The following is a 53,334-nucleotide window of genomic DNA, read 5'->3' as shown; positions in this document are numbered from 1 at the left end:
TTTCCCGGCGGGCGAACGCCACACAAAAAAGGTTAACCGCCCTCCCAACTTTTGCCTACCCAATGACGGACCATCGGAAGCCGCTGGATTCCGTACTCGAAACCGTCGGGGAGACGCCCCTCGTCCGCGTGCAGGCCTCGCCCGACGAGGTGCCGGTGTACGCCAAGGTCGAGTCGTTCAACCCCGGCGCGAGCGTCAAGGACCGCATCGGCAAGTACATGATAGAGCAGATGCTCGACAGCGGCGAGTTAGCGCCCGGCGGGACGGTCATCGAACCCACCGCGGGCAACACCGGCATCGGGTTCGCCGTCGCCGCGGGGCAACTCGGCATCGACGCCGTATTCGTCGTGCCCGAGCGATTCAGCGTCGAGAAACAGCAACTCATGGACGCCCTTGGCGCGGAGGTCATCAACACCCCGACCGAGGAGGGCATGGGCGGCGCAATCGACCGCGCCCACCAACTCGCCGACGAGATGGACGACGCCGTGGTCCCCCAGCAGTTCGCCAACCCCCTCAACGTCGAGGCCCACTACGAGACCACCGGCCCGGAAATCTTCGAGGCGCTCGACGGCGAGGTCGGCGCGGTGGTCGCGGGATGCGGCACCGCGGGCACCCTGATGGGTATCGCGGAGTACGCGCTAGAGCAGAACCCCGACATCCACGTCACTGCGGTCGAACCCGAGGGGTCGCTCTACTCCGAGACCAAGGGCGAGGACGTAGAGGAGGGCGAGTACAAAATCGAGGGCATCGGCACCCACGACCTCTCGACCAGCGAACTGTTCGACCCGGACCTCGTGGACGAGGTGCTTCAGGTCCCCGACCGGCGCGCTCACGAGGAACTCAAGCGCCTCGCCCGCGAGGAGAGCCAACTCGTGGCCTCCAGCGCGGGCGCGGCCAGCGCGGCGGCGCGCAACGTCGCCGAGCGCATCCGCGACGGCGAAATCGACGCGCCCTACGACTCGGTGGTGACGGTGTTCGCCGACTCCAGCGAGCGATACCTCTCGAAGGGCATCTACGGGTCGTTCGAGGAGTGGGAAGGGTAGATTTAGGTTAGATATGTATTTCCATTTCTTTTAGCAGTATTTAGATTTGTTCAGAACAGTATTTTAATATCCTGTTCGGCGCGCGCTGGCGCGACACAGTGTCGCGCCAGCGCGCGCCGAAGAAGAAAGAGTCACCGAGTCCGACTGCTCCGTAATCAAACACTACTCCGGAAACCGACACTCCCGCCTCACATCCACGGCGGTTCGTGCAGGTCCCACATCGACTCGATGGTGTGGTCGGGCGTCACCTCGACGGACTCCTCGCTCCGCGCCAGCCAGACCGCCGAAATCCCGGCGGCCTTCGCGCCCGCCACGTCCGACCGGAGCGAGTTCCCGACGTGGACCGCCTCGTCGGCCCCGATGCCCATCGCTGACAGGGTGCGATGGAAGTGGTCGGGGTCGGGCTTGACCGGGCCGCCCGGTTCGGTGAAGGTCGTCGCGTCGAAGTAGTCCGCGATGTCCAGCGCGGCCAATTTCTGGGATTGGGTCTCCCGGTCGCCGTTGGTGACGAGCGCGAGGTCGTGGCCCGCACCTAACTCTGCGAGTGCCGACTCCGCGCCGGGCAGGAACTCGACTTCGGTCGGGTCGGGGTCCTCGTAGGCCCGTGCCACCGCCAGCGCGTCGGCCGGGTCCCGGCCTTGCTCGTCGGCAATGCCGGTGAAGCACTCCTCGCGGAGTTCGACCGTCGAGTCGGCCGACACCTTCGCCAGCCAGCGCCGGAAGTCCGAGACTCCGAAGAAGGGTTCGACGCTTGCGTCTGCGAAGGCGTCGGCGAGTCTGTCGGCGGTCGAACGGGGATGTTCGCAGATGGTCTCGTCCAAGTCGAGAAAGACGGTAGAGGGGGCGGCGTCCGCGTCTGTCATTGACGAGACTACGCGCTCGACGGGAAAAAGCACTCCGCAGAAATTGGCGTCGGAGTCCGCCCGACTCCGGGTCCCGAATTCGGCGTTTGGCGTCAGTTACTGCTGTTTCCGGTCTGGTTGCCGCCGGTCTGATTCCCGCCATTGGTGCCGTTTCCGCCGCCACCGCCGTTGCCGTCGAGGAGGCCGTCGTTCAGCGTGGCCTCGTCAACCCGGTCGAAGTCCACGGTCATCAGGTTGCCCTCAGGGTCGGTGATGTCGAACTCGTCGGTCATCACGTACACTGCGCCCCGTTCGAGTTCCGCGGCCTGCGCCGGGTAGAAGAAGAACTCGTCGTTGGCGTTGAGGTACTCGCCGAACCGGGTGTTGTAGTCGCTGAAGATGTCGGTCCCCTGCACGTTCTGGTTGGGTTGCCACTTCACGACGCCGGAGACGACCCGGAACAGCGCGTTCGGTGCGAACACGTGGCGTTCGACCAGTGCCTTACCGCCGCCCTCGTCGAGGACGTCGAAGTCGGTGTCGAACACTTCGTCCTCGCCGACCGGTTCGAACGAGACCGAGACGATGCCTTGGTCGTTGGTGTCGTCGGCGAACAGCGAGAAGTTCTTTTCGAGTTCGTAGACCTGTCCCTGCTGTACCTCGGCGTCGTGGGCCGGGAACAGCATTACCTGCTCGTTGGTGTTCAGGAACCGGATGGCCCGCGTGTTGTAGTTGCTCCAGATGTCGCCCTGATTGACGCCGCTCACGTCCGGTTGCTGTTCGATGACGGGCGAGACGACCCGGAACTGCGCGCCGGGCCGGAACTCGTCGTTGAACATCAGCGCCTTCCCGCCTTCGGCGGCGTCACCGTCTTGGGCCGTGACGGTTCCGGTTCCCCCGACGCCGAGGGCCAAGCCCCCGGACGCGACTGCGCTCTTTTTCATGAACGACCGACGCGACTCACCGCTCAGCGAGTGCTGGTTTTCCTCAGTCATGATAATCCGCCCCCACCACGGGTGGCTATCGAAAACAAGGGTCTCGCGTCTGAAAAGGCCCGTGGCCACCGGTTTCGGTATCGGCCACATAACCTAAATCCGAGGACTCACCGCCGGCCTGTCAGGTGACGAGCTTCTGATGTTCGACCTTGATGCACTTGTCCTGCACCACGCGGAGTCCGGCGTCCTCGGCGCGCTCCGCCGACTCGTCGTCGGCGATACCGAGTTGGGTCCAGACTACCGACACGTCGTCTCGGCCGAGGGCCTCGTCGACGATGCCCGCCACCTCGTCGCTCGGCCGGAACACGTTCACGATTTCGACGTCCTCCTCGACCTCGGACAGCGAATCGTAGGCTCTCCGACCCAAAATCTCGTCGGCGGTCGGGTTGACCGGAATCACCTCGTAGCCGTGGTCCAGCAGGTATTTGGGAATCTCGTGAGCGTCCTTGCCGGGCGTGGTCGAACACCCGACGACCGCCACGCGGGTCATCCCGAGAATTTCGCGCAGTTCGGCGTCGCTCTCTACGGGCATGGTGCCACAGACGGGAGCGCCCTGCAAAAGGGTTGAGGTAGGGGCGACTCGAAGACCGGACCGCTCAGAACTCCGGAATCGCCTGCCAGTCGGTGCCCTCGCTGACGCCCTTCAGGCGCAGTTCGGCACCGTCGTCGGCCTCTCGAATCTCGATTTGGCCGTCGAACAACTGCCGGAGGGTACTCATCGTCTGCTCGTCGTGGGCCGTCGAGTCGATGACGAAGATGCCCAGCGCGTCGGCACTCTGGACCCGGCCCGTGAACACGTGGAGGAACCGGAACACCGTTTGGAGGTTCGAGTACATCAACAGCGTCGAGAGCGAGTGCAGGAGGATGCGATTGCGCTGGACTCCTCGTTCCTTGTAGAAGGCTTCGAGGAACTCCGAGAGTTGAATCCCGATGCCGGTCATGTCCTTGGGCGAGGAGGCGTAGGCGATGTCGTCACTCTGGGTGGGGTTCATACCCTGTTGTTTGGACACACAGTCCACGATACCGAGTGGCCCACCCTCATCGCGGCCGAGCATCTCACGAAGGTCCTCGCGCACGTCTTCGCCGCCGTCTTTCGTCGTGACGACGATGTTGCCGTCACCGCGACGGCCACCGTGCGCGAGAATCTTCAGAGCGAGAGTTCGTTTGCCCGTCATCGGCGGCCCGGCCACCAGGAGATTCGTCCCCGGTTCGACCTCGGCCCCCGGACAGACCTCACCCAATCCGTACATGGCGATTCCTCGCGTGAAATTGCGACGGGAACGGACACCCGACAGTCCCGTCCCCGGCGTCGTCTGACAGTAAAATCTCCTGTTTCGCTTATATTCTTTTTGATTACTCTCCGGGAATTCTACGTTCGTGAATTGGTCACACCACCCTCGGAGGAAACCCGAGGCCGCGCCCGAGACCCCGCCGGTGGTCACGCCTGCAGGCGGTCGATTCGGTCGAGCGACTGCTGGCGGATGTACTCGACCGCGATACGGGTCAGGTGGTCGTCCTCGTCGGCGTAGTCGTCGGCCCGGTCGAGGTACGTCTCCACGATGCGCCGGATGCGCTCGACGCCGGTCGCCCGGTCGTCCGCGAGGTTCAACTCGGCGGTGACGGGCGTGAGTTGCTCGCCCCGGTCCTCGGGGTAGTCGTCGGTGTCGTCCAGTCCGATTTGCGCGCCGACCACCATCAGCACGATGGCGCGCTTGAACCCCTCGCCCAACTCCACGCCGAGGTCGGCCTCGTACATGTTGAGCATGTCCTCGTAGAGGATGCCGACCCGCGCGTACTGGGTGGCGAAGTACGGCAGGTCCGACTCGTCGCCGAACAACTCGCCGTCCTCGATGGGCGCGAACTTGTAGCGCTCGCGCACTTCGTCTGCGGCCGCCTCCCACTCGTCAGTTCCCTCTCCCGACCGCCGGAGTCTGTCGAGGAGGTCCCGGAAGGCCTCGTCCTCGTCTTGGTGGCGCTCGGAGAGTTCGACCGCGTGCTGGTAGGATTCCCGGACCTCCTCGGGGGTGTCGTCGCTGTCGAACCACGCTTCGACGCCCTCCTGAAGGCTCTCTTGGGCCACCTCGGCGACGCGCTCTCTCGGCCGGAGGTTGGTGTCGAAGTCCTCGTACTCGTCGTCGTTGATGGCGTCGCGCATGTCGCCGTCCAACAGCGCCCGGACGACGTTGTAGGTCGTCTGCTGACCGCGGGCGATGAACTCGCGGTCCACGTCGCTTCCGACCCGCGAGACTGGGACGTTGCCCGCCATTACGTGAATCCGGGCGAGGGTCAGCATTGCCGGGAGGACGAGGCGCGTGTCGTAGTCGAACCGGGCCTGCTCGTCGGCCGCGCCCGGCACGGGGTCGAGTTCGCCGGACTCCCGCGCGCGCTGGAGGTCACGCTCGACCCGCAGAAACAGGCGCTCGGTCATCGACTCGATTTCCGATTCGACCTCACTGCGGAGCAACACCATCGTGGCCACTCGCGGGTCCTTCGTCTCGGCGAGGTGGCCGAACAGTGCCCGCGCAGTCGCCGGAATTCGAGACCGAACGCTACCCATGTCTGGTCGGAGAGTCGCCCGCTGGGGTATATCAGGGTTTGGAAGTCTCTCTGGCGACCGGAAACTCCTATCCCCAGAAGCGAGCTATTTATCTCCCTGCCGGCGGGTTGTGAGCCTGTATGACGAGTCTCGACGGCACTGCGAGGCTGTTCGGTCGCGTCGCCCGCGGAATCGGACTCGCGGGGCGGACCGTCCTCCCGGTGGACACCAACCCGGTCCCGGCCGACTGGACCCACGTCACCAAGGTAGACCCCGAGGAGGCCAAGAAACTCCCCCTGCTCTACCCCCTCTACCTCCGGCACACCAGCGCGGTGTCGGTCGGCGGGTCGGCCGACGTGACCGCCGAGAACACCGAGGAGACCTTCGACTTGCTCGCGCCCGCCTCGGTGCCGGTGTTCCACGAACCAAGTGGCCCGCGCCACGTCACGCCCCGGACCCGCGCCGAGGCCGACCTGCTGGCCATCCCCGAGGTCCTGAACGGCGATTCGGAGTCGCTTGTCGGCCAACTCGGGGCCGGCACCGAGTACATCCGCGACGAGTTAGTCCCCGACCTGCTGGCCGACGAACTCCCGTGGCTCCCCGGCCGAGTCGCCGACGCGCTGGCCGACTTTGCGACCTCGTGGCTCCTCTCCGAGGCCGTCTTCGAGGCCTACATCATCCAGAACCCCGACAGCGCGGCGGCCCGCGAGGCCAACGTGGACGAGTCGGACCTGCTGTCGCCCCGCGAGGCCAAACAGCGCGCCATGGCGGCCGAGCGCCACCTCGAAAGCGAACTCGTCTACCTCGAATACTCGGGCACCTACGGCGGCGACGAGGCAACCGACACCCTCGCGGCAATCGCCGACTCGCTGTCGTGGTCGCGGCTCTGGTACGGCGGCGGCATCGACTCCCGCGAGCGCGCCGAGGACATCCTCGACGCCGGCGCGGACGCCATCGTCGTGGGCGACGCCTTCCACCGCGTGGCCGACGAGGAGGCCGACCTCTGTGAACGCGCCGCAGACGCGCTCGACGCCGGGGTCCTCGATTCGACCGCGGACGAGTCGGCGGTCCGCGAGTGGGTCCGCGACGAGATTTCGGTCGCCGACTCGAACGCTGTGGCCTACCTCGCCACGATTCCCGCCGTCTCGAACCCCGTCCTCCTCGCCGAGGCGTACCTGACCGCCACGGTCCGGACGTGGCTCCTGCTTCACGCCCGGTCTGCTGACGACGCCGACCTGCGACTCGGGCGCGAGGCGGGCGAGGACCTCCGGACCGCGCTCGGGTCGGACCTGCTGGCCTCGGTGGACGAGGACGACTTGGCGCTGATTCGACGCTCGCTCCGGGCAGTCCTCGGGGACGGGGCAACTGTTTCGACGGGGGCCTCCTCGTCGGGGCTGGCGACGACCCACTTCGCGCTGTCGCTGTCGTCTCGGTAAACGTACACGGCCAAAAGAATGAAAAATGGTTTAAGTCAGTTCTCCAAAACGGTGGTACACCGCTGGCCGATACGCATGAGTCTCACTACCAAAATCGCCCGCGTGGTCTGCGCCACTAGTTCCGACGCGGACTCGGACGCCGACTCTGAGGACGCCTACGAGTGCAAAGACTGCGGGGCGACGTTCTCGCTCGACAGACAGACCTGTCCCGACTGCGACTGCTGTCGCATCGACCGCATCGACTGGGACGGCATCGTCTCCGAGTGAGTTTCGGTACGCCATCACACGGCCGGTCGAAACCACGGTGTTTAAAAACACCGAGCCAGTAGAATGAAGCGAGGGCGCTTAGCTCAGTCTGGACAGAGTACTTGGCTTCGGACCAAGCTGCCACGGGTTCAAATCCTGTAGCGCCCACTCGTTTTCCACTTCGTTCACGACCAACGTAGCGGTGCGTCGGGTCCCGCTTGCGGGCCACCGGACCGACACGTCACGACTACTCTACTCCTCGGTTCGTCGGTCCGGGAATCGTATCGGACTACTTCGGTGACGCGGGACTCTCCTCGTCGGCATCTACTTCGTCGGTCTCTGCTTCGCCGGTCTCTACTTCTCCAGCCTCTGCCTCGTCTACGGTCGTCTCGCCTTCGCCTTCCGCTCGCCACTGGTCGTCGGTTCCGGCGTCGAGTAAGTCGCCGGGGTCGTCGGCGTTCACTGGCAAGGAAAGTTGCTCGTCCAGTCGCTCGGGAGTGGAGTCGTCGGCGAACCGGCCGCCGGCGTCGGCGTCGGTCTCGAAGCGGGCCAGCGCCTCCGAGAGGAGGTCGGCCTGCGCGGTCAGGTCGCTGGCCGAGCGCGAGACTTCGGTCAGAGCGGTGGTCTGTTCCTCGGCGGCGGCCGCGACGTTCTCGGCCTCGGCGGTGGTCTCGTCGCTGATGCGGGCCACCTCGTCGAACATGGTGACGACCTCCTCGGTCGAATCGGCCTGCTCCTCGGTGGCCTCGCTGATGTTCTGGACGCCGGTGTTGGTCTCCTGTGCGTAGTCGGCGATTTCCTCCAGTGCGTCCACCGCCTCGGCGATGGAGTCGGTATGGCGCGAAATCTGGTCGCTGGCGGACTGAACCTCGTCGCCGGTGCGCTCGGTCTGTTCTTTGATGCGTTCGAGGCGTTGCTCGATGTCCTCGGAGGCCACCTTGGCCTCCTCGGCGAGTTCCTTGATTTTGTTCGCCACCGCCGAGAAGCCCTCGGGGTTGCCCCCGTCGGTGCTGGACCGCGACACCTCGATGCTGGCGTTGAGCGCGAGCATGTTGGTCTGGGTGGCGATTTCGCCGATGAACTCGATGAGTTCGTCCACCTCGGCCACTTCGTCCTCCAGTCGCTCGATTTCCGCGACCGCCTCGTCGGACGTGGCCTCGATTTTGTCCAACCCCTCGATGGCTTCTTGGGCGGCCTTCCGGCCTTCTCTGCCCGTCTCGGCGGTCTCCTCCGCGAGGTCCGCGACCTCGTTCGAGGAGGCCGCGATTTCTTCGGTCGTCGCAGACAGACCGCTCATCTCGTCGGCGACCGCTTGGAGACGTTGGTTCTGGACCTCGGCACCGTCCGAAATCTCTTGGACCGATTCGGTGACTTGCTCGCTGGCGGAGTAGACCTCCTCGGACGAGGCCGTCACGACCTCGCTGGCGGCGTACACCTCGTCGGCGAACGTCTTGAGGTCGGCCGTGGTCTCCTCGATGTCGGCCATCATCGCGTTGAACGAGTCGGCGATGGCGGTCATCGCCTCGCTGTCGCTGTCGGGGTCCATCCGGCGGGTCAGGTCGCCCTCGGCGCACTCGTCCATCACCGCGCTGTAGTCGTCGGCCTTCCGTTCGAGGTGACTGTTCAGACGCTCGGTGGTCCGAATCTGGTCGCGGAGTTCGTCGCGCATGTCGGCGAAAGCGTCGTAGAGTCTGCCGAACTCGTCTTCTCGGTGAGTTCGGAGGTCAACGTCGAGTTCGCCGCGACCCATCCGCTCGCTCCGCTCGCGGAGGTCCGCGAGGGGCCGGACGGTCCGGCGACCGAGGACGACCCCGACCCCGAGGAGCGCCAGCAGACTCGCGCCCACGAGATAGCCGATGTTTCGGCCGACCGCGCTTCCCAGCGCGTAGGCCTCGGACTTCCGGATGGTGGTGACGGCCACCCAGTCGGTGCCCTCGATGGGGGCGAACCCGACCACGAAGTCGCCGCGCTCGCGGAGCGTGACCTGCCGGTCGGGGACGCGACTCCCGACCAGTCCCGCCGACGAGACGTTTGTCGCGTCGGACTCTAGCACCGTCTCGCCCTCGGTGGTGACAATCCACGTCGTCTGGTTGGTCGCTGGCTGATGGAGGTTCGCCACCCGGTCGTCGATGCCGCCCGCGACGACGAGGTAGACGCTCTCGCTCCCGGCCACGGGGCTGGCGACGGCCATGTACTTGTCGTCCTCGGTGTACCACGGCGAGTCCTCGTCGGTGTAGGTCGTGGTCTTCGAGACGTAGGCCCGCGAGGTCCACACGTCGTCGTCGCCCTCGAAAGAGTCGGCCACGCCGGGGTCGGCCCACGGCATCTCCACCCGGTCGAGCGACCAGCCTTCGACGGTCTGCTTGGTACTGGCGACTACTTCGTCGTCCTCGGCGTCCACTAGATACAGCGCCGTCACGCCGTTCGAGGAGCGATTCCGCGCTGTTTTGAGTCGCTCGCGCATCGCCGACCGGTCGCCCTCAGCGAGTGACTCGCGGGCCGAGACGGTCCGGGTCTGCGTCCTGATGCCGTCTATCCAGCGGCTCAGCGAGTCGGCTTGCAGTTCGACGGTGGACGCGACTTGGGCCTCGGAGTCGTCGCGGGCCATCTCGCGGGCGTCTACGTAGGTGACGGCCCCGACAGCGGCGACCACGACGACGACCAGCGCGATAGAGATAGTGAACCTGACAGCATACCGACGCCGGACGACCCCCGGCGTCACCGCTCGGAGGACGCGACGGGGGAGCGAACGACCACCGGGGCCGTTCGACGCTCCGTCGCTTTTCTCCTCGCTAGTGCTTTCATCTTTCATTCGTGTCTTCGTGCTTTCGATAGTTTCCACATAAATCTACTTGCCGTTTCGAATTATCTAAAATTTCAGCCACAAGGTAATTGGCCCCACACGAGCGGGATTCGGCGAAGCGGAGGGAGACGGGAGCTTTGCTTCGAGGGAAATAAGAATAATTCCTAAATATGTATATACAATTCTTAAAGGTATATATTTATTTCTTAAACCGCACCGAACTCGCTTCGAGACGGCGACAGCGCGAGGACCTACTGTCGGAGCGCGCTCGACTGACCAACCGCCGGGGTGGGTGAAGGGGCCACCCGGTCACGGGCTTCAGCGGACATCACCACACCGATTCTGCGGTTCCGTCTCCACCTGCTGTACCTCGCAATTGTCGCACGTCTACTCCACGTTCTACATTGGCACCCTGACACGACCACGCCGGAAGACCGCCATTTACCACGCTCCGAAACCAAACTCCAGTATGGTCGAAGACGACGAACTCCTGATGACGCCCGGCCCGACTGCCGTCCCGCCCGAGGTCCGCGAGGCCATGGCCCAAGCGCCGCTCAACCCCGACGTGCAAGCCGAGTTCTCGCCGTTCTACCGGGACGTGCTGGACAAGCTTTCTGCGGTCCACGGCACCGACGACGATGCTCTCGTCTTGAGCGGCGAGGGGATGCTCGGCCTCGAAGCCAGCGTGGCCTCGCTGGTCGAGGAGGACGACGAAGTTCTCTGCCTCGCCAACGGTCTGTTCGGCGCAGGCTTCGCCGACTTCGTGGAGATGCACGGCGGCGAGGCCGTGGTCCACGAGGCACCCCGCGATTCGGGATTCGACCCCGAGACCGTCAAATCCGCCGTGGAGGACCACGACTTCGCAGTGGCCACGATGGTCCACTGCGAGACGCCGACCGGTCTCCTCAACGACCTCGGCGAAATTCTGAGCGTCTTGCAGGACGCGGGCGTCGTCACAATCGTCGATGCGGTCTCGTCGCTCGGCGGCGCGCCGGTCCCGACCGAGGACATCGACGTGTGTCTGGGCGCGTCCCAGAAGTGTCTGAGTTCCCCGCCGGGGTTGACCACCCTCTCGGTCAGCGACCGGGCGTGGCAGAAAGTCGAGCAGACCGACCAAGACACCTTCTACACCAGTCTCGAACCGTGGCGCGACGTGGAGATTCCCGACGACCAACCGCCCCACCTGCCCTACACCCACGCCGTCTCGAACCTCTACGCGCTGGACGCCTCGCTCGACCGACTGCTGGACGAGGGCCTCGAAAACGCCTTCGACCGCCACGCCGAGGTCGCCGAGTTCTGCCGAGAGCGCGGCCGTGACCTCGGACTCGAACCCGTCCCCGCGGACGACGCACTCTGCTCGCCCACCGTGACCGCCTTCCGGGTCGATAGCCGGGCCAGCGACCTCCAAGCCCGCCTCGAATCGGACCACGGCGTCGTCGTGGCGACCGGTCTGGGCGAGATGGCCGACGACGTGCTTCGGGTCGGGCACATGGGCTACAACGCCGACCGCCAGCGCGTCGCCGAGACGATGGACGCGCTCGCAGAAGTTTTCGAATAGACCGAATCAGAAACCGATTTCGACCGCCGACCCGGTGGTTACGTCGGTGATAGAGACGACGTGGCCGTGGCGCTTACTGTGGGCCTCGGCCGAGTCTTGGGCGGTCTCACCGCGGGAAATCCGTTCCCGGAACGAACACCCCGCGTCCTCGCAGACGACTCGGAACGGGCCGAACATCCTACTCGTCGGCGAGATGAAGCCACCGGGGGTCGAAGGCCGGATGTCCGTCGAAGGAAACCCCGTCCTCGTCGCGGTCCACGAGGCCAACCCCGGCCAACTTGGGCAGATGGCTGTGCCGGAGACTGGCCCGAACCGACGCGATTTCGTCGTCGGTCGGGGTCGGTGTGGACTCACCCGCGCCGCGTCGGACCTCCCGCACGGCGACTCGCTCGGCGAGTTCGCCCGGTTCGAGCGCGTCCTTCTCGCGCAGGACCGAGAGGAGGGTTCGGCGGCGCTCGACGGCCAGCGCCGACAGCACGCCGTCTAACTCGCCGGAATCGGCGTCCGCGCTCGCCCCGTCGAGAATCGGGGCCGCCGCGCCGAGGAGACCGGTCGCAACCGTCCCGCGGGCCTCGTTCCAGCGGAGCAGGTCGGTCTCGGCCAGTTTCGGCAGGTGGACGTGGCGCAGTTGCGTGTGAACTCGCTGGTGTTCGTTATCGGTCACGTCGAGGAGGGGCTTGCCGGACTCCTCGGCGACGAGGAGGCTGGCGAGGTCGGACTCGGACAGGTCGCCGTCGCGCGCTCGGACCAGCGAGAGTATCCGGCGACGGTGGTGGTCCGCCAGCGCGCGAAACACGTCGTCCAGCGAGCGACCGAACGCCGAATCCGGGTCGTCCGAGTTTCGATTCATAGTCGGGGAGCGGGACATTTCTCGTCTGTTGATTTCTTACGAACCGAATTAATGGCGTTGCCTAAGTCATGAGGTTACGCAAACTGATGTTTTCGGGACTGCTCGAACAGCGCGCCTAACACCTTGCTCTCGGCGAGTCGGACGTGCTGGTGGAACGTCGCGTCGGCGACGTCCAGCGAGTCGGCGACCATTTGGGCGCTACTCTCTCGGGGCCACTCGAAGAACCCAGCGAAGTAGGCGGCCTCCAGCGCGGTCCGCTGGCGGTCGGTCAACTGCTCGGACAGCACCCGGTCGAGTCCGCGAACCGACTCGCCCGACACCGAGACCTGTCGGCGCGTCACGGCCTCGATGGTCGGATACGAGTCCTCGACGCGCTCGACCACCTGCCGAACGTCCACGGTCGGGGGAAAGTGGAGGGTCATGCGGTAATCGCCGTCTTCGATAGCGGCCTCCTTGATGTGGCCGCCGTGGGACGCGACGGTCGAGATGACCGGCGGTTCCGAGAGTCGCAACTCGAAGCGCGTGGTCCCGAACTCCTCGGTTATCACCGATAGCTCCTCCCAGTGGGGGAGTTTCTCGGTGAGCGTCCGCAGTGTCGCCATCGCGTCGTCGCTGGCGGTACCGTATTCGATGAACTCGCCGTCGCCCACCGGCACGGTCCGGGCGAACGAAATCGTCCCTTCCGATGGCGGAACCCCGAGCGTCTCGAACACGTCCCGAATCCGGAACTCCAGTTCGACCAGTTCGTCGCTCATCAGCGCCCGCTTTCGCTCGACGCCGGCGATGGCGTGGCCGACGATTTCGCCGAGTTGGCGCACCACCTGTCGCTCCTCGCCCTCGAAGGCGTTCAGTCGGTCGGCGTAGATGCACAAGATGCCGTAGAGGCTGTTCTCGTGGACGACCGGGACGGCCGACGACGACCGGAAGCCGTACTCTCTGGCCTGCTCGCGCCACGGTTCGAACTCGTCTGCCGTCATCACGTCGTGGACGACCTGCACCTCCATGGTCCGGGCGGCCCTGCCTGCCGGACCGCGAGCGGTCTCGTCGTCGGGATTCACCGAGATGTCGATGGCCTCGACGTAGCCATCGACGCCCGACTCCGCGGTGAGCGTCACGTCCTCGTTCCGGGGGTCCACTTCCCCGAACCACGCGAACTCGTAGGAGTCCGACTCGGCGAGGCGGTCACAGACGACCGACGCTATCTCGTCGCGGGTGGACTGCTGGACGACGGCCTCGTTGATGTCCCGGACGACCGCGTTCAGGTTGTTGAGCGCGGTGAGTCGCTCGCGGTGGCGGTGCAGGGACTCCTCCCGACCCACCCGGTCGTACGCGGCCTCGGCGTTGGCCGCCAGCAGTTCGACCAGTTGGCCGGTCCGGTGGTCGAATTCGCCGACTGCTCTGGACCCGACGACGAGGAGACCGTGGTCGCCCATCGGCGCGAACGACCCGGCCCGCATCTCGGTCTCGTCGGGGTCCACGTGCAGGTTCGGAGCCTCGCGGATGTCGTCGTAGTGGGCCGGGTCGCCGTCCCCGAAGACGGTCCCCGTGATACTGGTCTCGTCGGCCGGCGTCTCGGGGAACTCCTCGCGCATGAACCCGGCTTCGACCGACTGCTCGGCGGGGACGAGTCGGTCGTCGTCGGGGTCGTAGCGGTAGACCACCACGCCCGACAGGTCCAGTACCTCGGTGGCCGCATCGACCACGACCTCGCCGACCTCGGCTTTGGTCTCCGCTGTGAGGAGGTCCCGCGACGAGTCGTGGAGCGATTTGAGGGTCTCCTCGAACTGTTTGCGGTCGGACACGTCCCGGACCACGCCGGTCCGGGCGTGCCTGTCGTCGGGACCGTAGGGACCGAATCGGCTCTCGACCGGAATCGTCCCGCCGTCGGCGGTCTTCAGGTCGAACTCTATCGAGGCCCCCTCGCGCTCGCCGGCGGCGACTTCGGAACTTAGCTTCTCAGCGGTCTCGTTGATCTTGTCGCTGTGGACGACTGCGCCGGGTTCGCCCAGCAGTTCGTCGCGGTCGTAGCCCGTCATTTCGAGGAGCTGGCGGTTGACCATCGCAAACCGCTCGTTGTCGTCCAGAGCGTAGACGCCGTCCCAGAGCCTCTCGACCACGGCCTCGTAGCGTTCGAGTTCGCGGGACCGCTCTCTGCGCTCGGTCACGTCCCGGAAGTAGACCGACAGGCCGGTGTCGGAGGGGTAGAGGTGGACCTCGAACCAGCGGTCCAGCAGGTCGTAGAACTCCTCGAAGGTGGCCGATTCCTGCGTCGAGAGGGCCTCCTCGAAGGCCTCCTCGGCGACCGGTCCCGGTTCGAGTTCATCCCAGATTCGGCGGCCCAGCAGTTCGGTGGCCGAGATTTCCAGCAGGGACGCCGCCCGGTCGTTGACGTAGGTGAACCGGAGGTCGTCGTCGAGCGCGACGAAAGCGTCGTCGATGCGCTCGAACACGTCGTCGAGTTCGTGGCGCAGGTCCTCGCGCTGGCGTTCGAGTCGCCGGGTCTGGGCTTTGAGGCGGGTCACGTCGTTGGCCGTGGCGACGACCTGCTCGGTCTCCCCGTCGCCGTCTTCGATGGGGTCCGCGGTGACCGACAGCCACCGATTCTTGCCGTCTGGGAGTTCGATGCGGACCTCGCGCTCGGTGACGGTCTCGCCGGTTTCGAGGACCTCGCGGACCGGTTTCTCCTCGAAGCGGATGGCCTCGCCGTCGGCGTTCGCCATCTCGCGTTCCCCGGCGGTGTACCGCTTCATCTCGGCCGGTGGCACGTCGAGGATACCGGCCATGCGCTCGTTCGACCGGACGACGCTCCCGTCGGTGGCGAACACCGCGATGCCCGCCTGACTCGCCTCCAAGATTCGGTCGGTGAGTTCTTTCTCGCGGGCCAACGCGTCCTCGGCCCGGAGTCGCTCAACCAACTCGCCCAGTTCCGTACCGACCGACGAGACGAGTTCGACCATCCGCTCGTCCGCGGGCCGGGAGTCCGTCATCGTGAGGACCAGCACCGCGACCACGCCGTCGTCGGTGGTGATAGGGACCCCGAGCGCGGACTCGATACCGGCGCTCTCGGCTTGGTGGACTCGGGGCGCGGTCGCGGTCGAGTGGTCGGACACGTCGCGCATCCACTCCGGTTCACCGGTCTCGCAGACCCGGCCCGGAAGCCCCTCGCCGCACTCGAAAGTGAACGACTCGGAGGCCACTGCGAACGCTTCGAGGTCCGGGGCGACGTAGTCGGCCGACGCGCGTTCTAGCACCCGATCGCCGTTCGGGACCCACGCCTCGCCGAACTCCCAATCCGTGGCCTCGCAGACCTCCCGGAGCGTGGCCCGAAGGCCCTCCTCGAAGGAACCGGCCTCGGCGATGGAGCGGGTCGTAGAGTAGAGGAGTCGGCGCTCGGCCTCGGCGTAGCGGTCGTCGGTCATGTCGCGGGTGACTTTGGCGTATCCGACCAGCGCGCCGTCGTCGTCCCGAATCGCCGAGATGGTGACGTTGGCCCAAAATCTGGTGCCGTCGGCCCGGACGCGCCACCCCTCGTCTTCGATGGTGCCCGCCTCGGCGGCGTCAGCGAGATTGCCTTCGGGGACGCCAGCCTCGCGGTCCTCGGCGGTGTAGAACGTCGAGAAGTGTTCGCCCAGAATCTCATCGCGGTCGTACCCCTTGATTCGCGCCGCACCCTCGTTCCAACTCACCACGCGGCCCTCGGGGTCGAGTCGGAAGATGGCGTACTCCTCGACGGCCTCCACGAGCGACCGGAACTTTCGCCTGCTCTCGCGGAGTTCGTCCGCGGCGGTCTCCGCCGGGCGGGTTTCCGCCGCCGCTTCGGCGTCGTCGCTCGCCACCGCGCTCGGTCGGTCGGCCGCGAGTCGCTCGCCCGGCGGTCGCCACCAGACCCGTCCTCGCGCGCCGACTTTCTTGGTTTCTATCAACCCCCGCTCGGCCAATCGTTCGAGGCGGTTGTACGCCGTCCGGCGCGAGCAGTCGAGGCCGTCGGCGACTTCGGTGGCCGTGTAGGGCGCGGTCGGCGAATCGGAACACTCGAAGACGGCGACTGTGTCGGCGAGCGAGTCCGGGAGGCCGGGGGAATCCATAGCAGTACCACCCACTGTATCGTAATAAGTACTTCCGTCAACGGAAAGAGTCGGGCGCGCCGAGCGTTCCGGTCCGTCTGCTGAATACAGGCGCTCGACCCGCGATAGTCCCCGATGAAAATCAAAAAAGCACGTTTAGAAAATGACTTGATTTCCTAAACACATCAAAAGAATTGCTAACAGACGAATCTGGATTTTTTATCGTTCCCCTCGCCCGACGCGCTCAGGCCTCCTCGATGGTGTCGATGACGCGCTGAGAGAGGTCCACATCCGAAACCTCCCCGCGCGCGTGGCCGACCAACCACTCCCGGTCGGCCCGCCACGACCCGCGGGGGTCGTCCTCGATGCTGGCCACTTCGGCGCGCACGTCGGTCGGGTCCCACCCGTCGTCGTGGAGCGCCAGCAGGCGATTGAGGACCCGGCCGACCTCGCGGTGGGGGACGCCCTCGCCGGGCGAGGCCGTCTCGTAGTCGATGTAGAGGGTGTCCTCGTCGGTGGTGAGGTCGGTGACGTAGACGCCGTGGCTCATCAACCGCTGTTCGAGTCGCTCGCGCATCTCGTCGTCGTCGTCCATGCCGGACCGTAGGATGCGCGGCGGGTAAAGACCCCGCTACCAGAAGCCGTGGGAGTCCCGCGGTGCCACGCAGGCGCAGGTCACTGTCGGGTCGAGTACGTCGTCCATCGGTAGCTCCTCGCCGCATTCTCTGCAGACGACGGTCGTCGCTTCGGTTCGTCGGTAGCGTCGGAGCGCGTGCGCCCCGATTACTGCTCCCGCTGTGAGGCCGACCGCCCCCGCCAGCGCCTTGTCGATTATCGCAGTCTCGCGTGCCATGCGCTCCCGAGGTTCGGCCAGAAACTTAAAGCCATTGACGCGGGGAAAGCAACAGAATTCGTTCCTGTCCGATATATTGCAAGCTTTTTGTTACCGAAGATGGTAGCCGACCGCATGGACGACCCGGTAGATGACCGCGAGAACCTGCTGGTGAAACTGACCTCGCTCGGCGTCCTCGGCCTCGGTCTCGCCGGGCTATTTCTGGGCTTCGAGTGGTTCTGGGCCGTGTTCGCCGTCGGGTTCGCCGTCGTCGTGCCACTCGTGAAACTCGTGAGTAAGTCGCTCGGAGTCGGCGACGCCGAGCGCGACCACCGACCGAATCGAACCGCACGCGACCGCACCGCCGGCACCGAGTCCAAGCGGGACGCCCTCGACGAACTCCGGAGTCGATACGCTCGAGGGGACCTCAGCGACGCCGAATTCGAGCGAAAAGTCGAGACCCTGCTGGAGACCGAGACGCCCGAGAGCGCCAGAAAACACGTCGAACGCGAGACCGAGACCGAGACCGACCGGTAGCCCGCGGGTCGGACGGTATGCGGCACATATAATAGGCCAGTCGATTCAGATACGCACACATGGTAGGGTTCCTGAACTTCGTCATCGGTTTCGTCGTCAGCCTCCTCATCGGAGCGTTCGGAATCTACGTCGGCGCGCGAGTCATCGCCGACCGAGACGACTACGAGTACGCGATTCTGACCGCGCTGGTCGGCGCGTTCGTCTGGTGGCTGGTCGCCGGGTTATTCAGCCTCATCCCGCTGGTTGGCGGCCTCATCGGGTCGATACTCGGCCTGCTGGCGTGGGTCTACGTCATCAACGCGCGCTACCCCGGCGGTTGGGGCAAGGCCATCGGCATCGCGCTGGTCGCGTACATCACGGTCTGGGTCGTGCTGTTCGCGCTCAACGTGGTCGGGTTCCTCTCAGCGGGCGCGCTCGGCATCCCCGGCGTCTAATCGGTCTTCGACTTCTTTCCGTATCCTAGCTCCTCGGTAACGAGGTCCGCGGCGTTCCGAATCGCGCCCACCGACGAGAGGTATCCAGCCCCGACGGTGGTCTTGAGCGCCTTCGCGGGGCGGCCGGTCAGCACCTTCGGGCCGATTTGAGCCACCGCGCCGTCGCCGACAGAGACCAGCCATCCCGGCGAGTCGAACGCGAAGGGTTCGAGTCTCGGCTCGAAGAGGTCGTCGCCCTCGCGGTCGTACTCCGCGAGGCTGGCGATGTTCCGGGCCACGACGCGGGCCTCCCTGACCGCGGCCTGCGCGCTCGCCGGGACCGGTTCGCCGTCAGCGTCCACCACGCGAGCAGAATCGCCCACGACGAAGGTGCCGTCGCCGAGGAGCAACGTGTTCTTGACCGCGGGGCGCTCGCCACCGAGTGCCGACGGACCGCGGATGCCCCCGGTCCAGACGAACTGGTCGTAAGCTATCTCGTTGCCGGTTTCGAGTTCGATGGCCGACGCCGAGGCCGACGACACCGCGGTCCCGGTCCGGACCTCGACATCGCGGGCTTCGAGTTGGTCGCGGACGGCTTCTTGGAAGTTCTCCGGGAAAGCGGGGGCCACGCTGTCCAGTTGTTCGAGGAGCGTGATGGTGACTCGTTCCTCGGCGTCCTCCTCGCGGGCGAAGGCCGCGAGTTCTCCGGCGACTTGGACGCCCGAGAGGCCCGCGCCGCCGACCACGACGTTGGCTGGCGAGTCCCCTGCGTCGGCCGAATCGAGCGCGTCGAGGAACTCGGCCCGGATTCGCTCGGCGTGGTCGAGGGTCTTGAGGGGCGTGGCGTGGTCCTCGACGCCCGGCAGGTCGTAGAATGCGGTCTCGGCCCCGAGACAGACCCCGGCGTAGTCGTAGTCGATGGTCTCGCCCGAGGACAGCGTGACGACGTTCTCGTCGGGGTCCACGTCGGCGACTTCGGCCTGCCGGACCGTCGCCCGGTCCAGCACGTCTTCGAGGTCCACCTCGATTTCGTCGGCCAGCGAGGGTCTGCGGACGACGCGGTGGAGTTCGTGCTGGACGAGGTGGCTCCCGGTGCGTTCGACCACCAGAATCTCCACGTCGTCGGGGACGGTGCCTTCCAGTTTTCGCGCGAGGGTCAGTCCGGCGTAACCCGCGCCGAGGACAGCGATTCGCATCAACCGGGCGTTCGGAGCGAGAGGGCTTAGAAGTGAGGGCTGAGGTTACATGGGCCAAATTTAATCGGCGAGCAATGCTAGAACACCCAGACCAACTGCAACCCCGATACCAATTCCCGCACCTTGAGCAGTCGCCCGGCGGGTAGCCGGGTCGTTATGAATTTCCTCAGCAAGTGCATTCCCTACTTGCCTTCCTGCTGTTTTTCCAAACTCTTCACCGAATGCTCGAGCAAGTTCATTTAGTGGTTCGGATTCGGAAGCGGGCGTTTGCGATTGACTTTCAGTCTGTTCGACAGGCACAACGGTATTATTTTTGTTCATAATTATAGCTCCTCGCTATGTGATTCTGTTGAAACATCGATACTGGGCTCTTGCTTATCTTTTTCCGATAAAGATTGCTCTTCTGAGGTAGTAACCTCTCTTGGATTGGTTTTTTTCTCCGATGTCGTCCGCTCAGCAGTAGTTTTCTCTGTCTGAGCAAACAAGCCCTGTGCAATCTCTGCCGCAGGACTTTGCTCTCCGTCACGCTCCTGCTCTGTTTTCATCACTACCTCGGCTAGTAGCTTATCCGCTTCGTTCAGGGGTTCCCCACTTTTTGCCTTCTCAAGAAGATGCTCAATTATCTCTTGATTCTTTGCGAGTATGTTTGGTTGACAGAGGCTCTCAGCTAACTCCAGAACCTCATCAGTCATGTCTGTTTCATCAAGTGCTTCGAGAACACCGATTATCGTCGCTCGAGTCTGTTCGACTCGCTCATGTTGTTCTCTTTCGACTTGATCACAGTGCTTCATGTGAGTGCTGATAGCACCACCTTTGGCGTACTTCTCATTACATCCGGGGCATTTCGCCATATCTATGACAAGGAGCGGAGGGAACTTATAATCTTAAGCAGACCAGCTTAAATACCACCTGCTAGCAGGTGGTCTATGACGCTTAGAACAGGGCTTCGCTCTCGTCCAGAATCCGGGCGGGACCGCCGACTTCCCAGACCATCGTCTCGACGCCGCAGTCGGAGACGACTTCTCGGACTCTCTCGACGTACTCCTCGGTCGTGTTGACGTAGACGCTCGCGCCGGTGTCGGTCGAGAAGTAGACCGGCACGTCTTCCTCCTCGCGGAGTTGCCGGACGGCGTTGAAGATGGCGATGGTCTCTGGCTTCCAGTAGACCCACCCGGAGGGGCCGGTCATCGTGGTCGCCGCCAGCGAGAGCGAGTCGTGTTCCGCCGTCTCGAAGACGCGCTGGAAATCGCCCTCGCGGAGCGCGTCGCGCATCTCGGCGAGTTGGTCGTGGATGTGCGAGAGTCGCGCCTCGAACATGTGGCTGTCGGCGGCCTCGCGGTGGGCGTGTTCGGTCTCCTTGTACGCCGGGACCAGTCCCGCGACGATTCGCACGTCGTCTTCGAGCGGCGATTCGAGGCGTTCCGAGCGACAGTCCTCGTCGTTGAGACCGGTGTGGAGGTCGGAGAACCCGCCGGTGACGGCGCGGGCCGCCGAGGATGAACCGCGGCGCGCGATGGTCGAGATTTCGGGCCGAGAGAGGTCGAGGTCCGCGGCCTCGGCCAGCGCCATCGCGGCGGCGGCGAACCCGGACGACGAGGACCCAAGCCCCACGTTCGAGGGGAAGGAGTTCTCGCTCTCCAGTCGGACTGGGTACTGAGCGTGGTCGGCGTCGGCCCGCGCTCGGACCTCGGCGACGACGCTGGCTACTCGGTCGGCCTCGTGGGCCTGTAACTCCTCGCCGCCGACGACGAAGGTGTCGGCGTCGAGGTCGGGGTCGAACTCGACGGTGGTCTTGGTGTGACTCGGCGCGGTGCAGAGGCTGATGCTGTCGTGGTAGGGGAGACGCAGGTCTTCGTCGCGCATCCCGTGGTACTTGACCAAGCCCTGAATCGGGTGGGCCTTCGCGGTCGCCTTCATGCTTTGACGCGGGTGGTTGGACAGGTTAAAACTCTCGGTACTCCGATAGTGGCCTCGCGCGAGACGTACCGGGGAATACGCCCGATTGTTTTAGGAAGGATATTATTTGGTAGAGATATGTAATTGTTTGCTTCCGACGGTTCGAGACTTAGCTTCGTCCCGGCGCGTCCGCCACGCCAGCGTTCTGGACCCCCGAGGTCTCGTCGGAGGACGCTTCGGCGGACTCCTCCGGTCCGCTCTCCGCCAAGTCCCCGGTCACGTAGAGCGCGGCGAGCGCCGCGAAGAACGGGAGCGGGAGAATCCAGTAGTCGATGAGCGCGCGCACGAGGAAGGGAACTGCCGCGAGCGCCCCGGCCGCGACGAGTTCGACGCGGAACTCGCTTCGCTCGCAGGTCATCGTTCGGACCGCGCCGAGCGCGGCCCCGGCGACCACGGGCGCAATCGGGGCACCGTGGAGGCCGAGGCGGGCGACCCACTGGCCGGGTTGGGCGACCAGCCACGACCGAGCGAGGTAGCTCCTCGGTTCCGTGCCGCCGCCGATGCCGGTTCGGTCGCCCCACGCGGGTTGGGTCTCCACGCCGGTCGGGAGGCCGTAGGTCCAGTCGAGACCCGCCAGCACCGATTCCGTCCCCCAGACGCCGAGGACCACGCCCCACGCCAGCGCGGTCACGCCGACCCCGCCCGCGCAGAACGTCGCCACCTTCCGGGCGTCGAATTTCGCCCGAGAGACGACCGGCGCGGCGACCAGCGGGAGGAGGAAGACGACGTACTGGGTGAACAACCCGGCCACCGCGAACAGGACTCCTCGGACCACCGGACGGGACGCGAGGAGGCTTCCCAACAGAAACAGCACCGCGAAGCTACGGACGTTGACGTAGTAGCCCGAGACGGGGTAGAGCGCCAACAGGAAGACACCGCCCGCGACGACACCGGCCTGCCAGTTCGAGCGCGCGACGTACCGGTAGAGGAGAACGGCGGCCCCGAAGTTGGCGAGACCGACGAGGAGCAGAAACACCGGGAGGTAGTGTCCGAGCGACTCGACGCCCACGTCGGTCAGCAGGAACCCCGGCGGTTTGTTGGTCGCCGCGCCGTCGAAGTACAGCGGCGTCCCGGAGTTGACGGCCTCGGCCAACGGTCGGTAGGAGTTTCTGGCGTCCTTGTCCACCGCGGCGTCGCCGAACGCCACGTGGCCGTACCTCGCGGCGGCGTTCGCCAGCGAGAGGACGAGATAGACGAGACCGACACGTAAATCACGATATTTCATCCTCGAACTCTACAATTTTCAACTCCAAGTTACGTAGATAAGAGTATTGGTTTCTCCCGTGGTAGTTCCCGGCGTCGCCGACCCGTCTCCGGACCCGGCGCAAGCCGAATAGCTCAAACCCCTCCCGGCCAAGCCATCTGGCATGGGAGAGCCACTCGACACCCGCGAGGCCCAAGCCGAGGAGGTCATCGACCGACTCTACGACGAGTATCCCGACTCGACTATCTCGCTCAACTTCTCGAACCGACTCGAACTCCTGATTGCGGTGATGCTGTCGGCGCAGTGTACCGACGAGCGCGTGAACAAGGAGACCGAACACCTGTTCGAGAAGTACGAGACCGTCGAGGACTACGCCGAGGCCGACGAGGACGAGCTTTCGGACGACATCGGCTCCATCACCTACCACAACAGCAAGGCCGACTACATCAAGACCTCTGCCCAACTCATCAGGGACGAGTACGGCGGCGAGGTCCCCGACACGATGGACGAACTCACTGAACTCAAGGGCGTCGGGCGCAAGACCGCCAACGTGGTCCTCCAGCACGGCCACGACGTGGTGGAGGGCATCGTGGTGGACACCCACGTCCAGCGCATCTCGCGCAGACTCGGCCTCACGGAGGAGGAGCGCCCCGAGGCCATCGAGGAGGACCTGATGGGCATCGTGCCCGAGGACGAGTGGCAGAAGTACACCCACCTGTTCATCAGCCACGGGCGAGCGACCTGCACCGCCCGGAACCCCGACTGCTCGGACTGCGTGCTGGAGGATTTGTGTCCCTCCTCGAAGGTGGACCACGACGTGGACTTGGCGAGTGGCGAGGCGTGGAAGTAGTCGAGAACCAGTTAGATACTGGGGAACCGGACCCTGATGTTCGATTACCGAACAAGAGTTTTGTAACCGGTTTCTTTTTGTATCCTTTCGCTCGCGTTGATTACCGAATTCATCGAAAGCTATTTTAGCAGGAGTATGCACTCCCACCGTATGGCATCGTCACGTGTGTTTTGGATATCTTTCCTCGTTTTGGGAGTCTCTCTCTTACTCAATGTCGCCGTCAAACTCCTCGGAGGAAACCGCTCGCTGTCGATTATCGTTATGTGCGTCTCCGGACTCGGAATCGCACTCGTCGGACTCTATGGAGTGGTGCGACCGGACGCGGCCGGTGGCCCGCCCGCGGGGAGTCCGTTGACGTATGGGGCCGTTATCTCGGCGCTCGTCTTTACCGTCGGCCTCGGTCTCGAGTTGCTCTGAGTAAGAACTCTTCCAACTGCTGTTCGGGACATTTGCATGGATGTGTACGTCGAGCTGTCTGGGCCGAGGTCAGATTCTCTGCTTACTCGGAGGATAAAAGACCTTAGATATTTACATACAATATGTGGTAATATGGGTCCTATAGAGAAAATTTTTGCTAGTATGGGAGATAAAAGTATATGCGTGGTTGATTTCTCCGGTAAGACGCTATGTCCGAGAAAAATGGCATCAGTAGGCGGAGTATGCTGAAATCTGTCGGCGCGGCTGGGTTTGCATCTGTAACGTTCAGTTCTCAGGAAGTGACGGCGGCGTTAGAGGCAAACGAAACGATTCAGATTTCGGGAAAAGAGCGAAAGAGGACTCTCAAGGAAGCATTTCAGTCGAGTGACTTCAGGAAAATACGGAAAGAATTCAAATCGAACCGATATCAGGGCAAAAAATGGAAAGCGAATAAGAAAGAAGCGGTCTGTACGAAGGTGAACCGGAAGAACGGGAAAAACTATAAATTCGTACTGCTCCCCTTCGAAACTGGCGGCGGAGAGAAGCTACAAGCGAATCTACTCTGGTTCGACAGGGAGATAGAAGGTACTGAACTTCCGCAAGTCCTCGGTCATGTCGCGTCCCGCGAAGATAAGAAGAGCGCCGAGACGTTGATGAATTCCAAGAGTTCGACGACTAGTACCAGTTGGAGAGTTGAGGCGTATCGCGTCGAATCAGGAGTAGTGACGACGAAAGAAGGCTCGTTTGACGGTGGTGGCACCGTTAGTGTGAACGATAATCTTTCCGGTGGTGGAGGGGGTTGTTCCCAGTGCTGTCTCGTGGAAACAGTCACCTGCAATAGCTGGGACTGGTCGTGTATGCTCCAAATTGCGGGAAGCGTCGTTGGAAGCGTGACGGCGTGTGCCGCCTGTGCGGCCGACCCAACGAAGCTGAGTTGTGGTCTCTGCCTCCTCGCGCTATCTGCTGGCGCTTCAACGACTGCGGATTGTGCGACTGACGGTAACGTCCTGATGGACGATTGCCAGAAAGACACTATCTGGGTTACCGCAGACGATTTCGAGAAAAAGTATCTGACCTATCCGTACGACTGTAAGTACGACCAGTAGATAGACGCCCTGTTCATTCTCTTTCTCCGCTTTGCTCGATTGGCGTAGACGTTCGCCGAACGACTCGTTCTCGATAGCCGCTCAGTACAGCACGTAGTCCAAGAAGAACCGAATCATTCCGACCAGCCACGCCAACAGCCAGAAGAAGACGTAGCCCGCGACCCCGATGCGGAGCCGGCCCCGCCACGCGCCCATGTTCTCGTGGAGTTCCCCGATGTCCACGTCGCGGTCCGCGGTGTCGTACAAATCGTGCTGGTGCTTGACCTGAAAGATGCGGACGATGCCCGTCAGCGCGACGACGAGCATCGCGTAGGCCTGCAAGCCCAGAAAGGCGTGGAGCGCCGCGAATCCGCCCAACTGGTCGAAGAAGCGCGGGGCCATCCACCCCACGACGGGAATCGTCGTCAGCAGGAGGCCCACCGTGATGTACTTGAGGTGGTGTATCAGCACGTCCCACGTCACCACCTCTTGGTCCAGAATGTACCACGCCCCGTAGAGGTAGAAGGGGAGACTGGCGGTGACCACGAGGGCCATCCCGGCGGCAACGAGGGTCTCGCTCGCCATGCGCGGCGGTTAGGAGCGCGGGCGGTTAAGACGTGCGGAAACGCCCTTCGCCCGCGTGCGAAGTATCATAACTATCCAAATGACACGTTTGCCCTCGTAAATTCCCCGCCGAGAGGGCCAAATTTAATCCCGCGCGAAATACGAGTACCGATAAGACCCCCGATGACAGGAGCGACCGTCCTTTACGTGGACCCCGACGAATCGAGGAGAGCGGCGGCGCTGGAACAACTGCGGGCCGAGAGCGACGCCGGCGAGGTCCGGCCCGCGGCGTCGGTCGAGGACGCCACCGAGTGGGTCCGGGAGAACCCGACCGACTGCGTGGTGACGGAGTACGACCTCGGCGACTGGACCGGGTTCGACCTCGCCGAGCGCGTCCGCGAGGTCCGGCCGAGCGTCGGGTGTGTCCTCTACACCGCGGCCGACCGGTCGGCGTTCGCCACCGAGGAGTTCGGAAACGCCGTGGCCGAGTACGTGGACCGCGACACCCCGAACGCCGCCCGGCGGTTGTGGGACGTGGTGGAGTTCACCGCCACGCTCCGCGCCCAGACCGCCTACCCCGTCCCGCAGAACGAACAGGAGCGACTCGACGCGCTCGACGACTACGACCTCGACCCCGAGGCGCTGGAGGCCGAAGTCGAGCGAATCACCGACCTCACAGCCCAGCACCTCGACACGCCGCTGGCGTCGGTCAACATCATCAAGGAACACAGCCAAGAGTTTCTGGCGTGCCACGGCGCGGACTGGACGCCGACCCACCGCGAGGAGTCCATCTGCACCTACGCCATCGTGGACGACGAGGACGTGACCGTCATCGAGGACGTACACGAAGACCCCCGGTTCGAACACAACGACGAGTTACGGGACCTCGGGATTCGCTCCTACGCGGGGGCCGACCTGACCATCTCGGAGGGGTTGACCATCGGGACGCTCTGCGCCTACGACGAGGAGCGACGGACCTTCTCGGACGACGACCGGGCGTTCCTCCGGACGCTCGCGGACGTGACCACCGACCTCCTCGAACTCCACAACGAGGTCACGGAACTCCGGGACGAACTCGCCGACTCGGAACGCGACGCGCCCGAGGCCCGACTCGGAGGTGGTCGTGAGTGAGCCAACGCCAGACCGCGCGCTACGAGTTCGACGACGACCTGCCCATCGAGGGGGTCGAACCGGGGACGAACCTCCTCGTGTCGGGGGCGACGATGGCAGGGACGCGGGACCTCGCGCTCCGCCTCGTCACCGCCGGCAACGAACGCGACGAGGGGATGGTGCTGGTCACGACCAACAAGGGCGGCGAGAAGGTGCTGTCCGAGTGCGACCGGCTCTGCGGCGGCGTCGAACGCGACCGGTTCGGCATCGTGGACTGCGTGAGCAAACAGCACGGTAGGGAACGGTTCTCCGAGCGCATCGAAACCGTGTCGAGTCCGGGTGACCTGACCGGCATCGGCATCGAGTTCTCGGGCCTGTATCAGACCATCCACCGGGCGAGCGCCGAGCGCGTCCGGGCCGGTCTCTACTCGCTCTCGACGCTGTTGATGTACTCGGAGTTCCAGACCGTCTCGCGGTTCGTCCACACCGTCAGCGGGCGCATCGCGGCCACGGACGGTCTCGGCGTGTTCCTCATCGACCCCTCGACGCAGGACGAGCGCGTGGTCAGCACCATGACCCAACTCTGCGACGGCCGCATCGACGTTCGAGAGCGCGACGGCGACCGAGAGCTTCGAGTTCGGGGCCTCAGCGGCCACTCGCGGGAGTGGACCGAGTTCTGAGCAATCTCTATATTTCTTTCGCAATTGTTTAGGATTGTCTTGCGGTCAGCTCTCGTCAGTTGGCGCGACAGCGAATCTCGGCCCAACGTCGCGGCGCTTATGCCGCTTCAGGTGTGAGTTTCGGACAATGACCGACGCCTCGGACGACCCGGCGGGCGAGCAATCTGCGGACGCCCCGGAGTCGCGGGACGCGAGCGCGCCCGAACACCGCGATGCGGACATCGGCGAGCGACGCGACGACGAGGGTCCCCGACTCAGCCCCGAGGAGATAGAACAGAAGTACGACTTCGAGGACTTCGGCCCGCAGGACATGGCCGAGATGAGCTACGAGGAGTGGGAGACCGCCTTCGACCACGACTCGTGGATTACGGGCGACGAACTCCTCGACAGAGTGGAGGCCGACCTCAAGAGCCGAGTCGCCGACCGGGACGTGTTCGCCGTGGTCGAGCGCATCCAACAGGAAGGTGAGACCCAACTACTGGCGTACTCCGACGAGGGCTACGCCGTGGTCTATCCAGACGGGACCGTCGAGGGGAGCGGGACCGTTCTCCGGGACGTGAAACCCTCGGTCGCGCTGGCGTCGATGGAGAGCTACGAGGTCCCCGAACCTCCGGAGGGCGACGTGCTTCCCGACCCCGCCGAGGTTCCCGAAGGCTCGGGCCAACTCGGCAACCAGTTGATGCAGGTTATCGCGGGGGTCCACGTCCTCGCGGGGGTCGCGCTGTTCGCCGCGTGGATAGCGATGGGCCTGCCCATCGTCGCGGCGGTGGCCTCGATGGGGTTCTTCGTCTTCGGCGTGTTCGTCTTCCTGCTGGTGGCGAACGCCCGACTCTCCGACCGGTTCCGGGCCGAGGAGTACCGCAACCGCCTCCGAGCGGTCGGACTGGAGGACGACGACCGCCCCGATTTCCTCCCCGGAGAGGACGGCGAGCAGGCCGATTCGGTCCCGGACGACACCACAGCAGAGACCGAAGTCTCCTCGGCGTCTGAAGGTGGCAACTAGTGGCGTCCGGGCGTCTACTGGCGGAAACCACGGTCCGGCGGCATCGGTGGGTTTAAGCAAGTCCTGTCCTGAGATTCATGTGTATGAAGAGGCGGGACTTTCTGATGGCAGCCAGCGGTGTTGCTGGCGGAACTGCCGCGGGGGCGACGGCCGCCGGGGCACAGGAGACGACTACCACGTCGTCCGGCAACACCACGACTGCCTCTGGAAACGAGACCACGACCGCCGCCAACGAAACCGCGACTGGAGGTCAGTCCGGCGGTGGCGGTCCGACCAAAGAGGTGATAGTCGGTCCCGGCGGGAGCCTTGTGTTCGAACCCGCCGAGATCACAATTGCTCCCGGCACGACGGTCAAGTTCGTCTGGGAGTCAGACAACCACAACGTCGTCCCCGATGGCCAACCCGACGGTGCGAACTGGGAAGGGACCGAGGGCGGCGCGAGCAAGACCTACGACACGGGTTACGAGTACAGTTACACCTTCGAGACGACGGGTACCTACGAGTACTTCTGCCAGCCCCACAAGACCGCCGGAATGGTCGGTTCCATTACGGTCCAAGAGGGCGGTCCGAAGACCGGCGGCGGTGGCGGCGAAGCCGACCCGAAACACATGGGCGTGCCGTTCCAAGCGCACTTCGTCGGACTGGCAACCCTCCTGATGATCGTCGTCTCGATCATCTACACGTTCTTTACCGTGAAGTACGGCGAATCACCGCACGCGAGCGGGAGTAACAGATAACCATGTCATCCACAGGCTCAACCTACGGCGACATTCACCGCTACGAACCGGCCCGCGAGAGTACGGCCGCGGCCATCGCCATCGTTCTGTTGACGGTGGTCGAGGTCGTCTTCGTCGGTCTGTTCACCTACGGGCTAGTGAGCGGTTGGGGGTACAGCGGGGTCGGGAACATGTACCTCGGGTTCATCCTCGCGGTCATCTTCATCGACCTCGCGTTCGTCCTCCTGTTGTACCGCAAGGAGTTCCTCCCGGACGTGATGATCGTCAAGAAGCGTCGTCGCAAGTGGGAGGACCTCTACATCCGCGAAGAACAGCAACACGGCGCCGACTCCCTCGGTAACGCGTGGGAACAGTTCAAGCACGCAGTCTACCCGTACTACAAACGATAAACAATGCCAGAAGAAGAAGACAAATATCCGGAAAGCACAGGTCGTCGCCGCTTCGTGAAGGGCGTCGTCGGTAGTGCCTCCCTCGCCGGGGTCGGCACCGCCGCCGCGGCAGGTATCAACTCTGCCACCGCCCCGACCGGCGCGGGCGGTGGTATTACGAAGTTCATGGCGATGGAGAACACCGCGGGACCGGCCCCGCGCGGGATGCCCCAGATTCCCATCGAAATCGACTCGGAGGGATACCTCAAGGGCGTCTGGCCCGAGGTCAAGACGGTCGAACAGCAGGGACGCGAAGTCAAGGTCGCCCGGATGGACCTCGGCGGCAAGACCTACTCCAACGAGTGGTTCCAGTACTGCGGCGTCCAGACCAGTCCCGGTCTCAAGCCTGACGCGGATCAAGATAACTACTTCCGCTACACGGGCAACTCGAAGTTCACGTGGCAGAACGAAAGTGTCGAGGGCGGCCAGAAAATCCACGTCGACGACTTCGACGACTACCAGACGTGGGGCAACGGCATCGGTAAGAGCGGCCTCGGTAAGCCCGCACAGGGGACGTGGCGCTCGCAAGACGTGCCCGCGTCGTCCACGATTCCGATTCAAGTCATCCGGAGTACCCGCGTCGAGGAGATGGCCAAGAGCAACCAGTGGCTCAAGGCCAGTACCGAGGAAGGATTTATCGCAAACCTGAACAAATGCACGCACTTTTGTTGTGTGCCGACGTTCAAGGGCCTGAAAGGGTCGAAGGTGGCCAGCGCAGAGAACATGATCTACTGCCAGTGTCACCAGTCGGTCTACGACCCCTTCAACATCGTCGAGAAATCGTTCGTCGCGCTCCCGCGACCGGAGGAATAATCAATGAGTCTCGAACGCAAAGACGACTACGACCACGGCGAGTGGATGCGGGAGAAGAACCTCACGCCGGTAGAGACAACTTTCCTGACGGTCCTCATCTGGCTGGACAAGCGGTTCCGCATCGTCGATTACCTCGAGATCATGGAGACCCTCTACTACAGGGTCAACATGCAGATGCCCAAGAGCCACACCGAGCAGTACAACTTGGACAACAAGTTCTGGTACTGGTACCCGCTGTACGCGCTCGGTAGCTTCTCGACCATCGCCTACGTCATTGCGGCGCTGAGTGGGGCCTTACTCGGGTTCTACTACGCGCCAGCGACGACAGGCGACCCGACGACGGCGTACAACCAGTTGGCGTTCATCATGACGGAGCTGAACTTCGGGTTCATGCTCCGGTCCATCCATCGCTGGTCGGCACAGGTGATGGTCGCCGCGGTGTTCCTCCACATGCTCCGAGTGTACTTCACCGGGGCGTACAAGGAACCGCGCGAACTGAACTGGATCATCGGTATCATCCTCATCAGTCTCACGATGGTGTTCGGATACACGGGCTACCTGCTCCCGTGGGACCAGCTGGCCTTCTGGGCCGGACAGATCGGCGTCGAGATGGCGCGGTCGATTCCGCTCGTCGGTGAGTGGATCGCCCAGCTCATCTTCGGCGGATTCAGCCTCGGGCAGGCGACGCTCCAGCGCATGTACATCATGCACGTCTTCCTGCTCCCGTTCGTCGTGACGACGCTCATCGCGGTCCACATCGGCATCGTGTGGATTCAGGGCATCGCAGAACCGCACTAAATCATGAGCGAAGAAGAAGAACCCAAGACAGACGGAAGCGGCACAGGCATCGTCCCGCCGGACGACGAGACCCCGACGTGGAGCGAGCGCAAACAGCGCACGCAGGGTCTCTCCCGGCTGACCTACGAGTACTTCGAGCGCGCCCGGCGAGAGGACCAAGACCTCCGTCAGGAGTCCAGTTACGTCGAGCGTGACGTGCTGGCCTTCCCGGTGTGGCCTCACGAGATGATTCGAAACCTCTCGCTGACGAGCTTCTTCGTCGGGATGACCATCTTCCTGGCGGCGACGCTCCCACCGCACCTTGGTGCGCCAGCCAATCCGAACTCGACCCCGGCGGTCATCCTGCCCGACTGGTATCTCTACTGGTCGTTCGGACTGCTGAAGCTCGGCCCGCTCAACCCCGAGCTGGCGATTCTCGGCGGCGAGAAACTGCTGTCCGACCGCTCCTACGGCGTGGTCGCTAACCTCGTCGTGGTCGGTATCATCGCCATCGTCCCCTTCCTGAACAAGGGGAGCGCGCGCCGTCCCGTCGAACAGCCCTTCTGGGCCGCGGTCGGGTTCGCGGGATTCGTCTTCGCGTGGACCATCAGTATCTACTCGGCGAAGAACCTCACGCCAATCGACCCACACCTACTGTTCGACCTGACGTTCCTCCTGCCAATCATCGCGGGAACGCTGGCTTACGCCGTTCTCAAGTCGATGCAGGAGGGGTACATGTTCGACCTCAATCGGCGGTACTACCGGCTCCGACCGCCGAAGTAACGCCGTAGCGATTTTTCTCACATGGATTCGAGTACCGACAACACCGACGCCGACGAGGAGACTCGCGCACGCGAAGTCGAAGTACCACTCCGTCTCTACAAGGTCGTGACCGTCTTCTCGACCATGTTCGCGGTCGCGTTCGTCGTGGGCGGGTTCATCGTCCTCGACACCGCGACCCAGCGGGCGCGACTCGACTTCGGAGAGATGAACCTGCCGATGGCCCTCCTCGGCGTGGCGATGATAGCCGCGGGCGCGGTGGTCTACGCCTTCGCAACCCGGTTCCGCGCCGAAGGAATGGGAAAACCTAAAGACGGCTCCGACGAACCATCAAACAATGGCTGACGAATTCATCAAGGGACTGGCCATCGCCACCGGCGGCGGTCTCATCTGGATGGTGCTGTCGGGTTGGTACACCACGCCCGGCTTCGAGGACGCCCAGCTCTGGGGCCCGATTCCGGAGGGATTGGACGCATACGGACAGGCGGCCATCATGCTCCGCGAGGTGCTGGCGTGGTTCATGATCCTCGGCATCCTCGCCTTCTGGGTCGTCATCCCCGCGCTCGAACAGCTCCGCGAAGCATCGTCGTAACGCCCTCTCTCGTCTTCTCCGTTTCGCCGCGCGAATAGCCGTCGCTCCCTGAATCGACGTTACCAGTTTCTCTCCGGGTCGGTCCTCGCTGTCGAGTCCGTCGGCTATTTTGGCGCTGGACTGTCCCCGAAGTTCAAGTACGAGGCCGGGCCGAACTCGGGCCGGACGCATCGTGCGGTTCGAGGAGGGGACCGCCAGTCCGACTACCCCGAGAGGGCTGAGCCATGCTGTGGAACCCGTAGCGGTTAGCCTGCGCTACCGGCGAGGCCGAGGAGCGACTCGAACGACGAGTCGGCCAGCGCCCGCACCGACGGAATCCGACGCCGAAGACCGCTGGCCTTCCTGCGTCAAGTCCGAACTGAAGCCACGGGGCCAGCAGTCCGCGGGCGAGACCCGCGGCTCGGGCGACTGTAAGAGTGAGGACCGACGAAGAAAGCGCGGACCGCGATTAGACGATGGCGTTCCAGACCGGTTCGACGACGAAGAACAGGCTGAGGTAGCCCGCGTAGAGGAACACCACGAACGAGGCGGTCAGCGCGCCCTTGGGGCTGGAGAGTTTCTCGTCCTTCCGGAGTTCGACCTCCTTGGCCTCGAACTCGAAGAAGTCCGTGAGGAAGAGACCGAGGACGAGCGTCGAGAGTACCATGCCAGCGTGGTGGTGGAGGCTCAGCAGGTAGAACGACCCCAGCACGAGGACGACGTTCGAAGCCTCGTGGAGCCAGTTACGGCTGAGTTCCTCGTCGTGGTCGTCGCTCCGAGCCTGTTTGCGGTAGTCCCGGTAGGCCCACCAGCGCGTGCCCATGTTGACCAGCACCAAGGCGAACACCACGTACTCGATGACGTCCGCGAAGAGCGTGTCAATCGGTCCGAGTAGTGACAGCGGTTCCATACTCGATAATCGGTAAGGCGACGTATTATATCCTTTCCATTGGGTCTCTCGTCGCCGGGCCAGAGAGCGGAACTTTCAGTCCCGGTCGGCTATCGCTCGAAGAACGGTCGGCTCTCGGCGACCCGGACGAGCGTGAGCGGGTCGCCCGCGGTGACCTCGACCGGCGTGTGAGGTCGGACGGTGCGCTCGGCCCGGTCGTCCAGCAGGAGCGAGACCTCGCCCTCGTCGCGCTCGACGGTCAGCGTCACCGGGTCGTCGGTCGAGAGGACCCAGTGGTCCACGTCCACCGCGAAGGGTGCGACTGGCACGACGGCCACAACGCCCGTGGCGGGTTCGAGGAGCGGGCCGCCCGCGCTCCGGCCGTAGCCGTGGCTCCCGGTCGGCGTCGAGACGACCACGCCGTCGGCCCGAAAGCGCGAGACGCGTTCACCGCGCGACTGGACGGCGTACTCCGAGATGCGGGCGGGTTCGGTCGTCACGAGGGTCACGTCGGCCAGCGCGGGACCGACGCGCTCGTCGCCAACCGACACGTCGAGGAGCGTCCGTGCGGTCGTGTCGAACTCGCCCGCCAGCAGGCGCTCGACTCCCCGGACCGCGCTCTCCTCGGGGACGCCGCCGAACCCGTCGCCGACGGCGACCGGCAGAACCGGCGCGCGGACCTCCTCGCGGACGACCGCCAGCAGGGCCGACTCGCCGACCGCGACGACGGTTTCGGGGTTCTCGGCGAGGAGGTCGCTGGCGGGTCGGTGGGCGACGGTCTCGCCTGCGTCCTCCGCAGTCTCGCGTATCCGGTCGGCGACCGAGTTGTCGCCGACGATACCGAGCGTCACGCGCCTCCGACCTCCTCTTCGTTCGCGCTACGCATTTGGTGTCTCTTGGGCGGTCATCCGTGAAAAGGGTACGGAGTCGGGTGGCGGGTGACGAGGTACTCGGCGCGGGACGCGCCGTCTGCCTCGGTGCGGTCGGGGCAGTGCCGCAGAATCAGGGTGATGGGTCTTTTGAAGCCCCGCCCGCTCACAGATACTCGTTTACCGACAGAAACTAAAAGTGATATTTAGGAATTGTATAGGGGTGCAATACAATTGAGTAGGTTTCCCTACTCGTCGTAGGGCCAGTCGCCGATAATCTTCATCCCCTCAGCTTGGTCCTCGGCTTCCAGCGCCTCGGCGATTTCCTCGGGGTCCTTGCGCTCGGCCTCGAACTCGTCGCCCGCGAGTCGGACCGTGAGTTCGGTCAGCACGATGGCCTGCTCGCGGAGGTCCCGAACTTCGAGTTTGTCGAGCGTGTCGGCGTAGGTGTGGCCCCACCCTCTGCCCTCGTCGCTGGTCTCGCTCATGACGTGATAGCCCGGTACGCCCCACTTGACGTAGGGCCAGTGGTCGCTGTGCGGTCCCTGCTCGGGGATGGTCTTCACCGGGTGGCCGAGGTCGTCGGCGACCGCCTCGGCGGCGTCGTCAAGCGCGTCGAAGCCGTGGGTGGTGAACGTGAGCGTCCGCCCGCGGACCACGCCGTCGTTGTTGACGATGCCCGCGATGGAGTCGAAGTCCCGGTTCTCGGCGTCGTATCCCGACCCGACGAGGCCGACCTCCTCGGCACCGTAGGCGAGGAAGTGGACCTTGGTGTCGAGTTCGTCCTCGCGTTCGGCGAGCGCGTTGGCCATCTCCACGACCATCGCGGTGCCAGCGCCGTTGTCCATCGCGCCCTCTGCGATGTCGTGGGCGTCGATGTGGCTGGTGACGAGGACCTCCTCGTCGGTGTCCGGGCCGAGTTCGGCGTGGACGTTCTGGCTGGTCGCGTCGTGGGCCTCGGCGTCCACCGCGACTTCGACTTGCTCGCCCTCCCAGCGCCGCGAGAGCCGGGAGCCGACTTCCTTGCTCACGCCGACCGCGGGGATGTCGCCGATGGGGTCCTCGCCGGTACCGACGCTCCCGGTCGGGGGCAGACACCCCTCGACGTGATTCCGGAAGACGAATCCGGCCGCACCGGCCTCGACGGCGTAGTAGTACTTCTCGCGGCGGTGGATGAACCGGTCGTAGTAGTCGGGGATGTTCGAGGCCGCCATCACCACTTTCCCCTCGATGTCGGCGTTCTCGAAGTCCTCGGGGAGGCCGTGGCCGAGGTCCACCAACTCGCCGACAGCGGTCCCGTCGGGGCTTCGCGGGAGCGCGATGGACTCTTGAGTGGTGTCGCCCGCCCGAATCTCGCTGTCGCCGCGGGTCCAGCCCTGAATGTCGAACTCGTCGAGTCTGGCGTCGCGCGCCCCCGCCGCTTCCAGCGCGTCGCGGGTCAGTTCCGCGGCCTCGCGCTCGCCCTCGCTCCCGGCCATCCGATTGCCGACGTTTACGAGGTCCTCCAAGTGGTTCCATCCCGCGTCGCTGGTGAACGTCTCACCGATCCACTGTGTCATGTAGTCACATGAACGCGGCCAACGCCTAAGTTTTTCGAATCGAAAACTCCGACGATTTTTCATTTCACACCCCGTGAGCGGGGCATCTCGTAGACGATTCGAAGCGGCCTTTTTAAATCAGATGGCTTATTTTTGCTATTTCGACTCCCCAGCAATGCTTTATATCGTTGGATACCCATATTCTGGTAGACAGTCGGTGATCGACGACATGGCAATACAGGCACCCAACCTGACGCGCGTGGTGGACCCCGACGGGACCGTGAACGAACATACCGACCCGGAACTCTCGGAGTCGGAAGTAACAGACCTCTATCGACTACAGGTACTCGCGCGGACGTTCGACGAGAAGGCGGTCAAACTCCACCGGCAGGGCCGCATCGGCACCTATGCGCCCCTCCAAGGACAGGAGGCCGCGCAGGTCGGCGCGACCTACGCGCTCTCGGACTCGGACTACTGCTTCCCGACCTACCGCGACCACGCGATGTATCTCACCCGAGGACTCGATTTGGAGGAGGTCCTCGTCTACCTCCTCGGCGAGGGTAACTACGTTGACCGCGAGGACCCCGAGGGTCTCCGGACCTTCCCGCCGACGATTCCCATCGCCACCCAACTCCCCCACGCCGTCGGGACGGGCATGGCGGCCGACTACAAGGGCGACGATTCCGCCACGCTGGTCAGTTTCGGCGACGGTGCCACCAGCGAGGGCGACTTCCACGAGGGGATGAACTTCGCGGGCGTCTTCGACGCGCCAACCGTCTTCTTCTGCCAGAACAACCAGTGGGCCATCTCGGTCCCGCGAGAGCGCCAGACCGCCTCGGCCACCATCGCCCAGAAGGCCCAAGCCTACGGCTTCGAGGGCATCCGGGTGGACGGTAACGACGTGTTGGCGGTCTACAGCGCAGTCAAGGACGCCCTCGACGCCGCGAAGGACGGCGAGGGGCCGCGACTCATCGAGGCCGTGACCTACCGACAGGGTGCCCACACGACCACCGACGACCCCTCGAAGTACCGCGACGACGAGGAGGTAGCGGAGTGGCGCAAGAAGGACCCGCTGGAGCGCACCCGCGAGTATCTGGAGGACACCCATGACTGGTCCGACGACGACGAGGACGAACTCCGCGAGTGGGCCGAACAGCGCGTGGCCGAGGCGGTCGTCAACGCCGAGGAGCGCACCGGACTCGACGTGGACGACATCTTCGAACACGTCTACGCCCAGACGCCCGACCACCTCCGCCGACAGCGTCAACAGGTCGTGGACGACCCCGAAGTCGAGCGTTGACGCGGTCCGCGACCGAACTCTCCGAAATTCGACAGTCGTAATCCGAGCATACGCCACCAAACTCGGTTCGTTCCGCGGAAGCGTTCAGGTGGCTTTTTACTATTCGACCCGCAACCCTCTCGTATGACAGTAGCGGACGATTCAGCAGAAGAGCACGGCCATCACCTCCCGGCCGTCGAGGACTGGCCTCGCGGCTTCGGCGAGGCGAGTTGGTGGCCCTTCATCACCGCACTCGGCGGTGCGGGCATCTACATCGGGGCCGCCCTGTTCCTCCTCGGGCAGGGACAGCAACCCATCGTCAACCCGATGTACGGGCCGCTCGCGTTCGTCGGGTCCGTCGCGCTGTTCCTCGCCGGACTGTACGGCTGGGTCTACCACGCCTTCGTCAAGGCGTTCTGGTCCAGCGACGGTCACGGCGCGGGCGCGCTCAGATGGGGCATGGTACTATTCCTCGGCTCTGAAATAGCGACGTTCAGCGCCGGGTTCGTGTATTACTTCTTCATCCGCGTGGGCACGTGGTCCACCGAAGGACTGCCACACCTCGTCGGGTCGCTGGTACTGGTCAACACCGCCCTGCTGGTGCTGTCCAGCATCACGCTCCACTGGGGCCACATCGAACTCCGGAAGGGCAACCGCCAGAACTTCCTCATCGGCCTCGCCGCGACGCTCCTGCTCGGAGTCATCTTCATCGGCGGGCAGGTGTACGAGTACTACGCGTTCATCCAACACGAAGGGTTCACCATCGGTTCGGGCATCTTCGCCAGCGCGTTCTACGGCCTGACCGGTCTCCACGGTCTCCACGTCTCGATGGGCGCGGTCCTCATCGGCATCGTGTTCATCCGCGCGCTCTACGGGCAGTACACCGCCGACCGCCACGTCTCGGTCACGACGGTTTCGATGTACTGGCACTTCGTGGACGCGGTCTGGATTTTCCTCGTCGTCGTGCTGTACGCCGGCGCGGAAGTCGCAGTCTGAGAACGCGAGTCCGCAGTTCCCTTTTCGTCGTTCGTCTCTCCCCCGAGAGCCACGGCTACTCCGTGAGGCTCTCACCGCCCACACTCGATGCGCTCGGTCGGTCGAAGCGACCGGGCGATGGTCTCCCGGTTCGCTATCCGGGTTACTCTCGGTCTGCGACTGTCGGTCCTCGGGCGTCTCGGCTATCTCGGCTACCACGGCTACCACGGCCACCACGCCGCTCGGAGATGCTCACCGCGAGTCGTCCCTAGACGACCGGAGTCCGAATCGCCCCGAGTGACGACTCGCCAGTCGGGGCACCCACCGGAGGTCGGGCGAAACTCCTGCGCCATGCGAGGAGACGATTCGACCGGGAACAGACCGGTCCGAGACCGACCCAGAGCCGACGGCAAGCGACGAGGACCCGAGCGGAACGAGCCTCCCACGTCGCGCTCGTCGTCAGCGAGTCGAACGTGCGCGTCATCGCCCGGCGACCACCCGGCCACGGCGTGGACATGGCCGGGGAGGGACGACGCGGGCCGCGATTGCACGTCGCCACGTCGTGGGGTCGGCAGTGAGGTCCGGTCACGTCTCCCGCGGTGCGCCGTCGGTACGCGCGTCTACCGAGAGCGTAGCGAGAGATGACGGTCGAAAAGAGCGCCGAAAGGAGAGCGAGACAGCACGTCAGCACCGTGGAGCCGAGATGCGGAAGGAAAGATGGAGAAACAGCGAACCGGTTAGCTCGAACTGTTGCCCTGCTGTTCGTCGAGCCAGTCTTGATACTCGTCTTGGCTCACGACTTCGACTTCGCCGAGCATCTTCGAGTGGCCGACGCCACAGTACTCAGCGCAGTAAAGCTGATAGGTGCCGGTTTCGGTGAGCTTCGTCTTGATGGTGTTGTGTTGGCCGGGGATGGCGTCCTGCTTCAGGCCGAGTTCGGGGACGTGGAAGGCGTGAAGCCAGTCCGTAGACGTGATATTCAAATACACGTTCTGGCCCTTCGGGAGGACGAGCGTACCGGTCGCCGAGACGTTCTCACCCTCGTAGTTGTAGTTCCAGAGGTACTTCTGGCCGACGACTTCGACTTCAACCGCGTCCTCGCCGGGGTCGATGTCGCTCTGGGCCTGCGAGACGTAACTGTTGGCCATCACGCCGTAGGAGGCGTACCCGACGACCAGCAGGACCAGCGCGGTGGCGATGGTCCACGAGATTTCGAGGCGACGGTTCTCCTTGGTCGGCTTCGGGTCGTCGTTCTTACGGTACTTCCAGACGGTGTAGATGAGGATACCCTCGACCAACACCGTGATGGGAATCGCCATGTAGAGAAGCTGAGTGTTCAGCGACCGAATCAGCTCCTCCGTGGTGGACTCGTAGGCGAGCGCCGGGTCGGCGAACAGGGCGAGTGCCGCGACCCCCAGTACCGTTGCGAAGGCTGTCCGCTTGGAACTCATACTGGTCGGGAATTAGGACGAGACTCATAAATACCTACTGACTTTCCCCGTCGCCCCCCGCTCGATTCGGCCCTCGTCCGCCTCTCGATTCGGTTCTTCTAAATACGACGAGTCACGAGTCTCTTACAATAGGAGATTCGCGCGTGACCGAACACAATTCTTCCCCGTCCGGGCGATTCGCCTCCCTACTCGCTGTGACGGCGATGGGCGTCTACCTGCTGGTGGTCGTGGGTGCGACCACCGCGCTGACCGACGCCGCGGCGGCGTGTCCGACGTGGCCGGCCTGCAACGGCAACTGGCTCGTCCCGCTCGACCAGCCCAAACTGGCCGTCGCGTGGGGCCACCGCGTCGTCGCGCTCGGCGTCGCACTCGCGCTGACGGCGACGACGATTCTCGGCTGGCGAATCGACACCTCGCGCAAGGTCCGGTCTGCGCTCACCACCGCGGCGGTCCTCTACCCAGTGCAGGTCGGACTGGGCGCGTTCGCCGCGACTACCGCCACGCCGGCCCTGCTGTCGGCGGTCCACCTCGTCGTTGGCATGGCCATCTTCGGCGGCATCGTCGTCGCGCTGGCGTGGACTCTCGAACCCGAGGAGTACGACGAACCGACCGGCGTCGAGGACCCCGAGGAGGTCCCCGACGCCGAGGAGCCTGTGGCCTCCCAGCCCAGACCAGACGGTCTCATCGCTCGCGCGAAGCGAACCGGCTTCGCCTACTTCCGACTGATGAAGCCCCGTCTGATGTGGCTTCTCTGTCTGGTGGCCTCGGCGGGGATGGCGATGGCGGCCGGTCCCTCGCTCCGAGTCGGGACCGTCCTCGCCACGCTGACCGGCGGCGTCCTCTCTATCGGCGCGTCGGGCACGTTCAACCACGTCCTAGAACGCGACGTGGACCGGAAGATGAACCGCACCGCCGACAGGCCCGCGGCGACCGACCAGATTCCGGTCCGGAACGCCATCGCCTTCGGGTTCGCGCTCGCTGGCCTCTCGCTTGTCGCCTTCCTCTCGGTGAACCTGCTCGCCGCGGTGCTGGGGATGTTCGCCATCATCTTCTACAGCGTCGTCTACACCCTCCTGCTCAAGCCCAACACGGTCCAGAACACGGTCATCGGCGGGTTCGCCGGGGCGCTCCCGGCGCTCATCGGCGGGGCCGCGGTCACGGGCGACATCGGTCTGCCCGCGCTCGTGTTGGCCGGCGTCATCTTCCTCTGGACGCCCGCCCACTTCTACAACCTCGCGCTGGCGTACAAGGACGACTACGCCCGCGGCGGGTTCCCGATGATGCCCGTGGTCCGAGGAGAGGCCGTCACTCGCAAGCACATCCTGCTCTACCTCGGGGCGACCCTGCTGTCGGCGGGTCTCCTCTCGACGGTCACGACGCTCGGATGGCTCTACGCCGGGACCAGCGTGGCCTTCGGCGGCATCTTCCTCTGGGCGGTCGTCCGACTCCACCGCGAGCGCACCGAGGAGGCCGCTTTCCGGTCGTTCCACGCCTCGAACGCCTATCTGGGCGCGCTCCTGATTGCGGTCGTCGCCGACGCGCTGGTCTTCTGAACGACTATCATGACCCGAACACTCGGCTTCGACGCGGACCGCCTTCGACCGAATCGGGACACCCTGCTGTGGGCGGGGCTGATTCTCAACACCGAACTCATCCTGACCGCGGTGTACCTGCTGGTCTCGGACGCGACAGTCACCGAGTGGCGCTACTTCGTCTTCCCGTTCGTGTGGATAAACGTCTCCATCTGGGCGTTCGCTCGGACCAAGCCCTCTGGCGGGTCGAAGCGCACGCGCTACCTCGGGGCGGCCATCGCCGTCGGCTACTTCTTCCTGCTGGCCTACGCGGGCGGCCTGCTCAAACCGGGACTCGTCGTCCACAGTCACGCGGGCGGTGCGGCGGCCGGACACACTCACGCCACTGGCTGGCGGGTCAGTTGGCTCCCGCCGGGGTGGGGACCGGCGGTCAGCTACATCGGGTCGTTCGTCCAACTCACCCTGATGCCGTACAAGGTCGTGGGCTACCTCGCGCTGGCGTATCTGGTCTACGACACCGTGCTGGACACCGCGGGGTCGGCGGTGTCGGGCCTCCTCGGACTGGTCTCGTGCGTGAGTTGCACGTGGCCGGTCGTCGCCACGCTCGCGGCCGGCCTCGCAGGAAGCGGCACCGCGGTCGCGGCCGCCGCGAGCGAGTGGTCCTACACCCTCGGGACGATTGCCTTCGTCGTGACGGTGGTGCTTCTGCGATGGCGGCCGACGATTCGGTGACGCTCGGGGGAAGCGGGGAGCGCGCGAGCGTCTCGCAGTAAGCAACATTTACAATTCTTTAAACTTCAAAAATATTGTCTGGGCGTCCGTTAGTGATGGGCCAACGACAGGAGTTATTTGATATGATAATTGGAGATAAATATAATCTGGCTCGCACTAGACGTTCGTCTGACAGCTATGTCGACTCCCGGCGAGGACACCCGGCGTCTCGCGTCGATGCTCGCGGACCGGGCGGACCACGAGTCGGTCACTACCGCCCGGTTAGCGGGCACCGACGACGCGGTTGCGGACCTCGAATCCGCCGTCGTGACCCACCTCGTACCCGGCGAGCGACCGATGTTCTGCTTCGAGTGCCACGATTCGGGCGTCGGCCTCGGTGAACCCGAGGCCACGGTCGAACCCGAGCGAGGCGGTATCTACTGCGTCACGGACCGCCGCGTGTACGTCCAGTTGGGTCTCCCCGACGACGACGAGTCGCTGAGCGTTCGCCACTGCGAGGTTTCCGGCGTCCGCTACCGCGAGGGGCGGCGACATCACCGCCTTGACCTCGCGGCCTCCGACACGATGTACTTCCTCTGGGTTTCGGCGAACGCCGACCCCGCCGCCGTCGCCCGCGCCGCCGAGTACGTCACGTCTCAGTCCGACGCCGAGTCGCCCGAGACAGATACCGAGGACGAGCGGTCGTCGGGAGAGTCGAGTCTCAGCGACCGACTCGAACGACTCGGAGACGCCAAATCGCGGGGCCTCATCGACGACGACGAGTTCCAGCGCCGGAAGGACCGACTCTTAGACGAGTGAGGTCACTCGATGCGGTACTCCGCGAAGTCGTCGCCGTACCCGAAGTAGCCGAGCAACCAGTTCCACTTCTCGGGCACGCTGTGACCCTTCGGCGCGTCGGTCATCTTCTCGGCGACGAACGAAGGATTCCACTCGACCTCCTCGGTCTCTCGGAGTCGGACCGCCGCGTCGGCCACGCGCTCGGCGTCTCGCTCGGACCCGAACTCCGCCGTGACTTTCGTCTCGACGTTCGCCCTGAAGTGGTCGGCGTCGCTCATACCCGACGTATCCGGTCGGTTACACAAGAACCTGCCGGCGGCGGAATCGAACGCCTTAGGGGCCGACCACTGCAACAGTCGGGCATGGCAGACGTACTCGTCGCCGAGGACGTGCGCAAATCCTACGGCGACGCGACTGCGCTCTCGGGCGTCTCGCTGTCGGTGGGCGAGGGCGAGGTGTTCGCGCTCATCGGGCCGAACGGCGCGGGCAAGACCACGCTGGTCCGGGCGCTGACCGGCACGACCGAACCCGACGCGGGGTCGGTGTCGGTGTTCGGGACCGACCCGGACGAGACCGACCGACAGCGCCTCGGCCTGCTCCCCCAGTCGTTCGACCCGCCGGAGCGACTGACCCCGCGGGAACTGGTCGAGTACTACGCCGGACTCTACGACGAGGCCCGCGACCCCGAGGAGGTCCTCTCTGAGGTCGGTCTCGACAGCGACGACCCGACGTGGTACGAGAACCTCTCTGGCGGCCAGAAGCGCCGGACCTGCGTCGGGACCTCGCTGGTCAACGACCCGGACGTGCTGTTTCTGGACGAACCCACGACCGGCATCGACCCCGGCGGCCGCCGGGCGCTCTGGTCGCTCATCGAGGAGTTAGCGAATCGCGGCACCACCGTCTTCCTGACGACCCACTACATGGAGGAAGCCGAACGCCTCGCCGACCGGGTGGGTCTGCTGGCCGACGGCGAACTCGCGGCGGTCGGAACGCCCGCCGACCTCGTGGCCGAGTACGGCGGTCGGACCCGAGTCGTGGTCGAGACCGATTCGGACGGCGAGGACGTTGCGTCGGCCGAAGCGACCGACGCGCTCGCGGAGACAGACTTCGAGGTCGAGACCGGCGACGGCCGGGTCACGATTGGGGGCGTCGAACCCGAGGACATCGGCGAGGTGGTCCGGGCGCTCAACGACGCCGGGGTCGCCTACGAGGCCCTGACGTGGAAGCAACCCGACCTCGAAGACGCCTTCCTTCGGTTGACCGGGCAGTCGGTCGCCGGCGAGGGCGTGGCGGTGGGTCGAAAAAGCGGCTTGGAGACCGAAACCGGAACCGAGGGCGACACCGCAGTCGCGGGAGGAGAACGATGAGCACCACTGGTCGGGTCCGGGCGGAGGCCAGTTCGGCGTGGCGGTCGTTCACCCGACGGCGGACCGCGGTCTTCTTCACGTTCTTCTTCCCGGTCATCCTCATCCTCATCTTCGCGGTGCTGGTCCAGACGAATCCGGGTGGGGGCGGCCTGTTCGCCCAACCGCCGGGCTACTACCTGCCGGGGTATCTGGCGGTGGTCGTGCTGTTCACGCCCCTCTCGCGGGTCGGCTCTGAGGTGGCGCGCCACCGGGAGGGCAACCGCTTCGAGAAGTTGGCGACCACGCCGCTGTCCCGGCCCGAGTGGTTGCTGGCCCACACGCTGGTCAACGTCGCCATCATCGGCATCGCGGGCCTGCTCATCTTGGGCCTGATGGCGCTGGTGACGGGCACCGCGAGCCTCGCACTTGCTCCCAGAAATCTGGCGCTGGTGGCCGTCTTCCTCGGATTCGCGGTCGCGCTGTTCTGCGGACTCGGCGCGGTGCTGGGCGGACTCGCCGACTCCCAAGACGGCGTGATTGCCGCGAGCAACACTATCGCGCTTCCCCTACTCTTTCTCTCGGACACGTTCATCACGCCCGGTCTCCTCCCGGCGTGGTTCCGGCCCGCGATGGGTCTCTCGCCGCTGACGTACTTCGCTCGCGGCGTTCGGGGCCTGACCTACCAACCGCCCGAGACCGGTCCGACGCTCCTCTACCGACAACCGCTGGCGGGGTGGGAGTTCAACCTCGGCGTGCTGGTCGCGCTGACGCTCGTCTTCTTCGCCGCCGGGGCCTACGCGATTCCCCGGACGGACTGAAGCGGGCCTCGCCTCTCGGTGTCTCGGACAGCAACACACTTGGGTTGACAGTCCAAACCCCAGATATGGCCACTTCAACCGCAAAGCGGCGGGTCAAGGACAACCCGCGTGCTGTGACGACGGTCCTCTCGGTGCTGGGATACGTCCTCGTCCTCGGAACGTTCGCGGGCATCCTCCCCATCTACCCCGAACTCGAACGCGCGACCGTGGACCTCCTGAGCCACGGCATCGCTGTCGTCAACACCGCGGCGCTGACCGCAATCGTTCTCGGATGGCGGTGGATTCGCCGGGGCGAAGTCGAGAAACACCGGACTGCGATGCTGACCGCGTTCTCGCTCATCCTCGTCTTTCTCGTCCTCTACCTGACGAAACTCGGCGGGGGCGGCGAGAAGCACATCGCCGCGAGCGGACTGGTCTACTACGCCTACCTCGTGATGCTGGCGATTCACGTCGTCCTCTCGGCGGTGTCGGTCCCGGTCGTGGTCCACGCCGTCGTACTCGGGTTGACCCACACCCCGAGCGAACTCCGGGACACCGCCCACGCGAAGGTCGGGCGCATCGCCGCTGTGGCGTGGGGTCTGAGCCTCGCGCTCGGCATCGTGACCTACGTCCTTCTCAACCACGTCTACGGCGTCGAGGAGTACGTCCCGGTCTTCCTCCCCATCCTCCCGTGACAGCGGAATCGGACATCTCGACCGCCGTCGAGGACGCCCTCGGCGTCTCGACCATTTCGGTCGCCGAACTCGACGGCGGCGAGGTCGGCCGGGTCCACCGCGTCTCGCTCGCCGACGGGCGGACCGTCGCGGCCAAGACCGGCGACACGCCGCTCGAAGTCGAGGCGTTCATGCTCTCGGTCCTCGGCGACCACGGGCTTGCGGTCCCCGAGGTGTTCCACGCCGGCGACGACCTGCTGGTGCTGGAGTACGTCGAGGGTGACGGCGAGTTCGGCCCGGACGCCCAGCGCGACGTGGCCCGCCGTCTGGCCGCGCTCCACGAGGAGACGCCCCGAAAAGCCCTCGGGCGCTTCGGATTCCCCAGAGACACCCTCTCAGGACCGTACCGTCAGCCGAATCCGTGGACCGACTCGTGGGTCGCGTTCTACCGGGACCACCGCCTCCGCCGGATGGCCGAGGCCGCCCGCGACGAGGGCCTCCTCTCGGCTTCCCTCTCGGACCGCCTCGACGCGCTCGCTGACGACCTCGGGTCGTGGCTCCCGGATTCGCCCCGGCCGTCGCTGATTCATGGCGACGTGTGGGCCGAAAACGTGGTCGCGCGCGACGGCGAAGTTCGGGCCTTTCTCGACCCGGCGTGCTACGTCGGCCACGCGGAAATCGAACTCGCCTACGCCGACTTCGCGGGGTTGGGCGAGGCGTTCTTCGAGACCTACGACCGCGAGCGGGGCCTCGACTCGGGATTCTTCGAGGGTCGGCGCGCAGTCTACCAGTTGTACCCGCTCCTCGAACACCTGCGGTACTTCGAGGACGACCGGTACGCTCGGAAAATCGAGACGCGACTGACCGACCTCGGTTACTGACGGTCCTCGACGCCACCCCTGCGAGCGGCGTCTCTCGGGCCGAGCAACCGTTTCCGACGACCGACTTCGCGTCTTGGCGTCTCCTCTGGGACTCCGGGCGAAGTCGGACATCTACACATTCGGTAAAGAATTGCTTTTAGGTCTAAAACAAATCGCTGTATTTCCCTCGTCGCCCGTCGCGGGGGATAAGCACAGCCCTAAAATACGCGCTCGACAACTGTGGTTTCAAGAACCCAAATGAAATTTCAGGCGGGTTTCCGTAACTGTCAAAGCCGAACGCGAAGAAAGGACGGGTATGAGCGCAGATTCCGAACAGCAGTCGATTCGCTGTCTCGTCGCAAAGGTCGGACTCGACGGACACGACCGAGGAGCGCACGTCATCGCCCGCGCCTTCCGTGACGCCGGGTTCGAGGTCATCTACTCTGGCCTCCACAACGCGCCGGACGAAATCGTGCAGGCCGCGGTCCAAGAGGACGTGAACGTGCTGGGCATCTCCATCCTCTCGGGCGCGCACAACACCCTCGTCCCCAAAATCATCGACGGTCTCAAGGAGTACGACGCCTTCGAGGACACCCTCGTCCTCGTCGGCGGGGTCGTGCCCGACGACGACAAGGCGGAACTCAAGGAGATGGGCGTGGCCGAAGTGTTCGGTCCCGGCACGCCGATGGAGGAGACCATCGAGTTCGTCCGCGAGAACGCTCCCGAGCGATGAGCGCCGAACCCGACCACGCCGAACTGGTCGATGAACTGCTCGCGGGCAAACACCGCGCGCTGGCCCGGACCATCACCAAAATCGAGAACCGCGCGCCGGGCTATCGGAATCTCGTCTCCCAACTCCACCAGCACACCGGCAACGCCGAGGTCATCGGTATCACCGGAAGCCCCGGCGCTGGCAAGTCTACGCTGGTGGACAAGATGGCCAACTACTACCGCGAGCGGGGCGAGACGGTGGGCGTCATCGCGGTGGACCCCTCGTCGCCGTTCACGGGGGGCGCGGTGCTGGGCGACCGCATCCGGATGGCCAGCAACGTCGGCGACATGGAGGTCTTCTTCCGGTCGATGAGCGCGCGCGGCACCCTCGGCGGTCTCTCGACGGCGACCACCGACGCCGTGAAGGCTCTCGACGCATTCGGCAAGGATAAGATTATCATCGAGACGGTCGGTGCCGGGCAGAACGAAATCGACATCGTGAAATCCGCCGACACGGTGGCGGTGCTGGTCCCGCCGGGGAGCGGCGACGACGTGCAGATGCTCAAAGCCGGCATCCTCGAAATCGGCGACGTGTTCGTGGTCAACAAGGCCGACCTGAAGGGCGCGGACCGCACTGTTCAGGAACTCCGGGAGATGGTCCACATGCAGGAGGACAACACCGCGAACCTCGCCACCGGCCACCACGGCGCGGGCGCAATCCCGGACGACGAAAACGACGACAGCGACGCTGACGCCGAGGTCGACGAACCGGAAAGCTGGGAGCCAGCCATCGTGGAGACCATCGCCAAGGACGGCGAAGGGGTCGAGGAGTTAATCGAAACCCTCACAGCCCACCACGACTACCTCGAAACCTCGGGTCTCCTCGAAGACAAAGAACGGATGCGCTACGCCGAGGAGATTCGGAACCTCCTCCGGGACGACGTTGGCAACCTGCTGGAAGCCGAAATCGAGCGCAGAGGCGGCATGGACGAACTGGTCGCTGGCGTCGTGGCCCGCGAAACCGACCCCTACACGGTCGCTGACGACATCATCGACCCCATCGAGGACTGCATGGACCAACTGGGCGACCGAGACGAGTAGTCACCAAACCGCTTCGCTTTCCCTTTCTTCGGCGCCGCTCTCGCCGACCGAACGCCCGCGAAAAAGAGCGCGAAATCCCCGACTACCGAAGCCAGCGCACGAGTCGCACGAGCAGAGAGACGGCCGTGCCGATGCCGGGCACCTTCGAGGAGAGCGCGGCCGCCCCGACGAGCAACATCCCGCTTTTCTTCCGCCCGCGGACGAACGCCATGGCGGCGTCCACGAGCGTCGAGACGATGCTGAGTTTGTTCATCGACCGCGAATTAAAGTTTGCCATCGCTACGTGGACAGAGTGTCCGAAGCGGGAAATAGAACGTGGCCACTTGTGAGACTACCGAGCGAAGAACCGAAAACTGCCCACAAAACGAAACCCGAAAAGCCGTCTAAATCTCGCTCTCGAAGTCGTCGAGCGAGTAGGTCGGCTCGGCACCGCGGCGGTCGAGCGTCTCGTTGGCCAACAGCCAGTAGACGACCGACAGCGCCTTGCGACCCTTGTTGTTCGTCGGGACCACGAGGTCCACGTTGCTGGTGTTGTTGTTGGAGTCGCACATGGCGATGACCGGGATACCGACCGTGATGGCCTCCTTGACGGCTTGGGCGTCACCGATGGGGTCGGTCACGACCAGCACGTCAGGCTCGATGTAACCCTCGTACTTGGGGTTGGTGAGGGTACCGGGGATGAATCGACCGGTCCGCGCTCGCGCTCCGACCGCTTCCGCGAACTTCTCTGCGGGGAAGCGACCGTACTGGCGCGAGGAGGTGACCAGAATCTGCTCGGGACTGTAGTTGGCGAGGAAGTCCGCCGCAGTCCGGATGCGCTGGTCGGTCTTCGAGACGTCGAGGACGTACAGCCCGTCGGTCCGGACGCGGTGGATGAACCGCTCCATGTCTTGGGTCTTCTGCTGGGTCCCGATGTGGGCACCAGCGCCGAGGTAGTCCTCGACCGGGATGAGGAGGTCGGCCTCCTCTTGGTTCTCCATGACGTCCTCGTCGAGGTTCGGTCCCTCGTCTTCGACGTCTTCGGTTGCTTGTTCGTCGTCAGCCTCGCTTGCCACGTCCGCGTCGGGGTCTTCCGACGGCTCCGCGCCGCCAGCACCCTCGGGTTCCGCGTCGATCTCGGATTCCGCGGCGTCGAGGCCTTCCTCGTCTACCTGTTCGGGGTCGTTTTCACTCATAGTCGTGATGCGTTTTGCTCGATGCGAATGAGTTCGTTCAGTTTAGCAGTTCGCTCGCCGCCGACCGCGCCCGTCTTGATGTACGGCGCGGCGGTCGCCACGGCGAGGTGTGCGATGGTCGTGTCCTCGGTCTCCCCGCTCCGGTGGGAGATGACCGGCTGGTAGCCGTTCTCGACCGCGAGTTCCACGGCGTCCACGGCGTCGCTGAGGGTGCCGATTTGGTTGGGCTTGACCAGAATGCTGTTACCAGCGCCCTGCTCGATGCCCGTCTCCAGTCGCTCGACGTTGGTGACGAACAGGTCGTCACCGCAGATGAGCGTCCGGTCGCCGACCTTCTCGGTCAGTTCGGCGAAGCCCTCGTAGTCGTCCTCGTCCAGCGGGTCCTCCACGTACGCGAGGTCGTACTCGTCTGCGAGGTCCGCGATGTACTCGATTTGCTCGTCTGGCGAGCGCGTCGTGTCGCGGTAGACGTACTCGTCGTCGTCCTCGTCGTACATCTCGGCACCGGCCACGTCGAGGCCGAACTTGATTTCGAAGCCGAACTCGTCGGCGACGGTTTCGGTGGCCTCGTCGACGATTTCGAAGGCCTCGTCGTCGTCGATGGAAGGTGCCCACGCGCCCTCGTCGCCTTTCCCGGCCGAGATGTCGCGCTCGTTCAGCAGGTCGTGGACCTCCTGATGGACCGCGGCGTTGGCGAACACCGCGTCTTGGACGTTCGGCGCACCGACCGGCGCGGAGAGGAACTCCTGAATCGCCGTCGCGTCCGCGGCGTGTTCGCCACCGCCGACGACGTTACCGAGCGGCGTCGGGAACTCCTCGCCGCGGAAGGCACCGCCGAGGTGCTGGTAGAGCGGCGCACCGGTCACGTCCGCCGCGGCCTTCGACGCGGCCATGCTAATTGCGACTGCGCTGTTCGCGCCGATTTCCGAGAAGTCGTCGGTGCCGTCTGCGGCGCGAAGCGTCCGGTCAACGTCGCGTTGGTCACCGACGTAGACTTTGCCTTCGAGTCGGGGAACCGCGTGTTCGCGGGCCGAAGCGATGGCCTCGCTCGGGTCAAGCTCGATGGCCTCGTACTCGCCGGTCGAGGCCCCGCTGGGGGCCGCCGCCCGGCCGAAGCCACCGCTCTCGGTCAGCACGTCGGCCTCGACTGTCCGATTGCCTCGGGAGTCGAGGACCTGACGAAGCCGAACGTCGGTGACGAGCGTCATTTCTCACCTCGACGGACCGTGAACGGCAGAACGCCCGCGTCGTACTCGTCGGCCGCGATGAGAATCGGCTCGGTCTGGTCGGTGTCAGTCAGCACGGGCGCTCCGTACGACACTTGCAGGGCGCGTGCCCCGATGATGCGAGCCTTCTCGTAGCGGGAGTAGCGTTGCTGAGCCATTACTGGTAGGGAGCGACGATATCGACGAGGTCCTTGTGCGAGACGAGCATCCGGCGACAGCACTGTCGCTCGACGCCGAGTTCGTCGAGGACCTTCTCTGGGTCCTCGTCGCCCTCTTTCGTCGCCGACCGTGCTTTGAACTCTTCCCAGTACTCCCCGACGACCATACCGCACGTGAAACAGCGGACTGGTACCATCATGGGTTATCGTGCCTCCATCGTGGACCGCGGGTTTCCTGTCATGGCGTTAGCGGTAGGATTTCTGGTAGCGGGCACGAGCGCCGGGACCGCCCCACTTCTTGGGCTCGGAGCGCCGCGAGTCGTTGACCAACAGCGACCGGTCGAACTCGATGAACGCGTCTCGGAGTTCGGCGTCGTTGGTGTACTGGACCAGACCGCGCGCGATGGCGGTCCGAACGGCGTCTGCCTGTCCGCTGATGCCGCCACCCTGCACGTCGATTTCGACGTCTACCTCGTCGCGGGCGGCCTCGTCTGCGATGCGGAAAGGTTCCAGCATCTTCAGGCGAGCCGTCTCCGGTTCGACCAGCTCGACGGGCTGGGAGTTGATTCGCACTCGACCCTCGCCTTCCGTGACGGTGGCGCGGGCGATGGCCGTCTTCTTCTTTCCACTCGTGTTGGTCACCATGTGACGTTAGCACCCAGATTCTTACTGATTTCGCCCAGTTGGACGAAGCGAATGTTCGACAGTCGGTCCAGCGACGTTCCCTCGAGGACTTCGCCGTCCTCGTCGTAGGGATTGCCGACGTAGACTCGAACGTTCTCGAACGCCTCGCGGCCCTTGTCTTCCTTGTAGGGAACCATCCCGCGGATGGTCCGCTTGAAGATCATGTCGGGGCGCTTGGGGTAGTACGGACCGCTGTCCGAACCCAGTTCGGCGCGCTTCTCGTAGGTGGACATCACGTCTTCTTCGCTTCCGGTGATGACCGCGTCCTCGGCGTTGACCACCGCGACGCGCTCGCCGTCGAGTGCGCGCTGTGCTACCTGACTCGCCACGCGACCGAGGATGCAGTCGCGGGCATCGACAACGACGTCTGCGTCGAATTCTGCGAGACTCATCGAATCACCCGGACGTTCGAGCCCTCGGGGTTCTGTTCGATTGCCTGTTCGAGTTCGAGAACCTCACCGTCGGCTTGCTCGATTTTCGTCTCCGCGGTGGACGAAAAGTCCACGGCGGCGACGGTAACTTCTTTTTGCAGGACTCCGCTCCCGAGAACCTTGCCGGGCACGATGACGGTTTCGTCCTCCTCGGCGTATCGCTCGATGCGACCGAGGTTGACTTCCGCGTGCGTGCTCCGGGGCTTCTCGAGGCGGTCCGCGACAGTACTCCACACGTCGGCGTCCGAATCGCGGGACACCGACTTCAGGTCAGCGATGAGACTAGTGAGCCTCGGATTCGTCTTGCTCATAATACTTCCTCCTGATGGGAATAAGAACTGAAGTGCAGGGAGCAGGATTTGAACCTGCGGACTCCTACGAGACAGCGCCCTGAACGCTGCGCCGTTGGCCTGACTTGGCTATCCCTGCACGTCTGAGAACACACGTGCAACCCGTCGCGGGCAACAGTGTGTTGTGGATGGCCCTTCAAACCACTTTCGGTCTGACTTCCGAACTGCCCGGAAGTCCGCCCACCAATCGCCGCGGAGTCCTGCGACTTTCGGAGGGAGGAGAACGCCGATGTGTGGTTCGAAGCGCCCGGCATTGTTACAGTTGTACAGCCTGTTCGAGTTCGTCCGCGCGGTCGCTAATCGAAGCGGCCGCGGCGGTGACGATTTCGTCTACGGTCAGCGACCCGTCGGTCTCGACGTCGAACACGAACGCGTTCGATACGTCGTGGACCTCGACTTCCTTGCCGGGATACCGGTTGGTCAGGTCGTGGTCGAACTCCTCGGTCGGGACGAGTTCGCCATCGTCTTCGATGACGCCGCGGAGGATGTTGGTCTCCTCCTCGCTGTACTCGTCCGCGTCGCCGAGGACTTCCACGCGCTGAAGGTGCCGGTAGCCGACGGCCACGCCGCCCTGATGTTTGGCGTGGTCTTTCCCCGTCGAGAGGACGGCGTCGGCTTCGAGTTCGAGCCGCTGGTCGTCCTTCAAGTCGATGATGGGAACGTTGTCGTCGGCCGGTTGGACCATCCCGTCGGAACTCACGAGGTCGCCCGAGTACGCGGTACTCGGTCCCGACACGTCGAGGCTGAGGGTGACAGTGTCGCCCTCCTCGAACTCGTCGAGCGGCGTGCTGAGCGGGACCAGACCGAGCCGTAGCCCGATCTGCTCGTCGAACATCACCGACGAGTTCTCGACCATCCGAACCGTGTCGATGGAGAGGGTCGGAACGTCCGCGATGATTGCTCGGCGAATCCCGTTAGCGAACGCCGGGGTGACGCCGCGAACGAGGAACTTCGCGTCGCGGTCGCCGCGTTCGATAAACTCGACCTCGTAGTCTTCGGTCATGTGTTAGAATCCACTCTTGCCCTTGGGGGCGCGGGTACCGTCGTGCGGGATGGGGGTCACGTCCTCGATGCGACCGATTTCGAGGCCGGCGCGAGCGAGCGCGCGAATCGTCGCCTGCGCACCCGGACCGGGGTTCTGCTGAAGGTTGCCACCGGGACCGCGCACGTTGACGTGAACGCCCTCGATGCCTGCCGCCTTGACCTCCTCGGCGACCGTCTCGGCCATCTGCATCGCGGCGTAGGGCGAGGACTCGTCGCGGTTCTGCTTGACGACCGTCCCGCCGCTGGACTTGGCGATGGTCTCCGCACCGGTCAGGTCAGTGACCGTGATGATGGTGTTGTTGAACGATGCGTGAACGTGGGCTACGCCCCATTTCTCGTCGTCGTTTGCGCTCATTCGTTACCCTCCGCTCGTTCGGGGTGCAGTTCGTCCGCAAGCGGGCTGTTCTCGTCG

Annotated in this window: 63 protein-coding genes and 2 tRNA genes (1 of these 65 cut by a window edge); 31 read left to right on the top strand and 34 right to left on the bottom strand. The window is 64.6% G+C overall.

The annotated features are described in order from the left end of the window. Positions 1-62 precede the first annotated feature (62 nt). The gene (locus tag P2T57_RS02320) at positions 63-1,043 is read left to right on the top strand and encodes a PLP-dependent cysteine synthase family protein (protein ID WP_276300865.1); all 981 of its coding nucleotides are present in this window, start codon (positions 63-65) and stop codon (positions 1,041-1,043) included. 188 nt (positions 1,044-1,231) lie between these two features. Here the strand turns inward: P2T57_RS02320 and P2T57_RS02315 are convergent, their stop codons facing one another. The 5 genes from P2T57_RS02315 to P2T57_RS02295 all read right to left on the bottom strand — a co-directional run bounded on the left by P2T57_RS02315 (position 1,232) and on the right by P2T57_RS02295 (position 5,434). Next, positions 1,232-1,906, bottom strand: coding sequence for an HAD family hydrolase (locus P2T57_RS02315; RefSeq protein ID WP_276300864.1), 675 nt, complete (start codon positions 1,904-1,906; stop codon positions 1,232-1,234). Positions 1,907-1,998: 92 nt separating this feature from the next. Continuing rightward, the gene (locus tag P2T57_RS02310) at positions 1,999-2,877 is read right to left on the bottom strand and encodes a twin-arginine translocation signal domain-containing protein (RefSeq protein WP_276300863.1); all 879 of its coding nucleotides are present in this window, start codon (positions 2,875-2,877) and stop codon (positions 1,999-2,001) included. Between the two features lie 121 nt (positions 2,878-2,998). Next, on the bottom strand, positions 2,999-3,409 hold the full coding sequence (locus tag P2T57_RS02305) for a CoA-binding protein (RefSeq protein ID WP_276300862.1): 411 nt from the start codon (positions 3,407-3,409) through the stop codon (positions 2,999-3,001). 64 nt (positions 3,410-3,473) lie between these two features. Then, positions 3,474-4,127: an RAD55 family ATPase gene (locus P2T57_RS02300; RefSeq protein WP_276300861.1), complete on the bottom strand. Its 654-nt coding sequence runs from the start codon at positions 4,125-4,127 to the stop codon at positions 3,474-3,476. Between the two features lie 188 nt (positions 4,128-4,315). Then, entirely contained in the window at positions 4,316-5,434 is a 1,119-nt protein-coding gene (locus P2T57_RS02295) for a hypothetical protein (protein WP_276300860.1), read from the bottom strand. Between the two features lie 119 nt (positions 5,435-5,553). Here P2T57_RS02295 and P2T57_RS02290 point away from each other — a divergent pair, with 119 nt between their 5' ends. The 3 genes from P2T57_RS02290 to P2T57_RS02280 all read left to right on the top strand — a co-directional run bounded on the left by P2T57_RS02290 (position 5,554) and on the right by P2T57_RS02280 (position 7,263). Next, entirely contained in the window at positions 5,554-6,849 is a 1,296-nt protein-coding gene (locus tag P2T57_RS02290) for a geranylgeranylglyceryl/heptaprenylglyceryl phosphate synthase (protein ID WP_276300859.1), read from the top strand. A 75-nt stretch (positions 6,850-6,924) separates the two neighbouring features. Beyond that, entirely contained in the window at positions 6,925-7,116 is a 192-nt protein-coding gene (locus P2T57_RS02285; RefSeq protein ID WP_276300858.1) for a hypothetical protein, read from the top strand. A gap of 72 nt (positions 7,117-7,188) precedes the next feature. Then, positions 7,189-7,263, top strand: a tRNA-Arg gene (locus P2T57_RS02280). A 121-nt stretch (positions 7,264-7,384) separates the two neighbouring features. Here P2T57_RS02280 and P2T57_RS02275 read toward each other — a convergent pair. After that, positions 7,385-9,907, bottom strand: a complete 2,523-nt coding sequence (locus P2T57_RS02275) for a methyl-accepting chemotaxis protein (RefSeq protein ID WP_276300857.1) — start codon at positions 9,905-9,907, stop codon at positions 7,385-7,387. Between the two features lie 460 nt (positions 9,908-10,367). Here P2T57_RS02275 and P2T57_RS02270 point away from each other — a divergent pair, with 460 nt between their 5' ends. Then, the gene (locus P2T57_RS02270; protein ID WP_276300856.1) at positions 10,368-11,456 is read left to right on the top strand and encodes a pyridoxal-phosphate-dependent aminotransferase family protein; all 1,089 of its coding nucleotides are present in this window, start codon (positions 10,368-10,370) and stop codon (positions 11,454-11,456) included. Between the two features lie 6 nt (positions 11,457-11,462). Here the strand turns inward: P2T57_RS02270 and P2T57_RS02265 are convergent, their stop codons facing one another. From P2T57_RS02265 to P2T57_RS02245, 5 genes are all read right to left on the bottom strand, one after another. Continuing rightward, positions 11,463-11,633: a hypothetical protein gene (locus P2T57_RS02265; protein WP_276300855.1), complete on the bottom strand. Its 171-nt coding sequence runs from the start codon at positions 11,631-11,633 to the stop codon at positions 11,463-11,465. A 1-nt stretch (position 11,634) separates the two neighbouring features. Beyond that, the gene (locus P2T57_RS02260; RefSeq protein WP_276300854.1) at positions 11,635-12,306 is read right to left on the bottom strand and encodes a DUF7344 domain-containing protein; all 672 of its coding nucleotides are present in this window, start codon (positions 12,304-12,306) and stop codon (positions 11,635-11,637) included. A gap of 74 nt (positions 12,307-12,380) precedes the next feature. Further along, positions 12,381-16,391, bottom strand: coding sequence for a PAS domain S-box protein (locus tag P2T57_RS02255; RefSeq protein ID WP_276300853.1), 4,011 nt, complete (start codon positions 16,389-16,391; stop codon positions 12,381-12,383). A 223-nt stretch (positions 16,392-16,614) separates the two neighbouring features. Beyond that, on the bottom strand, positions 16,615-16,965 hold the full coding sequence (locus P2T57_RS02250; protein WP_276300852.1) for a DUF8159 domain-containing protein: 351 nt from the start codon (positions 16,963-16,965) through the stop codon (positions 16,615-16,617). 36 nt (positions 16,966-17,001) lie between these two features. Further along, complete coding sequence (locus tag P2T57_RS02245; protein WP_276300851.1) at positions 17,002-17,223, bottom strand: hypothetical protein; 222 nt, start codon at positions 17,221-17,223, stop codon at positions 17,002-17,004. 114 nt (positions 17,224-17,337) lie between these two features. On the opposite strand from P2T57_RS02245, the gene P2T57_RS02240 reads away from it, so the two are divergent. Together P2T57_RS02240 and P2T57_RS02235 are read left to right on the top strand one after the other, a co-directional pair. Next, complete coding sequence (locus P2T57_RS02240; RefSeq protein WP_276300850.1) at positions 17,338-17,739, top strand: SHOCT domain-containing protein; 402 nt, start codon at positions 17,338-17,340, stop codon at positions 17,737-17,739. 59 nt (positions 17,740-17,798) lie between these two features. After that, positions 17,799-18,173 carry a hypothetical protein gene (locus tag P2T57_RS02235; RefSeq protein ID WP_276300849.1) on the top strand — a complete coding sequence of 125 codons (375 nt, stop codon included), beginning with the start codon at positions 17,799-17,801 and terminating at the stop codon, positions 18,171-18,173. Here P2T57_RS02235 and P2T57_RS02230 read toward each other — a convergent pair. From P2T57_RS02230 to P2T57_RS02210, 5 genes are all read right to left on the bottom strand, one after another. Continuing rightward, positions 18,170-19,348 (bottom strand): NAD(P)/FAD-dependent oxidoreductase, encoded by a 1,179-nt coding sequence (locus P2T57_RS02230; RefSeq protein WP_276300848.1) that lies wholly within the window; start codon positions 19,346-19,348, stop codon positions 18,170-18,172. The genes P2T57_RS02235 and P2T57_RS02230 overlap by 4 nt on opposite strands. 60 nt (positions 19,349-19,408) lie before the next feature. Then, positions 19,409-19,669, bottom strand: coding sequence for a hypothetical protein (locus tag P2T57_RS02225; protein WP_276300847.1), 261 nt, complete (start codon positions 19,667-19,669; stop codon positions 19,409-19,411). Between the two features lie 2 nt (positions 19,670-19,671). Beyond that, the gene (locus P2T57_RS02220; RefSeq protein WP_276300846.1) at positions 19,672-20,199 is read right to left on the bottom strand and encodes a hypothetical protein; all 528 of its coding nucleotides are present in this window, start codon (positions 20,197-20,199) and stop codon (positions 19,672-19,674) included. 82 nt (positions 20,200-20,281) lie between these two features. Further along, positions 20,282-21,265 carry a phosphomevalonate decarboxylase MvaD gene (gene mvaD / locus P2T57_RS02215; RefSeq protein ID WP_276300845.1) on the bottom strand — a complete coding sequence of 328 codons (984 nt, stop codon included), beginning with the start codon at positions 21,263-21,265 and terminating at the stop codon, positions 20,282-20,284. A 148-nt stretch (positions 21,266-21,413) separates the two neighbouring features. Continuing rightward, positions 21,414-22,529, bottom strand: a complete 1,116-nt coding sequence (locus P2T57_RS02210; protein WP_276300844.1) for a hypothetical protein — start codon at positions 22,527-22,529, stop codon at positions 21,414-21,416. A 142-nt stretch (positions 22,530-22,671) separates the two neighbouring features. On the opposite strand from P2T57_RS02210, the gene nth reads away from it, so the two are divergent. From nth to P2T57_RS02195, 3 genes are all read left to right on the top strand, one after another. After that, positions 22,672-23,358, top strand: a complete 687-nt coding sequence (nth, locus tag P2T57_RS02205) for an endonuclease III (RefSeq protein WP_276300843.1) — start codon at positions 22,672-22,674, stop codon at positions 23,356-23,358. Positions 23,359-23,508: 150 nt separating this feature from the next. Continuing rightward, positions 23,509-23,775 carry a hypothetical protein gene (locus P2T57_RS02200; protein ID WP_276300842.1) on the top strand — a complete coding sequence of 89 codons (267 nt, stop codon included), beginning with the start codon at positions 23,509-23,511 and terminating at the stop codon, positions 23,773-23,775. A 209-nt stretch (positions 23,776-23,984) separates the two neighbouring features. Beyond that, complete coding sequence (locus tag P2T57_RS02195; RefSeq protein ID WP_276300841.1) at positions 23,985-24,881, top strand: hypothetical protein; 897 nt, start codon at positions 23,985-23,987, stop codon at positions 24,879-24,881. A gap of 81 nt (positions 24,882-24,962) precedes the next feature. Here the strand turns inward: P2T57_RS02195 and P2T57_RS02190 are convergent, their stop codons facing one another. Further along, complete coding sequence (locus P2T57_RS02190; RefSeq protein WP_276300840.1) at positions 24,963-25,445, bottom strand: DUF7321 family protein; 483 nt, start codon at positions 25,443-25,445, stop codon at positions 24,963-24,965. A 162-nt stretch (positions 25,446-25,607) separates the two neighbouring features. Here P2T57_RS02190 and P2T57_RS02185 point away from each other — a divergent pair, with 162 nt between their 5' ends. The 10 genes from P2T57_RS02185 (at position 25,608) to P2T57_RS02140 (ending at position 32,344) form a co-directional block, all read left to right on the top strand. Continuing rightward, positions 25,608-26,555, top strand: coding sequence for a GAF domain-containing protein (locus P2T57_RS02185; RefSeq protein WP_276300839.1), 948 nt, complete (start codon positions 25,608-25,610; stop codon positions 26,553-26,555). Next, entirely contained in the window at positions 26,552-27,214 is a 663-nt protein-coding gene (locus tag P2T57_RS02180) for an RAD55 family ATPase (RefSeq protein ID WP_276300838.1), read from the top strand. The genes P2T57_RS02185 and P2T57_RS02180 overlap by 4 nt, the downstream gene beginning before the upstream one ends. Before the next feature lie 127 nt (positions 27,215-27,341). Beyond that, positions 27,342-28,217, top strand: coding sequence for a DUF7319 domain-containing protein (locus tag P2T57_RS02175; RefSeq protein WP_276300837.1), 876 nt, complete (start codon positions 27,342-27,344; stop codon positions 28,215-28,217). A gap of 104 nt (positions 28,218-28,321) precedes the next feature. Next, on the top strand, positions 28,322-28,954 hold the full coding sequence (locus tag P2T57_RS02170; RefSeq protein WP_276300836.1) for a plastocyanin/azurin family copper-binding protein: 633 nt from the start codon (positions 28,322-28,324) through the stop codon (positions 28,952-28,954). A gap of 2 nt (positions 28,955-28,956) precedes the next feature. Further along, a complete protein-coding gene (locus tag P2T57_RS02165) occupies positions 28,957-29,343 on the top strand; it encodes a DUF7318 family protein (protein ID WP_276300834.1) in 387 nt (128 codons plus the stop codon). A 3-nt stretch (positions 29,344-29,346) separates the two neighbouring features. Then, positions 29,347-30,195: a ubiquinol-cytochrome c reductase iron-sulfur subunit gene (locus tag P2T57_RS02160; protein WP_276300833.1), complete on the top strand. Its 849-nt coding sequence runs from the start codon at positions 29,347-29,349 to the stop codon at positions 30,193-30,195. A 3-nt stretch (positions 30,196-30,198) separates the two neighbouring features. Then, the gene (locus tag P2T57_RS02155) at positions 30,199-30,993 is read left to right on the top strand and encodes a cytochrome b (RefSeq protein WP_276300832.1); all 795 of its coding nucleotides are present in this window, start codon (positions 30,199-30,201) and stop codon (positions 30,991-30,993) included. A gap of 3 nt (positions 30,994-30,996) precedes the next feature. Then, on the top strand, positions 30,997-31,755 hold the full coding sequence (locus P2T57_RS02150) for a cytochrome b family protein (RefSeq protein WP_276300831.1): 759 nt from the start codon (positions 30,997-30,999) through the stop codon (positions 31,753-31,755). A gap of 21 nt (positions 31,756-31,776) precedes the next feature. Beyond that, positions 31,777-32,097: a DUF7315 family membrane protein gene (locus tag P2T57_RS02145; RefSeq protein WP_276300830.1), complete on the top strand. Its 321-nt coding sequence runs from the start codon at positions 31,777-31,779 to the stop codon at positions 32,095-32,097. Further along, positions 32,090-32,344 (top strand): DUF7314 family protein, encoded by a 255-nt coding sequence (locus P2T57_RS02140; protein WP_276300829.1) that lies wholly within the window; start codon positions 32,090-32,092, stop codon positions 32,342-32,344. The genes P2T57_RS02145 and P2T57_RS02140 overlap by 8 nt, the downstream gene beginning before the upstream one ends. 448 nt (positions 32,345-32,792) lie before the next feature. Here P2T57_RS02140 and P2T57_RS02135 read toward each other — a convergent pair whose 3' ends face one another. From P2T57_RS02135 to P2T57_RS02125, 3 genes are all read right to left on the bottom strand, one after another. Next, positions 32,793-33,233 (bottom strand): DUF7313 family protein, encoded by a 441-nt coding sequence (locus tag P2T57_RS02135; protein ID WP_276300828.1) that lies wholly within the window; start codon positions 33,231-33,233, stop codon positions 32,793-32,795. Between the two features lie 89 nt (positions 33,234-33,322). After that, positions 33,323-34,063, bottom strand: coding sequence for an NAD(+)/NADH kinase (locus tag P2T57_RS02130; RefSeq protein ID WP_276300827.1), 741 nt, complete (start codon positions 34,061-34,063; stop codon positions 33,323-33,325). Between the two features lie 266 nt (positions 34,064-34,329). Next, on the bottom strand, positions 34,330-35,640 hold the full coding sequence (locus tag P2T57_RS02125; protein ID WP_276300826.1) for a M28 family peptidase: 1,311 nt from the start codon (positions 35,638-35,640) through the stop codon (positions 34,330-34,332). A 208-nt stretch (positions 35,641-35,848) separates the two neighbouring features. Between P2T57_RS02125 and pdhA the strand changes: the two genes are divergently transcribed. Both pdhA and P2T57_RS02115 read left to right on the top strand, forming a co-directional pair. Next, the gene (pdhA, locus tag P2T57_RS02120) at positions 35,849-36,919 is read left to right on the top strand and encodes a pyruvate dehydrogenase (acetyl-transferring) E1 component subunit alpha (protein WP_276300825.1); all 1,071 of its coding nucleotides are present in this window, start codon (positions 35,849-35,851) and stop codon (positions 36,917-36,919) included. Positions 36,920-37,042: 123 nt separating this feature from the next. Continuing rightward, positions 37,043-37,894, top strand: coding sequence for a cytochrome c oxidase subunit 3 (locus tag P2T57_RS02115; protein WP_276300824.1), 852 nt, complete (start codon positions 37,043-37,045; stop codon positions 37,892-37,894). Positions 37,895-38,610: 716 nt separating this feature from the next. Here P2T57_RS02115 and coxB read toward each other — a convergent pair. After that, positions 38,611-39,324: a cytochrome c oxidase subunit II gene (gene coxB, locus P2T57_RS02110; protein ID WP_276300823.1), complete on the bottom strand. Its 714-nt coding sequence runs from the start codon at positions 39,322-39,324 to the stop codon at positions 38,611-38,613. A gap of 143 nt (positions 39,325-39,467) precedes the next feature. Here coxB and cyoE point away from each other — a divergent pair, with 143 nt between their 5' ends. The 3 genes from cyoE (at position 39,468) to P2T57_RS02095 (ending at position 42,386) form a co-directional block, all read left to right on the top strand. Next, a complete protein-coding gene (cyoE, locus tag P2T57_RS02105; protein WP_276300822.1) occupies positions 39,468-40,877 on the top strand; it encodes a heme o synthase in 1,410 nt (469 codons plus the stop codon). Positions 40,878-40,886: 9 nt separating this feature from the next. Further along, on the top strand, positions 40,887-41,588 hold the full coding sequence (locus P2T57_RS02100; RefSeq protein ID WP_276300821.1) for a DUF7546 family protein: 702 nt from the start codon (positions 40,887-40,889) through the stop codon (positions 41,586-41,588). 177 nt (positions 41,589-41,765) lie between these two features. Further along, positions 41,766-42,386, top strand: a complete 621-nt coding sequence (locus tag P2T57_RS02095; RefSeq protein ID WP_276300820.1) for an SHOCT domain-containing protein — start codon at positions 41,766-41,768, stop codon at positions 42,384-42,386. 2 nt (positions 42,387-42,388) lie between these two features. Here P2T57_RS02095 and P2T57_RS02090 read toward each other — a convergent pair whose 3' ends face one another. Beyond that, positions 42,389-42,643, bottom strand: coding sequence for a WNWW family protein (locus P2T57_RS02090; RefSeq protein ID WP_276300819.1), 255 nt, complete (start codon positions 42,641-42,643; stop codon positions 42,389-42,391). Positions 42,644-42,727: 84 nt separating this feature from the next. Here P2T57_RS02090 and P2T57_RS02085 point away from each other — a divergent pair, with 84 nt between their 5' ends. The 6 genes from P2T57_RS02085 (at position 42,728) to meaB (ending at position 47,854) form a co-directional block, all read left to right on the top strand. Then, complete coding sequence (locus tag P2T57_RS02085) at positions 42,728-43,732, top strand: ABC transporter ATP-binding protein (RefSeq protein ID WP_276300818.1); 1,005 nt, start codon at positions 42,728-42,730, stop codon at positions 43,730-43,732. Then, positions 43,729-44,529 (top strand): ABC transporter permease, encoded by an 801-nt coding sequence (locus tag P2T57_RS02080; protein WP_276300817.1) that lies wholly within the window; start codon positions 43,729-43,731, stop codon positions 44,527-44,529. Before P2T57_RS02085 ends, P2T57_RS02080 begins: the two co-directional genes overlap by 4 nt. A 65-nt stretch (positions 44,530-44,594) precedes the next feature. After that, the gene (locus P2T57_RS02075) at positions 44,595-45,203 is read left to right on the top strand and encodes a DUF420 domain-containing protein (RefSeq protein WP_276300816.1); all 609 of its coding nucleotides are present in this window, start codon (positions 44,595-44,597) and stop codon (positions 45,201-45,203) included. Further along, positions 45,200-46,063 (top strand): fructosamine kinase family protein, encoded by an 864-nt coding sequence (locus P2T57_RS02070; protein ID WP_276300815.1) that lies wholly within the window; start codon positions 45,200-45,202, stop codon positions 46,061-46,063. Before P2T57_RS02075 ends, P2T57_RS02070 begins: the two co-directional genes overlap by 4 nt. Positions 46,064-46,358: 295 nt before the next feature. Beyond that, a complete protein-coding gene (locus P2T57_RS02065; RefSeq protein WP_276300814.1) occupies positions 46,359-46,775 on the top strand; it encodes a cobalamin B12-binding domain-containing protein in 417 nt (138 codons plus the stop codon). Further along, entirely contained in the window at positions 46,772-47,854 is a 1,083-nt protein-coding gene (meaB, locus tag P2T57_RS02060; RefSeq protein WP_276300813.1) for a methylmalonyl Co-A mutase-associated GTPase MeaB, read from the top strand. The genes P2T57_RS02065 and meaB overlap by 4 nt, the downstream gene beginning before the upstream one ends. An 82-nt stretch (positions 47,855-47,936) precedes the next feature. Here meaB and P2T57_RS02055 read toward each other — a convergent pair whose 3' ends face one another. The 12 genes from P2T57_RS02055 to P2T57_RS02000 form a co-directional block, all read right to left on the bottom strand. Next, positions 47,937-48,131 (bottom strand): hypothetical protein, encoded by a 195-nt coding sequence (locus P2T57_RS02055; RefSeq protein ID WP_420028508.1) that lies wholly within the window; start codon positions 48,129-48,131, stop codon positions 47,937-47,939. 106 nt (positions 48,132-48,237) lie between these two features. Then, on the bottom strand, positions 48,238-49,029 hold the full coding sequence (rpsB, locus tag P2T57_RS02050) for a 30S ribosomal protein S2 (protein ID WP_276300811.1): 792 nt from the start codon (positions 49,027-49,029) through the stop codon (positions 48,238-48,240). Further along, on the bottom strand, positions 49,026-50,237 hold the full coding sequence (gene eno, locus P2T57_RS02045; protein WP_276300810.1) for a phosphopyruvate hydratase: 1,212 nt from the start codon (positions 50,235-50,237) through the stop codon (positions 49,026-49,028). Before eno ends, rpsB begins: the two co-directional genes overlap by 4 nt. Next, positions 50,234-50,413 (bottom strand): DNA-directed RNA polymerase subunit K, encoded by a 180-nt coding sequence (locus tag P2T57_RS02040; RefSeq protein WP_135826734.1) that lies wholly within the window; start codon positions 50,411-50,413, stop codon positions 50,234-50,236. The genes eno and P2T57_RS02040 overlap by 4 nt, the downstream gene beginning before the upstream one ends. Further along, complete coding sequence (locus P2T57_RS02035) at positions 50,413-50,613, bottom strand: DNA-directed RNA polymerase subunit N (RefSeq protein WP_163521271.1); 201 nt, start codon at positions 50,611-50,613, stop codon at positions 50,413-50,415. The genes P2T57_RS02040 and P2T57_RS02035 overlap by 1 nt, the downstream gene beginning before the upstream one ends. A gap of 46 nt (positions 50,614-50,659) precedes the next feature. Further along, a complete protein-coding gene (locus tag P2T57_RS02030) occupies positions 50,660-51,058 on the bottom strand; it encodes a 30S ribosomal protein S9 (RefSeq protein ID WP_276300809.1) in 399 nt (132 codons plus the stop codon). After that, positions 51,052-51,489, bottom strand: a complete 438-nt coding sequence (locus P2T57_RS02025) for a 50S ribosomal protein L13 (RefSeq protein ID WP_276300808.1) — start codon at positions 51,487-51,489, stop codon at positions 51,052-51,054. The genes P2T57_RS02030 and P2T57_RS02025 overlap by 7 nt, the downstream gene beginning before the upstream one ends. Further along, the gene (locus P2T57_RS02020) at positions 51,486-51,839 is read right to left on the bottom strand and encodes a 50S ribosomal protein L18e (RefSeq protein ID WP_276300807.1); all 354 of its coding nucleotides are present in this window, start codon (positions 51,837-51,839) and stop codon (positions 51,486-51,488) included. Before P2T57_RS02020 ends, P2T57_RS02025 begins: the two co-directional genes overlap by 4 nt. A 33-nt stretch (positions 51,840-51,872) precedes the next feature. Beyond that, positions 51,873-51,957 (bottom strand) — tRNA-Leu (locus P2T57_RS02015). Positions 51,958-52,134: 177 nt separating this feature from the next. After that, on the bottom strand, positions 52,135-52,881 hold the full coding sequence (locus P2T57_RS02010; protein ID WP_276300805.1) for a DNA-directed RNA polymerase subunit D: 747 nt from the start codon (positions 52,879-52,881) through the stop codon (positions 52,135-52,137). A gap of 3 nt (positions 52,882-52,884) precedes the next feature. Next, entirely contained in the window at positions 52,885-53,277 is a 393-nt protein-coding gene (locus P2T57_RS02005; protein WP_135826728.1) for a 30S ribosomal protein S11, read from the bottom strand. Continuing rightward, positions 53,274-53,334, bottom strand: the 3' portion of a protein-coding gene (locus P2T57_RS02000; protein WP_276300804.1) for a 30S ribosomal protein S4. 464 nt of this gene lie beyond the right edge of the window; only the last 61 of its 525 coding nucleotides appear in the window; its start codon lies beyond the right edge, outside the window; it ends in the stop codon at positions 53,274-53,276. Before P2T57_RS02000 ends, P2T57_RS02005 begins: the two co-directional genes overlap by 4 nt.

This window comes from Halorussus lipolyticus, from assembly GCF_029338375.1.
In the GTDB taxonomy this organism is placed as follows: Archaea; Halobacteriota; Halobacteria; order Halobacteriales; family Haladaptataceae; genus Halorussus; species Halorussus lipolyticus.
This window is presented reverse-complemented; position numbering and strand designations above follow the sequence as displayed.

Coding starts and splice junctions, on each gene's coding strand:
- P2T57_RS02320 (WP_276300865.1), top strand. CDS start 63: ATGACGGACCATCGGAAGCCGCTGGATTCCGTACTCGAAACCGTCGGG.
- P2T57_RS02315 (WP_276300864.1), bottom strand. CDS start 1,906: ATGACAGACGCGGACGCCGCCCCCTCTACCGTCTTTCTCGACTTGGAC.
- P2T57_RS02310 (WP_276300863.1), bottom strand. CDS start 2,877: ATGACTGAGGAAAACCAGCACTCGCTGAGCGGTGAGTCGCGTCGGTCG.
- P2T57_RS02305 (WP_276300862.1), bottom strand. CDS start 3,409: ATGCCCGTAGAGAGCGACGCCGAACTGCGCGAAATTCTCGGGATGACC.
- P2T57_RS02300 (WP_276300861.1), bottom strand. CDS start 4,127: ATGTACGGATTGGGTGAGGTCTGTCCGGGGGCCGAGGTCGAACCGGGG.
- P2T57_RS02295 (WP_276300860.1), bottom strand. CDS start 5,434: ATGGGTAGCGTTCGGTCTCGAATTCCGGCGACTGCGCGGGCACTGTTC.
- P2T57_RS02290 (WP_276300859.1), top strand. CDS start 5,554: ATGACGAGTCTCGACGGCACTGCGAGGCTGTTCGGTCGCGTCGCCCGC.
- P2T57_RS02285 (WP_276300858.1), top strand. CDS start 6,925: ATGAGTCTCACTACCAAAATCGCCCGCGTGGTCTGCGCCACTAGTTCC.
- P2T57_RS02275 (WP_276300857.1), bottom strand. CDS start 9,907: ATGAAAGATGAAAGCACTAGCGAGGAGAAAAGCGACGGAGCGTCGAAC.
- P2T57_RS02270 (WP_276300856.1), top strand. CDS start 10,368: ATGGTCGAAGACGACGAACTCCTGATGACGCCCGGCCCGACTGCCGTC.
- P2T57_RS02265 (WP_276300855.1), bottom strand. CDS start 11,633: ATGTTCGGCCCGTTCCGAGTCGTCTGCGAGGACGCGGGGTGTTCGTTC.
- P2T57_RS02260 (WP_276300854.1), bottom strand. CDS start 12,306: ATGAATCGAAACTCGGACGACCCGGATTCGGCGTTCGGTCGCTCGCTG.
- P2T57_RS02255 (WP_276300853.1), bottom strand. CDS start 16,391: ATGGATTCCCCCGGCCTCCCGGACTCGCTCGCCGACACAGTCGCCGTC.
- P2T57_RS02250 (WP_276300852.1), bottom strand. CDS start 16,965: ATGGACGACGACGACGAGATGCGCGAGCGACTCGAACAGCGGTTGATG.
- P2T57_RS02245 (WP_276300851.1), bottom strand. CDS start 17,223: ATGGCACGCGAGACTGCGATAATCGACAAGGCGCTGGCGGGGGCGGTC.
- P2T57_RS02240 (WP_276300850.1), top strand. CDS start 17,338: ATGGACGACCCGGTAGATGACCGCGAGAACCTGCTGGTGAAACTGACC.
- P2T57_RS02235 (WP_276300849.1), top strand. CDS start 17,799: ATGGTAGGGTTCCTGAACTTCGTCATCGGTTTCGTCGTCAGCCTCCTC.
- P2T57_RS02230 (WP_276300848.1), bottom strand. CDS start 19,348: ATGCGAATCGCTGTCCTCGGCGCGGGTTACGCCGGACTGACCCTCGCG.
- P2T57_RS02225 (WP_276300847.1), bottom strand. CDS start 19,669: ATGAACAAAAATAATACCGTTGTGCCTGTCGAACAGACTGAAAGTCAA.
- P2T57_RS02220 (WP_276300846.1), bottom strand. CDS start 20,199: ATGGCGAAATGCCCCGGATGTAATGAGAAGTACGCCAAAGGTGGTGCT.
- mvaD (WP_276300845.1), bottom strand. CDS start 21,265: ATGAAGGCGACCGCGAAGGCCCACCCGATTCAGGGCTTGGTCAAGTAC.
- P2T57_RS02210 (WP_276300844.1), bottom strand. CDS start 22,529: ATGAAATATCGTGATTTACGTGTCGGTCTCGTCTATCTCGTCCTCTCG.
- nth (WP_276300843.1), top strand. CDS start 22,672: ATGGGAGAGCCACTCGACACCCGCGAGGCCCAAGCCGAGGAGGTCATC.
- P2T57_RS02200 (WP_276300842.1), top strand. CDS start 23,509: ATGGCATCGTCACGTGTGTTTTGGATATCTTTCCTCGTTTTGGGAGTC.
- P2T57_RS02195 (WP_276300841.1), top strand. CDS start 23,985: ATGTCCGAGAAAAATGGCATCAGTAGGCGGAGTATGCTGAAATCTGTC.
- P2T57_RS02190 (WP_276300840.1), bottom strand. CDS start 25,445: ATGGCGAGCGAGACCCTCGTTGCCGCCGGGATGGCCCTCGTGGTCACC.
- P2T57_RS02185 (WP_276300839.1), top strand. CDS start 25,608: ATGACAGGAGCGACCGTCCTTTACGTGGACCCCGACGAATCGAGGAGA.
- P2T57_RS02175 (WP_276300837.1), top strand. CDS start 27,342: ATGACCGACGCCTCGGACGACCCGGCGGGCGAGCAATCTGCGGACGCC.
- P2T57_RS02170 (WP_276300836.1), top strand. CDS start 28,322: ATGGCAGCCAGCGGTGTTGCTGGCGGAACTGCCGCGGGGGCGACGGCC.
- P2T57_RS02165 (WP_276300834.1), top strand. CDS start 28,957: ATGTCATCCACAGGCTCAACCTACGGCGACATTCACCGCTACGAACCG.
- P2T57_RS02160 (WP_276300833.1), top strand. CDS start 29,347: ATGCCAGAAGAAGAAGACAAATATCCGGAAAGCACAGGTCGTCGCCGC.
- P2T57_RS02155 (WP_276300832.1), top strand. CDS start 30,199: ATGAGTCTCGAACGCAAAGACGACTACGACCACGGCGAGTGGATGCGG.
- P2T57_RS02150 (WP_276300831.1), top strand. CDS start 30,997: ATGAGCGAAGAAGAAGAACCCAAGACAGACGGAAGCGGCACAGGCATC.
- P2T57_RS02145 (WP_276300830.1), top strand. CDS start 31,777: ATGGATTCGAGTACCGACAACACCGACGCCGACGAGGAGACTCGCGCA.
- P2T57_RS02140 (WP_276300829.1), top strand. CDS start 32,090: ATGGCTGACGAATTCATCAAGGGACTGGCCATCGCCACCGGCGGCGGT.
- P2T57_RS02135 (WP_276300828.1), bottom strand. CDS start 33,233: ATGGAACCGCTGTCACTACTCGGACCGATTGACACGCTCTTCGCGGAC.
- P2T57_RS02125 (WP_276300826.1), bottom strand. CDS start 35,640: ATGACACAGTGGATCGGTGAGACGTTCACCAGCGACGCGGGATGGAAC.
- pdhA (WP_276300825.1), top strand. CDS start 35,849: ATGGCAATACAGGCACCCAACCTGACGCGCGTGGTGGACCCCGACGGG.
- P2T57_RS02115 (WP_276300824.1), top strand. CDS start 37,043: ATGACAGTAGCGGACGATTCAGCAGAAGAGCACGGCCATCACCTCCCG.
- coxB (WP_276300823.1), bottom strand. CDS start 39,324: ATGAGTTCCAAGCGGACAGCCTTCGCAACGGTACTGGGGGTCGCGGCA.
- P2T57_RS02100 (WP_276300821.1), top strand. CDS start 40,887: ATGACCCGAACACTCGGCTTCGACGCGGACCGCCTTCGACCGAATCGG.
- P2T57_RS02095 (WP_276300820.1), top strand. CDS start 41,766: ATGTCGACTCCCGGCGAGGACACCCGGCGTCTCGCGTCGATGCTCGCG.
- P2T57_RS02090 (WP_276300819.1), bottom strand. CDS start 42,643: ATGAGCGACGCCGACCACTTCAGGGCGAACGTCGAGACGAAAGTCACG.
- P2T57_RS02085 (WP_276300818.1), top strand. CDS start 42,728: ATGGCAGACGTACTCGTCGCCGAGGACGTGCGCAAATCCTACGGCGAC.
- P2T57_RS02080 (WP_276300817.1), top strand. CDS start 43,729: ATGAGCACCACTGGTCGGGTCCGGGCGGAGGCCAGTTCGGCGTGGCGG.
- P2T57_RS02075 (WP_276300816.1), top strand. CDS start 44,595: ATGGCCACTTCAACCGCAAAGCGGCGGGTCAAGGACAACCCGCGTGCT.
- P2T57_RS02065 (WP_276300814.1), top strand. CDS start 46,359: ATGAGCGCAGATTCCGAACAGCAGTCGATTCGCTGTCTCGTCGCAAAG.
- meaB (WP_276300813.1), top strand. CDS start 46,772: ATGAGCGCCGAACCCGACCACGCCGAACTGGTCGATGAACTGCTCGCG.
- P2T57_RS02055 (WP_420028508.1), bottom strand. CDS start 48,131: ATGGCAAACTTTAATTCGCGGTCGATGAACAAACTCAGCATCGTCTCG.
- rpsB (WP_276300811.1), bottom strand. CDS start 49,029: ATGAGTGAAAACGACCCCGAACAGGTAGACGAGGAAGGCCTCGACGCC.
- eno (WP_276300810.1), bottom strand. CDS start 50,237: ATGACGCTCGTCACCGACGTTCGGCTTCGTCAGGTCCTCGACTCCCGA.
- P2T57_RS02040 (WP_135826734.1), bottom strand. CDS start 50,413: ATGGCTCAGCAACGCTACTCCCGCTACGAGAAGGCTCGCATCATCGGG.
- P2T57_RS02035 (WP_163521271.1), bottom strand. CDS start 50,613: ATGATGGTACCAGTCCGCTGTTTCACGTGCGGTATGGTCGTCGGGGAG.
- P2T57_RS02030 (WP_276300809.1), bottom strand. CDS start 51,058: ATGGTGACCAACACGAGTGGAAAGAAGAAGACGGCCATCGCCCGCGCC.
- P2T57_RS02025 (WP_276300808.1), bottom strand. CDS start 51,489: ATGAGTCTCGCAGAATTCGACGCAGACGTCGTTGTCGATGCCCGCGAC.
- P2T57_RS02020 (WP_276300807.1), bottom strand. CDS start 51,839: ATGAGCAAGACGAATCCGAGGCTCACTAGTCTCATCGCTGACCTGAAG.
- P2T57_RS02010 (WP_276300805.1), bottom strand. CDS start 52,881: ATGACCGAAGACTACGAGGTCGAGTTTATCGAACGCGGCGACCGCGAC.
- P2T57_RS02005 (WP_135826728.1), bottom strand. CDS start 53,277: ATGAGCGCAAACGACGACGAGAAATGGGGCGTAGCCCACGTTCACGCA.